The following is a 54,412-nucleotide window of genomic DNA, read 5'->3' as shown; positions in this document are numbered from 1 at the left end:
GATGTTGCCCAGGCCGAGCACCGCGGTGCCGTCGGTGACGACGGCGACGGTGTTGCGCTTGATCGTCAGCCGTCGGGCGTCGGCCGGGTTCTCGGCGATGGCCAGGCAGACCCGGGCGACGCCCGGCGTGTAGGCCCGGGACAACTCGTCGCGGGTGCGGAGGCCCACCTTCGAGTTGACCTCGATCTTGCCGCCGAGGTGGAGCAGGAAGGTGCGGTCGGAGACCTTGCGCACCTCGACGCCCTCCAGCGCGTCGAGCGCCTTGACGACCTGGTCGGCGTGGGCGGAGTCGGCGGTGTCGCAGGTGAGGTCGACGATCACGCTGGACGGGTCGGAGTCGACGACGTCGAGCGCGGTGACGATGGCCCCGGCCTCGCCGACGCAGGTGGTCAGCCGCCCGATCGCGGACGCGTCGGCGGTGATGCTGATCCGGATCGTGATGGAAAATCCGGCACTCGGTAGGCGGGTGGTCGCCACGTAAATCCTCCGGTTGCGGTGTGCGCGGCCGATCGGCCCGCCCGGCAATTCTTACCCGCCCGCCGTCGCGTCGCGTGCCGCCCTGGTTACCGGTGAGTCACCTCATTCCCGGCGTGGCGCGCGGAAACGGGCCGCGTGGGATTTGTGGATGCGCCGGCGGGCCGCGCGTGTCACGATCGAGGGCGGAGGAGGAAGCTTTTGCGCACAAACCGGACCGATGACTCGACGATCTCCTTCCCGGACCGCGTCGACGAGGTCGACGCCACCACGGGAGAGCTCGAACTCGAGAGCCGTAACGCCCTGCGGCGGGTAGCCGGGCTCTCCACGGAGCTTGCCGACGTCAGCGAGGTCGAATACCGGCAGCTGCGGCTGGAACGGGTCGTGCTCGTCGGGGTGTGGGACGGCAGCGTCACCGACGCGGAGAACTCGATCACCGAGCTCGCCGCGCTCGCCGAGACGGCCGGCTCGCAGGTCCTCGAAGGGTTGATCCAGCGGCGCGGGCGGCCCGATCCCGCCACGTACATCGGGCGGGGCAAGGTCGCCGAGCTCGGCGACGTGGTCGTCTCGACCGGCGCCGACACCGTGATCTGCGACGGCGAGCTCTCCCCGTCGCAGCTGCGCAACCTCGAGCAGTCGGTCAACGTCAAGGTGATCGACCGGACCGCCCTGATCCTCGACATCTTCGCCCAGCACGCGAAGAGCAAGGAGGGTAAGGCGCAGGTCGAGCTCGCCCAGTTGGAATACCTGCTGCCGCGGCTGCGCGGTTGGGGTGAGGCGCTGTCCCGGCAGGCCGGTGGTAGCGCCCGGGTCGGCGGCGCCGGCGGCGGCGTCGGCCTGCGCGGTCCCGGTGAGACCAAGCTGGAGACCGACCGGCGCCGCATCCGGACGCGGATCGCGCGGCTGCGCCGCGAGATCAAGGGCATGCGCACGGTACGTCAGACCAAGCGCTCCCGACGCGCCCGCAACGCCGTCCCCGCGGTGGCGATCGCCGGCTACACCAACGCCGGCAAGTCCAGCCTGCTCAACCGCCTCACCGGCGCGGGCGTCCTCGTCGAGGACGCGCTCTTCGCCACCCTCGACCCGACCACCCGTCGGGCGCACGCGGCCGACGGCCGGGTCTACACCCTGTCGGACACGGTCGGCTTCGTCCGGCACCTGCCGCACCAGATCGTCGAGGCGTTCCGCTCGACGCTGGAGGAGGTCGCCGACGCGGATCTCGTCGTGCACGTCGTGGACGGGGCGCATCCGGATCCGGAGGAGCAGGTGCGGGCGGTGCGCGAGGTGCTCACCGAGGTCGGCGCGGACAGCGTGCCGGAGCTGCTGGTGGTCAACAAGATCGATGCGGCCGACGAGGAGACGCTGCTGCGGCTCAAGCGGCTCTGGCCGGACGCGGTCTTCGTCTCGGCCCGCGCCGCGCGCGGTATCGAGGGGCTGCGCGGGGCGATCGAGGCGCGGCTGCCGCGGCCCGCGGTGGAGCTGCGGGTGACGCTGCCGTACGACCGGGGTGATCTCGTGGCGGAGGTGCACCGCCGCGGCGAGGTGTTGCGCACCACCCACACCGAACACGGCACGGAGCTGCACGTGCGGGTCGACGAGGCGCTCGCCGCCGAACTCGCCCGGCACGGCGCGACCCTGGGCTGATCACACTGCGTAATCGATCACGGCGTTCCGCGCTGGACGCGCCGAACGTGCGACACTGATCTGATGCGGCGTGTTCTGTCCTCGGCCATGGTGGCATCCGCGCTGGTCGGCCTCTTCCTTCTCGCGGGCCCTGCGCACGCCGCCCCGGCGCCGGCGCCGTCCGGCGACGCCGCGCCGCGCGCCAAGCCGACGAAGGTCTGCACGGTCAGCGACGAGCGTCTGCGCGAGATCTCGGGGATCGTCGCGCTCGCCAACGGCTACCTCGTGATCAACGACAGCACCGACGATCCGGGCAAGAAGCCGGTCTTCTTCCTCAACAGCGGCTGCAGGGTCAGCAAGACCAGAGACTTCCCGACCTCGCCGCTGGACCCGGAGGACCTCGCGCTCTCGCCCGACGGCAAGACGCTGTGGATCGCCGACATCGGTGACAACGCCACCTCTGCCGAGCGCCGGCCCAGGGTCGCGCTCTGGAGCATGCCGGTCGCCGGCTCCGCCGCCCCGGTGATCCACCGGGTGAGCTATCCGCAGGGCAGGCCGCACGACGCGGAAGCGCTGCTGATCGCCGACGACGGCACGCCGATCATCATCACGAAGAATCTCGGCAAGGCCGAGATCTACACCCCGTCGGCGCCGCTGAAGAAGAACAACGAGACGCCGGTGCCGTTGCAGAAGGTCGGCGAGGTCTCGCTCCCGAAGACCAACACCCCGAACGCGCTCGCCGCGACCGGCCGGCTCCCCGTCACCGGGGCGGCGCGTTCGCCGGACGGGACGCGCGTCGTGCTGCGCAGCTACGCCGACGCGTTCGAGTGGGACGTGTCCAACGGCGACATCGTCAAGGCGCTCACCACCGGCACGCCGCGGGTCACGCCGCTCGCCGACGCGTTCGGTGAGGCGATCACGTACACGCGGGACGGCAGGTTCTTCGTCACCGTCTCGGACGTGGGGTCGCTGCCCGGGGACGAACCGGTCGTCGTCCAGCGCTACACGCCCGCCACGACCATCGCCACCGCCGCCGGCACGGCCGCCGATGCCAGCAGCGATCAGTCGTGGTTCAGCACCCTCACGCTGCAGGACATCAACTACCTGATCGGCGCGGTGGGCATCATCGGCGCGATCCTGGTGGGGGCCGGCATCTACGGGATCGTGCGCGCCCGCCGCAAGCCGCCGGCCGACGACGTCGACGGTGAGGACGGCCCGAAGCCGGTGCGCGGCACGGCGAGCGCCGCGGTGCGCGCGCCGGACCGGGGGGAGCAGTCGGAGCCCGGGTGGGACGAGGGCGGCCCGGAGCGGGCCGGTCCGGGCCAGCGCGCCGGCGGTGTGTACGGCGCGGGCCCGGACGGCGGTAGGCCGGGCGGCGCGGTCTACGGTGGCGCCGCGCCGGCGGCCAAGCCCAGCGGCGTCTACGGCGGCAAGCCCAGCGGTCCGGTCTACGGCGCCACGGGTGGGCCCACCCCGGCGCCCGGCCGGGTGTACGGCGGCGCGCCGGCGCCGCAGCCCGGCGGTGCGCCGGCGGCGCCGCAGCGCGGCGGCGTGTACGGCGGCGGCCCGGGTTCCGAGCCGGTGGGCGGCGCGCCGCGTGGCCCGCAGCCGGGCGTGTACGGCGGTCAGCCGGCGTCGCGGCGACCCGCCCCGCCGTCGGGTGGGGTCTACGGCGGTCAGCCGGCGGGCGGGGGCTACGGGCGCGTCGAGCGCCCTGACGAGGACTACCGGGCCGGCCGCGGTGGCGGCGTTCCGGGCGATCGCCGGCGGGATGACGACGAGTACGACGACAACCGGGCCGGGGTGTACGGGCCGCCGCGCGGGCGGCGCGGCGGCTATCCGGACAACGGGGACGGCTACCGCTGACGAAGCCGCACAAAGGGGCGGCCCCGCCGATGGCGGGGCCGCCCCTTTGTGAATGTCGCGGGGGACGGGTCAGATCCGGCGGAGCACCGCGACGACCCGGCCCATGATGGTCGCGTCGTCGCCGGCGATCGGGTCGAACGCCGGGTTGGCGGGCATCAGCCAGACGTGCCCGTCGCGCCGCCGGTAGGTCTTCACGGTCGCCTCGCCGTCGAGCATCGCCGCGACGATCTCGCCCGAGTTCGCGGTCGGCTGTTGCCGCACCACCACCCAGTCGCCGTCGCAGATCGCCGCCTCGACCATCGAGTCGCCCTTGACCTGCAGCATGAAGACCTCGCCCTCGCCGACCAGCTCGCGGGGGAGCGGGAAGACGTCCTCGACGGCCTGCTCGGCGAGGATCGGCCCACCGGCGGCGATGCGGCCGAGCATCGGCACGTACGCCGGGGTCGGGCGTTGGGCGCGGACGGTCTCGTCGTCGACCAGCTCGCTGGGGGGACGTACGTCCACCGCGCGCGGGCGGTTGGGATCGCGGCGGAGGAACCCCTTCCGCTCCAGCTCCTTGAGCTGGTAGGCGACGCTCGACGGGGAGACCAGCCCGACCGCCTCGCCGATCTCACGCACGCTCGGCGGGTAGCCGTAGCGCTCCACCCAGTCGCGGATGAACTCGAGGATGCGGCGCTGGCGCGCGGTCAGGTCCACGGTGACGGGGTCGGGGAAGGCGCTGACCACCGGCGTCACCGGCCGCAGCTGCGGCTGCGCGCTGCGGGACCGGCTCGGGCTCCGCCGTCGGCCACCCGACGCCGCCGGCGCGGTGGTCTTGGCGGCGGTCTTCTCCGGGTGATGTTGCCGGCTCGTCCGGTCGTCGGTCGACACGTCCGTCCTCCCTGGTCGGCGGTGAGTGCCTTGGCGGCTCGTGGTGCGTCGCTGCGTTCGACGCCGCGTTTGCCGCGAAGGCGCACCGGCGTCGGTGTCCAAGACCGTATCGGTGCCATCGGACAGTTTCAAACATCTGTACGAGGTCCTTCGGCGTGTCCTTCCGGAAAATCGCCGCCCTACCCGCGTTTTCTGCTAAACAATCGTACGCATGTTCTATTCAATTACCCACGGTAGTTGCGCTGACTCTTTTGGGTTAACCCGGTGCGGCATCCACCGGGGAGCCATCGGTCACAATCCGAGGGATCGCGCTGCGCCCGGAGCGCGGGACCGGCACGATCTATCGCGGCCCACGTGATGCCGCGCGCGTGCCGGTAACCGCGCGCCGGGCAATCCGGTTGGGAAGGTGACATCGCGCCACGACCCGCGCGTCAACTTGACCCTGGCGCATCCGCGGCATAGCGTCGACCCCAACATCTAGTAGTCACAAGCGTGTAAGTCATCCACAGGTTGTGGGTAACCACCCTCACCGCTTCTCGCCTCGACACACAGCGGCGCCCGCCACGAACGGCCGTCCGTTGCGTTGTCGCGTGCGCGGGATCGGTGGCGGAGGGGCTGTCACGCCACCGGTCGATCGGAGAGGAGGCCCGGCATGCGGTGCCCATACTGCCGGCACGCCGACTCGCGCGTGGTGGATTCGCGCGAAGCCGACGACGGGCAGCTGATCCGACGTCGCCGCTCCTGCCCGGAGTGCGGCAAGCGGTTCACCACGGTCGAGGAGGCCGTCCTCGCGGTGGTGAAGCGCAGCGGCGTGACCGAGCCGTTCAGCCGGACGAAGATCATCGGCGGCGTGCGCAAGGCATGCCAGGGACGGCCGGTCGACGACGACGCGCTCGCGCTGCTCGCCCAGAAGGTCGAGGAGACCGTACGGGCCAAGGGCGCCGCCGAGATCCCCAGCCACGAGGTGGGGCTCGCGATTCTCGGGCCGCTGCGGGAGCTGGACGAGGTGGCCTACCTCCGCTTCGCCAGCGTCTACCGCTCGTTCGACTCGCTCGGCGACTTCGAGCGCGAGATCGAGACGCTGCGTGCCGCCGCGGCGGCACGGCAGCGGCAGGGCGGGACGCAGCCGTCGGCCGGGGCGGCCGCCGGCCGTACCGATTAGAGCTTTTGATTTTTTCGGATCGTGTAAGGAAGCGCGGCGGGGTGCCGCGCGAGGCACTGAGGGGGCGGATGAGATGGCGGGGGAAGGTGTGACCGCGAGCAAGGGACGGGCGCGCGCCGGGAGCGCGGGCGGGCTCAAGGTCGAGCGGGTGTGGACCACCGAGGGGGTCCACCCGTACGACGAGGTGACCTGGGAGCGGCGCGACGTCGTCATGACGAACTGGCGTGACGGCTCGATCAACTTCGAGCAGCGTGGCGTCGAGTACCCGGACTTCTGGAGCGTCAACGCGGCGAACATCGTGACCACCAAGTACTTCCGGGGCGCCGTCGGCACCCCGGAGCGGGAGTGGTCGCTCAAGCAGCTGATCGACCGGGTGGTGAAGACCTACCGGGCCGCCGGCGAGCAGCACGGCTACTTCGCGTCGCCGGCCGACGCCGAGATCTTCGAGCACGAGCTCACCTGGATGCTGCTGCACCAGGTCTTCAGCTTCAACTCGCCGGTCTGGTTCAACGTCGGCACCTCCTCGCCGCAGCAGGTCAGCGCGTGCTTCATCCTCTCCGTCGACGACTCGATGGACTCGATCCTCGACTGGTACAAGGAGGAGGGGCTGATCTTCAAGGGCGGCTCCGGCTCCGGCGTCAACCTGTCCCGGATCCGCTCCTCCAGGGAGCTGCTCTCCAGCGGTGGCACCGCCTCCGGCCCGGTCAGCTTCATGCGCGGCGCCGACGCGTCGGCCGGCACCATCAAGTCCGGCGGGGCGACCCGGCGCGCGGCCAAGATGGTCATCCTCGACGTCGATCACCCCGACGTGGAGGAGTTCATCGAGACCAAGGCGCGTGAGGAAGACAAGATCCGCGCGCTGCGGGACGCCGGCTTCGACATGGACCTCGGCGGGAACGACATCGTCAGCGTCCAGTACCAGAACGCCAACAACTCGGTCCGGGTCTCCGACGAGTTCATGCGGGCGGTCGAGGAGGGCGGCACGTTCGACCTGCGCGGCCGGCTCGACGGCGCGGTGATCGACACGATCGACGCCAAGGGCCTGTTCCGCAAGATCGCCAAGGCGGCGTGGGAGTGCGCCGACCCGGGCCTGCAGTACGACGACACGATCAACGACTGGCACACCACCCCGGAGACCGGGCGGATCACCGCGTCCAACCCGTGCTCGGAGTACATGCACCTCGACAACTCGTCGTGCAACCTCGCCTCGCTGAACCTGATGAAGTTCCTCAAGGCCGACGGCGGCTTCGAGGTCGAGAAGTTCGTCCGCAGCGTCGAGTTCGTCATCACCGCGATGGACATCTCGATCTGCTTCGCCGACTTCCCGACCGAGAAGATCGGCGAGACCACCCGCGCCTACCGCCAGCTCGGCATCGGCTACGCCAACCTCGGCGCCCTGCTGATGGCCTCCGGCCTGCCGTACGACTCGGAGGCGGGCCGCAGCGTCGCCGCCACGATCACCTCGCTGATGAACGGTGTCGCCTACCGCCGCTCGGCGGAGCTCGCCGGCGTCGTCGGCGCGTACGACGGCTACGCCCGCAACGCCGAGGGCCACAAGCGGGTCATGCGCAAGCACGCCGCGGCCAACGACGAGATCCGTCCGACCGGGCTCGTCGCCACCGAGATCGCCCGGGAGGCCACCAAGCAGTGGCAGACCGGCAACAAGATCGGTGAGAAGAACGGCTGGCGCAACTCGCAGGCCTCCGTGCTCGCCCCGACCGGCACCATCGGCCTGATGATGGACTGCGACACCACCGGCATCGAGCCCGACCTGGCCCTGGTCAAGTTCAAGAAGCTGGTCGGCGGCGGCTCGATGCAGATCGTCAACCAGACCGTGCCACGCGCGCTGCGCAGCCTCGGCTATCCCGAGGAGCAGGTCGAGGCGATCGTCGAGTTCATCTCCGAGCACGGCCACGTCGTCGACGCGCCGGGCCTCAAGCCCGAGCACTACCCGGTCTTCGACTGCGCGATGGGCGAGCGCTCCATCGCCCCGATGGGCCACGTCCGGATGATGGCCGCGGTACAGCCGTTCATCTCCGGCGCCATCTCCAAGACCGTCAACATGCCGGAGTCGGCGACGATCGAGGACGTCGAGAAGATCTACTTCGAGGGCTGGAAGCTCGGCCTCAAGGCGCTGGCCATCTACCGCGACAACTGCAAGGTCGGCCAGCCGCTCTCCGCCGCCAAGAGCAACAAGGCCACCGAGGCCGCCCCGGCCGAGGTCGAGAAGGCGGTCGAGAAGGTCGTCGAGTACCGGCCGGTGCGCAAGCGCCTGCCGAAGAAGCGCCCCTCCTCGACCGTGTCCTTCTCGGTCGGCGGTGCCGAGGGCTACCTCACCGCGTCGTCCTACCCGGACGACGGTCTCGGCGAGGTCTTCCTCAAGATGTCGAAGCAGGGCTCCACGCTCGCCGGTGTGATGGACGCGTTCTCCGTGGCCATCTCGATCGGTCTGCAGTACGGCGTCCCGCTGGAGACGTACGTCAGCAAGTTCACCAACATGCGCTTCGAGCCGGCCGGCATGACCGACGACCCGGACGTGCGGATGGCCGCCTCGGTGATGGACTACATCTTCCGTCGCCTGGCGCTGGACTTCCTGCCGTACGAGCGCCGCGCCGAGCTCGGCATCTTCACCGCGCAGGAGCGGGCCGCCCAGCTGCGTGCCGAGGCCGAGGCCGAGGCGGCGGGCGTCGACCTGGCGGGGATGGCGGCGTCCGCGCCGGTCTCCGCGCCGGTGGACGCCACCACGACCGCGCCGGAGCCGGCGGCGGCCCCGCAGGTCATCGAGTCGGCCACCCAGGTCGGATCGTCCACCGAGCTGCTGGAGGCCGTGCTGGGGAAGGCGGCCGACGCGCCGCTCTGCTTCACCTGCGGCACCAAGATGCGGCCGGCCGGTAGCTGCTACGTCTGCGAGGGCTGCGGCTCCACCTCCGGCTGCAGCTGACACCGCGAAGTAAAACGGATGCCTCCCACCCGATCGGGGTGGGAGGCATCCGTCTTTGGCGGCGGGGTGCATGACCTCCTGGAGCGGATGCTCGGCGGGGCACCGCTGCCGGTCGGGCATGTGGGGACCACTGCCGCCCATGCCCGCCGACTCGCTGGCTGATCGAGTACATGCGCGTCGAGCGGCACCGCGTCGACCCGGCCGAGCACCACAGCGACGTGTTCGTGGCCGACGAGGACGACCTCGCCAACGCAGCGGCGCAGGAGCTGCCGCGCAGAGCCGCACCTCAGCAACATCCCCGTCCCCGCCAGGCTGGTTCTGGCCGCCGCCATCCTCGCGGCGGCCGACAAGCCCGTCTCCACGGTCACCGTTTCTGGTGCAGGGGCGCGTCTCGCATCCGCTTCTGCCGATGACAGGACACGAGCTCGTCGGGTTCTGCAGGCTCAGCGAACCGGTACCGCTCACAGCGGCACGAATAGGGGTCCGCGTCAGGGGACTCTTCGCCGTGTCCGGCGTCAGGTTGCGCGATCCGAGTCGTGCCCGAACAGCAGCCGTATGACGGGTCGGGCCAAGTCCGTGGCGTCGTCCTGGCCGGCTGCCTGTCTGAGCGCACCACCCAGCCACAGCGTTGCGAAGCCGTGCACGATCGACCACGCCGCCAGTCGGGCGATCTGCGGGTCCACCCCCGGCAGTGCCGTTACTTCGGCGCGCAGCGCTTCTGCGGCCCGCTGCCGCGCCGCCGCCAGCGTCGGATCGTCGTCGGGGTAGAGGTCGGGCTGGAACATCACCTTGAAGTGAGCCGGGTGATCTACGGCGAACCGCACGTAGGCGAGGCCGACCTCGAGGATCTCGCCGCCCGCGCCACGGGCGGCTTCCAGGGCGTCGGCGAGCAGCTCGTAGCCCTGGCTCGCCAGCGCCGTTAGCAGGCCTTCCTTGTCACCGAAGTGGTACGCGGGTGCGGCGTGCGACACACCCGCGCGCCGCGCGAGGTCGCGCAGGCTCAGCCCGCTCGTTCCGGATTCACCGATCACTTCCACCGCGGCTGCGAGCACAGCTGCCCGTAGATCTCCATGGTGGTACCGCCGTCCTGGGTCGTCTGCCACGTCAACACCCTAACTTGTCATTGACAAGACTTAGTGAAGCTGGCATCTTGTCAATGACAAGTTTCAGGAGGGACGCATTATGGCTCCGCTCATCGCTCTACTCGGCGGCGTTGCCCTCGCGCGCCTGGCCGGACTCTGCGGCGTGCACACCCTCGATGGCTGGTACCCGGCCCTGCGCCTGGGTCTTGCGCTGATGTTCGTGGTCACCGGTGTAGCGCACTTCAGCCGGGCCCGGCGCCGCGAGCTGATCGCCATGGTGCCCCCCAGGCTGCCCCGCCCGGACCTGCTGGTGACGGTCACCGGAGTCCTCGAACTGGCCGGGGCGGCCGGCCTCCTGCTGCCAGCGGCTGCACGGTGGTGTGCGGCGGGCCTGGGCCTGCTCATGGTGGCGATGTTTCCCGCCAATGTCTCCGCCGCCCGCCGTCACCTCGCCCTCGGCGGACACCCCGTCACGCCGCTGCTACCACGCACCGCGCTACAGGTGCTGTTCGTCGCCACCGCCGCAGCCGTGGCCGTGGGGTAGCGAGATGCCCCCGCCAGTCGACCGAGCCGCCTTCCCGCCCAGATCACCACAGCCCAGCCACGGGGAGTACAGATGACTCACCTGCACCTCAGCGACGCAAGCCGGGTCATCGCCGGAATCGTCCTCCTCACGATCGTCACCATCGAATTCGGTGGGTACTTCATGACCCGCATCGTTCGCGGCGCCGTGGACCTGACCGACTTCCAGAAGACCTTCGCCCGCGCCGGCCACGCGCACGCCGGGGTGCTGGTCACTCTGAGCCTGGTGTGCCTCATCCTGGCCGACGCCACCGACCTGAACGGTCCTGCCGGCTGGGCCGCGCGACTGTGCGTGCCGCTCGCGGCGATCCTCATTCCGGGAGGCTTCTTCGCCTCCTCGGCTGGCCGCGCCCGCACCCGACCCAACCGTGCCATCGTCATCCTGTGGGTCGGGGCGGCCGCCCTGGCCGCCGGCACTCTGACGCTCGGCGTACAGCTCCTCCTCGGCTGAATCCGGGTACCTGTTCCGCAATGGCGGGGCAGCCCACCGTTCGAGGGTCGATCTCGTTCGAAACCGATCGCTTCGTTACGCCAAGCCGATCTCGGTGGTGGCGCAGAGGGAGACCACTCACCTAACGCAACGGTTCAACGACCTCAATAGATCGACTGCGCGGACATGCTGCGAACAGGGCCGCTACCGACCGTCACGGCGATCTGGGTCTCGCCGGCATCCGGATGTGGCCGATGAGCGGACATTGACGTCGCGAGACCGTGACTGCCGGGGTTTGTGCAGGTGACGAGGCTGCGCGGTGCTGTGTGGTTTCGATGCCCATCCCCGACGGTGCCCCGGTGCCCCGGGTGACCTCCGTGCGCGAGGTCACCCGGGCGCCGCAGGCTATGCCGTCGGCCTGGCTTGGTGCAGGATCTGGGCCAGTTCGGCCGGTCGGCTGAGCATCGGCCAGTGCCACGTCGGCAGTTCCTCGTACCGCCACGAGTTGCCGGCCATGTGCTGACACAGCGGCATGGTGGCGGCCATCTCGCGTACCTGCTCGACGGTGAAGCTCGACAGCACGCCGAGGCGGGGCAGCTTCTCCCACGCCCCGGTGAGCCGTACCGGCGTGGTGGCGGTTGCCCACGGTTGGGCCACCGACCGCTCACCGAGCAGCGCGACGACCGATTCATCCACATCGGATGCTCCCGCCGCTAGTTCGGCCCACGGCGGGGGCGGCAGCCGCCAGCCATCGCCGTGTTCGGCGACCACCGCCGCGTTGCGTTCACGTACCTGCGGTGGGCTGAAGTCCTCGTTTGCCACCCCGTCGGGTAGTGGGCCGGTGTCGACGAAAACCAGCTGGGCGATGCAATCGGTCATGCGGTCGGCGGCGGCGGTCGTCACGACCGCGCCGGCGTAGCTGTGCCCGACAAGGACCACGTCGTGTAGGTCCTCGTAGCGCAGCAGGTTGACCACGTCCGTGACGTGGACATCGAGGTCGGTGTCCGGGCGGGCCAGGTGGGCGCGCTCGCTCAGGCCGGTCAGACTCAGCGGGTACACCTCGTGGCCGAGCCCACGCAGAGCGGCGGTGACCGGGCGCCAGGCCCACGCGCCGAGCCAGAAGCCGGGAACTAGTACAAATGTCGTCATGCACCACACGCTACGATCAATACTGGACAGATTCCGCCCAGATTAGGAGTCAGATCATTGGCCCGGCCCACCGCGCGTGTGCTGGCGTTGCTGGAGATCCTCCAAGTCGGTGGCGGCTTCACTCTCGCCGACCTGGCGGGTCGGCTGGGCGTTGACGAGCGCACGGTCCGCCGCTACGCTGCGCACCTCGCCGATCTCGGCATCCCGGTCGAGGCCCGGCGCGGTCGCTACGGCGGGTACCGGCTCGCGCCCGGATACAAGTTGCCGCCACTCATGCTCACCGACGAGGAGGCGGTCGCTGTCATGCTCGGGCTTGTCGCCGCTACCCGGGCGGGGCTGGCCACCGCCGAAGGCGCGGCAGCCGAGAGCGCGACCGCGAAGATCCGCCGGGTACTGCCCGCCGTCCTCGCCCGGCGGATCGATTCGCTGCTGGCCACCGTGGACTTCACCGCGCCGGTCCGTCAGCCCGCCTCGCCCGGCATCGAGGTGCTGCTGGTGCTCGCCGAGGCGGCCCGACATCAGCAACCGGTGAGCATCGCCTACACCACCTGGCGCGGCCGGTCGGGCGAGCGGCGGCTGGACCCGTACGGCCTGGTCTTCCACGCTGGCCGGTGGTACGTCACCGGTCACGATCACGACCGCCGGGCCGTGCGGACGTTCCGGCTCGACCGGATCGGGACGGTCCGCCCCGCCGAGGGCAGGTTCGACATCCCGGCCGGCTTCGACCCGACCACGCAGGTACTTGCCGGTCTGGCAGCCGTGCCGTACGCGCACGACATTTCCGTGGTGCTACACACCAGCCTGGCGCAGGCGCAGCGACGGATCCCGCCGTCGGTCGGCACGCTTACTGAGGTGCCCGATGGAGTGCGCCTCACAACCCGAGCCGAACGGCTCGACGGTGCGGCACAGATGCTCGCCGGGCTTGGCTGGCCATTCACGATCGAGCGACCGGACAAACTCAAGGACGAGATACGCGCCCTAGCCGCCCGACTGCTCACCGACGCTGACGCCCGCGGATAAGCAGCAGCCGGGCCCCGCCCGAAACGACCCAGGAACCCCCACGACAGGTATCGAGTGGCCGGCTAATCGCTTAGGAGCGTAAGCAGCGACTCCGTCAGCGGCGGTAGGCTCTTGGTCAGGTCCTGGCATACGTGAGGACGACGGGGCCGTCATCGAAGAACCGGCGATCGGTCAGCGTGAACCGGTTCGGGTTGAAGGCCCCATCAACGATACGGACGCCAACGCCCGTCACGATCGGATACAGCTTGACGACGAGTTCGTCGATCTCGGGCAGGAGGGTCCCGGCGAGCTTGCCGCCGCCGCACAGCCAGATGTCGAGCCCGTCTTCCTTCTTGAGGCGGTGGACGAGGTCGACGGGATCGTTGGTGACCAGCTCCACCTGCGGGTCGTCGATCTGAGGGATGGTGCGTGACACTACGTACTGGCGTAGGTGCCGGTACGGGCTGGTGATGTCGATGTCGAGCGCCGGCTGGTAGGTTCCGCGGCCCATGACCACGGTGTCGAAGCGCCGGTTCGGCGCATCGATCCCGAGCTGGGTACGGACGTGGGTGGGCAGGGTTTCCGGGTATTCCGCGGTCAGAAACGCCAGGAACTCGTCCGTGACCGGGTAGAAGTCGGTCTCCCCGCTAGGTCCGGCGATGATCCCGTCAAGACTGGTGCCGACGTAATAGACCAGCTTTCGCATGCGTGCAGTCCTTTGGCTCGTGAAGTACTATACCTAGAGTGGTATGAGCTTAGTACTACAGCTGTAGTCTTAACAAGAGAGGTTTCTTGTGCGACAGAACCCGGCCCGGCGCGCGGCCCTGCTGGACGCAGCCATCGAGGTCCTCGCTCGGGAGGGCTCGCGAGGCCTGACGTTCCGCGCGGTCGACACGGAGGCGAACGTGCCCGCTGGCACCGCCTCGAACTACTTCGCCAACCGTGATGAGCTCATCAACCAGATCGGCGCCCGCATCTATGAGCGGCTGCGTCCCACCGACGAGCAATTCGCCCAAGCGCGGCGTGGCTCGCCGGACCGGGGCAAGCTGGCCGACCTCATGCGCGAACTGGTGCAGCGGATGGCGGACTTCCCCAGCGGGTACCTCGCGCTGATCGAGCTGCGGTTGGAGGCGACCCGCCGACCCGCCCTGCGACAAGTGCTCACCACAATGGTCCGGTCCGACCTGGCCGACAACGTCGACTTCCACCGCGCGTCCGGAAACCCCGGCGACGCGACGACGGTCAACCTGCTCTACCTGGCCCTGAACTGGCTCATCCTCGACCGCCTGACGCTGCCTGGCGTGTTCAGCGGCGAGGAGACCGACGCATTGATCGTGGCGGCTGTCGACCGACTGGCCAGCGAAATCGACTGAGCAACCACCCAATACGGCTGCGACCGCCAAGCGGTTTGCCAGGTCTCCACCTCGAACATCCGCCATTGCCGCGAACCCGACCACTACCGACCGTCACGGCGATCTGGGTCTCGCCGCCATCCGCATGTGCGATGTGTGTGTTTCCGATCGCCGCGCGATGCGGCCCTTGTGAACGACCCTAAGTTCACCTGCGGCGGCAGATGTGTTGAGCTGATGGGTCATGCTGAGGCAACCCCGCGCAGCGGCCGATTGGAGGACCTTGACGCCCTGGCCCTGGATCGTCCTGGGCGGCGTAGCGCTGCTGCTTGTCGTTACGTCAGCCGTCGTTGTTCTGTGGCACCGCCGGGCGGCCCGCGCATCGTTGACGCGTGACCCCGTCATGCGGAACGCGCGGCGGGCTATGGCCGAGATGCAGGACCAACGTCGGCGTTCCCGCAAGGGCGCGATCCGTGGCCGAGACGGTGGTGAAACGCGGGAACGATGTATGACGCCGCGTATGGCTCGGACACCTCTGCCGGAGCGTAGTCGCATCGACGTCACCTGGGATCGGGTGCACTGATCTGCCGCTTCGGGTGGGGCTGGCGTTCATCGCCGTTGGTGACGCACGGTGATGCATGGCTGCCCTTCCTGCTCCCGCTCCCAGTGTCGTACCGGCCAATCAGCTCGTTTTGCGTGCCGCGGTGTCGGCCTTCCTGGGCCGCTACCGTGGGCAAACTCGCGTCCCTACCGAGTCCGACCTGCGAGTCTTCCTCCGTTGGTGCACCGACCAAGGCCTTGATCCGCTCGCCGCAGCGCGAGTGGACGTCGAGCGGTACGTGCGCTGGCTGCAAGACGTCCGCCGGTACCAGCCCTCGACGGTCTCGCGGCGCCTGTCGGTGGTGGTCGGGGTTCTATCGGGTCTGCGTCATCGACGCCATCCTGGGGCACTCGCCTGCCGACTACGTCCGCCGGCCCGCGGGGCCACCCGAGTCGCCCGACCCCCGGTTTGGGCCACCTGCAGTTCGAAGCCCTGATCACCACCGCCCGGCTGTCGGCCGACCCGAACGACTTCACTTTGGTCGCGCTCTTGGGCCTGCTCGGCTTGCGGATCTTCGAAGCCCGCGGGCCAGACATCGCCGACCAGGGTGAGGAACGCGGCCACCGGGTCCTGCGCGTGCGCGGCAAGGGCGGCAAGCTCGTGCTCGTCTCGCTGCCACCCGCGGTAGCCCGAGCCATCGACCGGGCCATCGATGAGCGCGCCAGCGGACCGCGGTCATGCCGAAAGTAGTGCATCCGATCGCGAAAGTTCGAGGTCCTGGAGCCGACGTTCAAGATCGGTCTGGCACGACCGTGGTGATGGTTAATTGTTGATGTCGAGCAGGAACGTGGTCAGTGCTGCGGCGACCTCGGTCTCGCCTCGGTGGTGCGGTCCGAAGTGGTTCAGTTTCGGGAAGGTGAGTACCCGCGAGGAGGGGAGCACCTCGGCGAGCCGGGCGGTGGAGGGGCCGACGTGCGCCAGGTCGCTCCGGCCGCCGGTCATCAGCAGCACGTCGGCGGAGACCTCGCGGTAGTTGGGGTAGCTGTTGTCGAGCCGGCCGACCTCCGCGTGCTCGTGCAGGGCCGGTTCGAGCAACTCGACGACCTTCGCCCGTTTCTCGCCGCGGAAGGCCAGCCGCAGGATGGCGGCCATCAGCCAGCGGGGATTGCGGCGCGCCGCGCTCGGGCCGGTGGCGATGGAGAACGTGGCGAACGCGTCGATCGGGCGGCCTCGGGCCAAAAACCGGCGGGCCGGTGGGATCCAGTCGGTGGGAATCAGGCCGTCGACGCTGACTCCGGGCTCGTAGACGGCCACTTTGTCGAAGCCCGGGTCCCGGCGGGCCGCTTCGAGCGTCACCAGCCCACCGAAGCTGTGGCCGAAGACGTACCGGGCACCGGTGGCGGCCCGGACCGCGGCGAGGTCGGCGCACTCGGCCTCGATGCCGTATCCGGGTCCGAGCGGGCCGCTGCCCCGACGGCCTCGCCGCTGCACCGTGTGCACGGTGAAGGTGCCGGCGAGCACCTCGGCCAGCCCGGCGAAGTCGGCGGCGTCGCTGAGTGCGCCGGGCACGATCATCAGATCCGGGCCGGTACCCGTGGTGTGGTAGGCGATGGTGGTGCCGTCGGCGGAACGGACGGTCCGCGCGGTGGAGGTGGCCGGCATGGCGAAACTCCTCACGGTGATCCGGGTGGGTGTTGTGGCGCGTGCGCCGGTGTCTCAGCCGCCGCCCAGGGCGGCGTTCAGCCGTCGGGTGTGCGCGAGGTAGGTGTCGAACGGCACGCCGCTGGACTCGACCAGCTCGGTGAGCCGTCCGATCAGCTCGGTGCCCGCCCGCTCGACCAGCTCTCGGCCGGCGTCGGTGAGGGCGATCCGGCGCCGGTTGCCGCCGGCCGGGTCCGGTGTCACGGTGAGCAGCCCGGTGCCGGCGAGGGCGGCGATCATCCGGCTGATCGAGGGCTCGGTCACCGCCAGGCTGTCGGCCAGTGTCCGCTGCGTGCATGCCTCCAGCTCGCCGACCATGACCAGGACCATGAACCGCCGGTAGGACATGCCGTGGTCGGCGCGCAGGATGCGGTCACCGGCACGCTCTAGGCGGGACACCAGCGTGTGTAGCTCCAGCCCGAGGTTGTTCGGATGGTTCATAGGCGATATCTTAGAGTCCTAAGTTAGCAACGCAAGTCTCTATCGACGGAAGGGTCACGAGATGGCACATGCCGCTGGTCTCGTACTGCGCCCCGCACAACCCGACGACGTCGAGGCGATTGCCGTGCTGTGGCACGCGGGCTGGCGGGACGGGCACATCGGACACGTCCCCGCCGAACTGCACCGGCACCGGCGGCTCGCCGACTTCCGTGACCGGGTGCCGCCCCGCCTGCCCACCACCACGGTCGGCGTGCGGGGCGCGCGGCTCGTCGGGTTCGTCACCGTCCGCGAGGACGAGGTGGAGCAGGTGTACGTCGCCGGACCGGCCCGCGGGACCGGGGTGGCCGATGCGCTGCTCGCCGCCGCCGAACGGGCCGTCGCCGAACGATTCGACACCGCCTGGCTCGCGGTCGCGGTCGGCAACACCCGGGCCCGCCGGTTCTACGCCCGCAGCGGCTGGCACGACGTGGCGGCCTTGAACTACCCCGCCGAAGCCGGTGCCACCCCCGTCACCGTCGCCTGCCGGCGTTACGAGAAGAGCGTCCGGTAGACGCGGGCCCTTCGATCAGCCCGGTATGGGTCACGCGTTCAGTCATGGATCCACGCTGCCCTGGGTCTTCAACATCGTCGCCGCGTATCCGGATCTGCCGCGAGCAGAGTTGTCACGTTGCGTCACGAGCCGTCGGGCGCTGAATACCCGCCTCTGCAGGTAGCGGATGACTTACCGGTAGCCTTGCCCAGCCTGAGCGCGAGACGGGTTACTGCCCGTGACGCGGTGACGGCACACGGGAGGACGGCCGGGGGAGGATCCGCAATGACCGACAGGCGGCTCGGCAGGACACTTGACCGGGCCTCACACGCCTGGTGGCGGCTGGTCGGCCGCCGCGTGGACCTCGACGGCGACCATCGATGGCTGGACGCGCCCATGTGCGGTCCTGGACCGGTCGGGGCGTCCTGGCTCACCGCCGAGGCCGAGCGGGTCGGCGGTACTGTGCGTGAGGACGTCGCGAGCGGCGGGCTGTTGTCTTCCATGTCCGTTTTGGACGGCGCAGGGTTTCGCGCCGCCGACCTGGACCCGACGGTCCGTGACTTCTACGAGCACACCGCGTGCTGGCGGGTGGAGGTCTGGGCGCAGTGGTCGACGCTGTTTCAGCCGGGCGGTGAGCTGATAAGTCGACTCTTCGGCCGCCGTGTTCAGCAGCTCGCGCTGCCTACCCGTCCACTCGACGTCGCGCACGGCATGGACTCGCGTGTCGTACACCTCATCGATGCGAACGGCGAGCAGCATGCCGCCGGCTGGCTGCGGACGCTGTGCGCCACCGGCGAGTTCGTCTACAGCGGCTGCTACTCGGCCAGGCTGTTGCCCGGCTCAGACCAGCCCTCGGTGCACGTGACGTTCCCGTTGGAGTCCGGCAACGTGCAGGTCTTCCTACGTCCCAGCGTCCAGGCCGACGGTTCGTTGGTGCTGTCCTCGCCCTCCGGAGTCTTCGGCAGCGACGGCGCCTACGTGGTGGTCCGGGACGGTCGGCGGGACTACGCGGCGCGTGTCCCCATCCACGAGCGCTTCCACGTGTACCGAGATCGCCGTGGCGTGCTGCGCACCGACCACGAGCTGCGGCTCTACCGCGCGCTCGTGCTACGCCTGCACTACCGGCTGGAACCGGTCTGACCCGCGCCGAGGAAACGGACCTCGGCAGCGGGGCCGAAGGGCACTCAACTGCCGCAGACCGTCCATCACAACCTGTGGGCGGCGTGCGGTGGTACTCGACGCGCGATGGTGCCTCCGAGCAGAGCAGATTGAGCGTGCGGTTAGTGATCCCCGTGTCGTATGCTGGCCGACTTCGATTTTTCCGGAGGTTAGGTTGGCGGAGTACTCGCAGGACGTCGTACAGCGTTTCCATGGCACCGCTGAGCAGATCGCTGCGGCTCTGGTAGGAGAGCCGCCCGGCAGTTGGCAGTCCGTCGTCATCGAGGACTACGACCCGGCGTGGGCGGACCGTTACGCTGCGGCTGCCTCCTCGGTGAAGGCGGTCCTGGGCGGTTTGATCATCGATATCGAACACGTAGGGTCCACCGCTGTGCCGGGCCTGGCGGCCAAGCCCATCATCGACATCGACCTTCTCCTTGATGATGCGACGGACGAGTCCCGTTACATCCCCGCCCTGGAAGGGATCGGCTACCGACTCGTTCTCCGAGAGCCGTGGTGGCACGGGCACCGGATGCTGGTCGGCCCGGCCGAAGACGTCAATCTCCACGTATGGCCCCAGGCCGCGCCCGAACCGATAAGGCACAGGCTCTTGCGCGACTGGCTGCGCTCGCATCCGCAGGACCGGGACCTTTACGCCGCGACGAAGCGGCGCCTCGCGCGGGATACCGCTGATCGACCCAGCGACTACAGCCTCGCGAAGAACGAGGTCATCGATCAGATCCTGGCCCGCATCTTCGCGGCGGCCAGCGGACGACCCCGGCCCAACGCCGACTGATGGTGACTCGAAGACGCTCGACGGACCCAGACGGCTATCCGAATCGGTGAGCGATCTTTGTCAGCTTCGTGACGTACGCCGGCCAGTCATATTCGTGGGGGATGTTGGTGTTCTCCCGCTGCCAGCCGATCGATCCATCGTGCTGCTCGCGCATCAGGTCGGCGTGCCCGGCGTGACGGGCGAGGTCGCAGGTCACGTGGATGATGATCCTGTGCAGCGTCACGGCCTGTCCACCTGGCCGCCACCACGACACCTGCCCCGGCGCGTCGAGCGGTAGCTGTTCGATCGTCTGATCCGCGAACACCCCGACACGGCGATACAGGTCGATCAGCCCATCCTTCGTCTCGTCCTCCTGCGCGTACCAGTCTGCCTGCGGGTCCTCCTCGAACGCCTGCATGGGGACCAGTTCCTCAGGCGTCGGGAATTCGCGCCCGAATGTGGGCCCGAAGTAGCCGGCTTCGACGTTGAGGCAATGTTTGATGACGCCCAGCAGGTTGTTGCCGGTCGCGGTGCGGGGCAGTCTGGCCTCGCGTTCGCTGAGCCCGTCGAGCTTCCAGATCAGGTCATCGCGAATCGCCTGGAGGTAGTGGTGCAGCGCAGCCTTCGCATCGCCCAGATCAGCCATGCCCGCCAGTCTTCCTCATGCGTCCGGGCCATCGCACGAGGTGTCGCCTGCGGGATCAGCACTCGGCTGGACGGCTCGGCATCCTTATTTGCCGCTGTCCGGGCGTTCGCAGTACTGGCCAGAGTGCCCGATCATGCCGATGAGTGGAAACTCCATCATGCCAGCAGCGAAGCGCTTGCTCCTCACGCGGCGTGATACCACATAGTCGGTGGCGTGGAGGAGCACCTGACCGTGGGGCGTGTGGCGGAGTTGGCCGGCGTCAGCGTCCGCACACTGCATCACTATGACGAGATCGGCCTCCTGGAGCCGTCCACGCGGACCGCGGCTGGGCACAGGGCTTACTCCGCGGGCGATGTGGAGCGACTCCGGGAGGTGCTCGCCTACCGGCGGCTCGGCTTCGGATTGCGCGAGATCGCGGATTTGGTTGACGATCCGGCCACCGACGCAGTCGCGCACCTGTGTCGGCTGCGCGGACTGCTGATGGACCAGCGCGACCGCGCTGCTGCCATGGTGACGGCCATAGACAGGGAACTGGAGGCACGAGCAAGGGGAATCAGGACGACGCCGGAGGAGCAACTCAAGGTGTTCGGCGCGCAGTTGTACGACGCCATCGGATCCGCTTACCCGGCGACGCGGCGCACCGAGCCGCGGATCGCCGCGCGCATCTGGGATGCGCTGGGGGACGCACGGACGGTACTGAACGTCGGGGCCGGCACCGGCTCCTACGAACCACCCGACCGCGACGTCACGGCGGTGGAGCCGTCGGCGGTCATGCGGGCGCAGCGTCCCCCGGGCGCGGCGCCGTGCGTGGCCGCCGCTGCGGAGAATCTGCCGTTCAAGGACCAATCCTTTGACGCCGCGATGGCGGTCAGCACCGTGCATCACTGGCCGGACCCGGTCGCCGGGCTGCATGAGATGCGGCGTGTGGCCCGCCGGGTGGTGGTGTTCACGTACGACGCCGATGACACCGGCTGGCGTCAGCGGTTCTGGCTCACCCGCGACTACCTGCCTGAATTCGCTGAGCTTCTCGTCGGCTGGCCGTCCCTGGCCGACCTGACCCGCGCGATCGGCGGCCACGCGGAACCGGTGCTCGTCCCGTGGGACTGCGCTGACGGATTCTTCGAGGCACACTGGCGCCGGCCTGAGGCATACCTGGACGAACATGTACGCCGCGCGGTTTCGGTATGGACCAGAGTCGGACCGCAGGCTGAGCAACGGGCAGTCACCACACTCCGCGAAGACCTTTCCTCAGGCCGGTGGGCCGAGCGCAACCGCGACCTCATCGCCCTCGACACGGCAGAACTCGGCCTCCGCCTCCTCGTAGCCTGAACCACTACGCGCGACAACGCCGCCAGCGAGCGGGCCGCCGGGATTAGTACGTTCATGTTGATCACCGCCAGCGGGTCGACGTGATCGAGGAGGAGCAGCGGGGTCGCCTCACGCTGACGTATGACGAGGAATGGCGGGCATCGCCAAGTGAGTCTTCTGTTGAGCTGAACCGGGGTTGAGGTGATTCACTGCCGACCGTGACTCTTGAGGGCCTGCGCGTCGCTATCACCGGTGCTGCCCGCGACACAGGGCGACTGCTAGCGGAAGCCTTCGCCGAACGAGGCGCACGGATTTTCCTCTCGGCTCGCGACCTGGCCGCGGCCGAGCACGTTGCAGCCATGATCAACCGGCGAGGTCCAGGCCGCGCTGATGCATTTCCGTGCGACCTCGCCGTGCCGGACTCGGTGCGCGCATTCGCCGGCTCCGTGGCTGGCCGGACGCCACACCTTGATGTCCTGGTGAACAGCGGTGCCGTCTACATCGAAGGCGCCGACCTGCCAGACGTCTCCGACGACGAGATTGAAAGTGTGATGGCTGCCGGTGCGACCGGCACGATGTTGTTGACCAAACATCTGCTGCCGCTGCTTCGTGCCTCGTCACGGCCGGACATCGTCAACATGATCTCGGCCTGCGGCGAGGTGGGACACCGTCGTTCTGGGGCCCATCCGGCCTTTTACGCCGCCAAGCATGCCCACGCGGGACTCGCCGAGATCCTCTCGCACCGGCTTCGGCCGGAGGGCATCCGAGTGATCTCGCTCTTCCCACCGGACTTCGTACAGAACGGGCCGCGACGCGCTGACAGCGACCTCACCGCCCGCTCAATCATCGACTGCGTACTGTTCGCCGTCGCCCAACCGCGAGACTGCTTCATCCGCGAGTTCCGCTTCGAGCAGGTCCAACGCCCACACCATTGAGCAATCTCTGGCCCGAATCCTCCTCCAGAGCCCGGACGTCTTCACCATCGGACATGTCCGCGCATGCCGCGACCCGCGCGCCGGTCATGCCGGAACCCTGTCGGGCGCCAAGTCGGTCCGCGCTCGCCCCGTGTCCGGGTCGAGGAGGAACGACACGTGCTGGTGGAGGTACTCCAGTGGTTGCCCGTGCCGTGATGAGCCAGACCGGCGGCGTGAGCTGCGCCCACGAGTCGGGCGATCAGGCGGCGCCGATGCTTGCGAGGATCACCCGCCCGAGCTCCTTGGGCCGGGTGAACTGCGGCCAATGACCCGTAGGCAGGTCGACGTAGTCGACGTCGCGGAGCTTCGCGAGCTCTTGCAGGTTCGGCTCTCCCTGCTCCATCCATTGTTTGAGCATCGTGCTGGAGAACTCGCATGCGATGACGGTGGCGGGCACGTCGTATCGGCGCTCGTCGGAGAGTTGCTGTAGGCCCCTGGCCACGCCCACGGGTGACGGGATCGCGCGCTTACGGACCGCCGCGCGCCGCTCGCCGTCGAGGTCGACGAGGTCTTCCTCGTCGAAGACCGACCAGTCCGGCAGCGGTACCTCGCCGTTCTCGGCCGCGAGCTGGCCGTTGATGGCCCTGCCGTCGCCGAGGGGCCAACTGTCGACGTAGATGACGCGGGCGACCCGGTCGGGCCGCGCGTCGATTGCGGCGTGGGCGATAGCGCCGCCGCCGGAGTGCCCGACCAGCACGACCTTGCCGCCGGCCGGGTCGAAGGAGTCAATCACCTCGACGACCGCGTCGACGTGGTGACGCAGGGCGATCTCGGATCGGTCGGCGTCTTTCGATTCCATGCCGGGCAGCGTGAGCGCGTGGGTGCGATGCCCCGCCTGATCGAGCGCGGGAACGACCTCATCCCACGACGAACCGTCGAGCCAGAGACCGGGGATCAGAACGATAATCACGGCCCGACGTTAGGCCAGGCCACCGACATCAGGCGAGGTCCCGACACAACCGGCTGACCCGTCCTACCCCGCCGCACCGCGTCCGACGTGCCGTTCTGAGGTCCGTGCTTCGTAGGCAAGATCGGCCGCTGTCTCGAACGCCGTCGTCCAGGGGAAGGCGAGCTGCCGGTCGTTTCCGCTGCCCGGTGGGTGCGGTTCCCATTGGTCTTCGGGGCCGAGTAGGACGCGTACTCCCTCGTCGCGGAGGCTGGCCACGGCGCGGCGGAAGGGTAGACGGACGGCGAGGGCGGCGTTGACGAAGGGGACGATGACGGTCGGCACCTGCCGTCCGATCAGCTCGGCGACCGAGGTCGTGGCGTAGTTGTCGGCCAGGCCGAGGGCGATCTTGTTGATCGAGTTGTACGTGGCTGGCGCGATGACCAGGGCGTCGGCGGCGGGAAGCGAGCGGCGGGTGCCGGGGGATGACCGGTAGGTGGATCTCACCGGAGTGCCGGTCAGCTCCTCGATCGCCGGCACGTCGATGAAGTCCGTGGCGCTGGGCGTGGCAGTGACTGCCGCCGTCCAGGACTGCTCGTGCGCGGCGCTGACCAACCGGGCTACGTCGGCGGCGGGGCCGGCGCCACAGACGACGATCTGCAGGTGGCCACCGGTCATAGCTGGATTCCGGCGCCTTGAGCGAAGTCCACAACGGCGGTGCGGACAGAGCCCTTCGCGACGAGAGCGAGGTCGCCAGCGATGCGCTGGACTGCTGGACGGCACCGCACCTCCTGAGGTGCCACCTCGTAGGCGGTGCGTAGCGCGGTCAGGCCGTGCTCGTAACGCCCCCACTGGGCGTAGGCGCGGGCGACATCAACGTACAGCGAGGCTTTGCGCTCGGCGATTGTCAGCTTGTCCAGCGGTACCGTGCGGGCGATCGCGATGGCCGTTCCGGCGTCGCCGAGGGCCAGGGCGATGTTGACCCGGTGGAGCAGGACGTTGGTGGCGCCGAAGCCGGTCCACCGGTCGTTGCCGTCGTAGCCGAGTCGGACGGCGGCGCGGGTCGCCTCGTCGAGCATCGCTTGTGCGGTGTCCCGGTCGTCTCGACGGGCGGCGGCGATGGCCCCTCGCAGGACGAGGGCGCCGTACACGGCCACTGCGTCAGCCGACGTGAGGCGGGTGTCCCGGCCGAGTACGCCGGCCGCGTTGCCGGCGAGGGTCACCGCCTGGTCGTCGTGGCCATTGCTCATCAGGGCGTGGGTCATGATCCGAGCGCTTGCAGCGATCGCCACCGGGTCCTGACTCGCCACGGCGGCCCGCGTGCTCCGCTCGGCCGCGACGAGGGCCATCCCTCGGTCACCGATCTTGAGCAGGACGCTGCCGACGACGTGGTACAGGTCGGTGGCCAGGACCTCGACCTGCGCTCGCTGCTCGCTCTCCGCGCAGGCCCTGGCCTCTTCGAGGGCCGGCAGCAGCGTCACCAGCCGGTCGAGAACGCACTCGTACCGGCAGGCCTGGTAGTCAATCTTCGCAGCGGCTACGGCGCGGGAGAGCTGCTGGACGGACAGCGCCACCGCGTTCGAATGGTGTGGCGACACGAGTGCGTCGAGCAGTGGCGCGACGTTGGGCGCAGCGGCGACGCCGATTGCCGCCCCACGTAGAAGATCTCTCCGTCGCACGTCACCGTCCGAGCCCGAGTCGCCGTGTCCGTCAACGGCAGTATCCGCATCCGGGGCGGCATCCCGCAGCGCGGCGTGCACCGTTGTACCGCCGGCGTCCGTCACCCGCAGATCCTCGAAGCGTTCCCGTACGTCGGGTGTGGCTCGTGCCAGCACGGTGTCCAGCGCCGCCTGCATGTCGGCGCGCGGCAGGATGTTCTCGCCCTGGCTGCTCCATTTGGCCACTGTCCGCCGGGCCGCCCCCAGGTGCTCGGCGAAGGCGGTCACGCTCATCCGCAACGCCCTTCGCAGCGCGTTCGCGTCCCGGCCGGTCCAGGTCGTCACGGCAGCCATCGCACGTCCCTCCGAAACGGACAGTCGCCGGCCCGGTCATGGTACCGGCACGTGGGGTGACAGCGGGTGCACCGCCGGTGCACCGGCAGGACATTCCGTCGGTCTGCCACCCAAGCCAGCCTGGATGTGCCGGCGCGCCGCTCCCCAGAGGCTCGCCGGCGGGCCAGCGGCAATCTCACGCCAGGGAGTTGCAGATGGACGTGCCGATCGGCGACAGGTCGGACCGCGACCCGACGCGCCGGCAAGTGCTCTCGCCCGGCACTCCGTCGAACGTACGGGTGACCCCCCGTCCGCGTACCGCCAGCAGGGCTGCGTGGGCGGGTGACCGGCGGTCCGCTCCCAGCCGGCCGACGGCGGTGGGCTTGCCGGCATGCCGGCAAGCCCACCGCGCACAGACGACAGCTCCGACCGGAGGCCGGTCATGACCGTGTACGTCTCGCGTAACGCCACAACCGGAGAGCTACCGCGAGATCCCGGGGCGGGGGTTCCGCCAGCGGTACGGCGGGGCCAGGACGATCCGCCGCTGCTGACGCACGTCTGGCGGATCGTGTACGAGCGGCAGGCGCGAGAGCGCGACCGCCGATGAACGGGGACGGCGTCCGCCCCGCCGAGACCGACCGGTCCGTCCCGATGCTGCCGGACCATCTGCCGCTGCGTCCGCTCTGGCTATGCCGGGTCTGCGGGCAGCCCTGGCCCTGCGGACGAGCGAAGCTCGCCCTCCTGGCCAGCTACCACGACAGCCAGATCAACCTCCTCCTCTACCTGTCCGGCCTCCTTCACGAGGCCATCGACGACCTGCACCGACTCAACCCGAGCACCACCGGCAACATCAGGGACCTGTTCGACCGGTTCCTCGGCTGGCCCACCCGGCACCGCAACCGTCACCCACCCACGGGAAATCCGCAGACACCTGAGGATCTCTGAGCGTGGCGACATCGGGGTCATCGCAGACACCCGCCGGCATCCTCACGGCGAGACATAAACAATGTGCGCGCACGCGCGCAGAGAAGAACGTTGTGCACGTACGTGCACATGAGCCCCGGTGTGCACGTACGTGCACACTGGGGCGGTGAGTGAGGATCGGGAGTACCCGCGATCTGGCTCTCTACGTGCGGGAACGTCGTCGTGACCTGGGAAAGAGCCAGAGCGAGGTGGCCACTGCGGCGGGCGTCAGTCGACGCTGGCTGTCAGACCTCGAGTCCGGCAAGGCGACGGCCGAAATCGGCTTGATCCTCAAGACGCTGCACGCGCTGGACATCGTGTTGGATGCGAAGCCGATCGGTGCCTCCGAGGCAACCGGATTGAACCTCGATGACCTGCTGAGGAACTTCGATGACAGCCATGAGTGAGCGCCACGGTAAGCGCCCGATCATGTGGATCGATCGCCAGCGGGTCGGCGTGGTCGAGGAGATCAGCGGGGTCGCCTCGCGCTGACGTATGACGATGAATGGCGGGCGTCGCCAGGTTGGCGCATCAACCGGTCGATGGATCGCCCGGGTCAACCGCCGCCAGCTCCGATCATCTCCGGCCGGTCGATGTCCCGTGCGGCTGCCGCCGCCACGCTGGGGGTACGAACGACGGCGGGAGGCGGCGCGATGCCGGTCATCGAGGTGACCAAGCTGCACAAGCGGTACGGCGATCTGGTGGCGGTGGACGACGTGTCGTTCGCGGTGGAGGCCGGGGAGATCTTCGGGGTGGTCGGCCCGAACGGCGCCGGTAAGACCACCACGGTGGAGTGCGTCGTCGGGCTGCGCGTGCCCGACGGGGGCGGGGTGTCGGTCCTCGGGCTCGACCCCCGCCGGGACGCGGCCCGGCTCCGGCAGCGGGTCGGGGTGCAGCTCCAGGAGAGCCAGCTGCCGGACCGGCTCCGGGTCGCCGAGGCGCTGCAGCTGTACGCCTCGTTCTACCGCGACCCCGCCGATCCCGCCGGGTTGATCGACAAGCTGGGCCTCGGCGACAAGCGGAACACCGCGTACAAAAACCTCTCCGGCGGTCAGAAGCAGCGACTCTCCATCGCGATGGCGCTGGTCGGCAACCCGAAGATCGCGATCCTCGACGAGCTGACCACCGGGCTGGACCCGCAGGCCCGACGGGACACGTGGGGCCTCATCGAGCAGGTCCGGGCCAGCGGGGTGACGATCGTGCTGGTCACCCATTTCATGGAGGAGGCCGAGCGGCTCTGCGACCGGGTCGCGGTGATCGACCGGGGACGGGTCGTCGCTCTGGACAGCCCGGCTGGCCTGGTGTCGACGGTCGTTCCGGAGCAACGGGTCCGGTTCCGGCCGTCCGCCCCGGTCGACGACCGGCTCCTCACCGACCTACCCGAGGTGACCGCCGTGCATCGCACCGCCAGCCAGGTGGTGGTGACCGGCACTGGTGATGTGCTGCACGCGGTCACCTCGGTGCTCGCCCGCAACCAGATCATCGCCGCCGACCTGCGGCTGGAGCAGTCCACCCTCGACGACGCCTTCGTCGAGCTGACCGGGCACCGCCCCGCCGACTGAGGGAGCCAGCATGCACGCCTTCCGCCAGATCCTGAGGATCGAGGCGCGGCTCTACCTGCGGGACCTGCCGACGCTGCTCTCCACCGTCGGGCTGCCCACCCTGATCCTGGTGGTGCTCGGGCTGATCCCCGCGCTCCGGAAGCCGGATCCGAATTTCGACGGACAGACCTTCCTCAGCTACTTCGCTCCGTCGCTGCTGGTGGTCACCCTCGCAATGGTCGGGGTGAACATCCTGCCCGCCGTGCTGGCCACCTACCGGGAACGCGGCGTGCTTCGCCGGCTGGCGACCACCCCGGCGAACCCGGCGGCCCTGCTCGCCGCCCAGCTGCTGCTGGCCCTGTCCGGGATCGTGACCAGCGCGGTGCTGCTCATCCTGGTCGCCCGGCTGGCGTTCGGGGTGCCGCTACCCCGGGACCCCGTCGGCTTCACCGTCGCCTTCGTCCTCGGCACGGCGGCACTGCTGGCGCTGGGCCTGCTCATCGCCGCGGTCGCCCGGACGGCGAAAGCGGCCCAGGCGTCAGCGCTACCGCTCTTTCTGGTCGTCATGTTCTTCGGCGGGGTCTACCTGCCCCGGTTCCTGCTCCCCGAATTCCTGGCCCGGATCGGTGACTACACGCCGCCGGGCGTGCAGGCGCTGCTGGACGCCTGGACCGGCACCCCGCCGCAGCCGCTGCACCTGGCGATAATGGCGGGGGTGACGCTCGCCGCCGGGGCGACCGCCGCGAAGCTCTTCCGCTGGGAGTGAGCAGCCACCGATGACCAGCACCGCCGAGCAGGTCGACCGGCTGGCCGTGTGGGAGTCGCGCCAGGCGACTCTCTACCGGGTCATGCCGTACGTCGGGCTGCTCGTCGGGACGCTGCTGGCCGCGTCCACGCCGGCCCCGCGCGGTCTGCCCCTGCCGGCCACCCTGGCCGCCGCCGTGCTGGCCGGCTGCTGGGTCGCCTGGTTCATTACCGTGCACCCGCGCTGGCTCGCCCGACGGGCACTGATGGCGGTGTACTACATCGGGCTGCTCACGTGTGCCGCCGTGCTGGTCGTCGGCAGCCCCTGGTACGGCTTCTTCGCCTGGATCGGGTTCCTGCACGCCTTCCTCGTGCTGCCCGGCCGGTGGCGGTTCGCCGGGGTGGCCGCCACCGGCGTCCTGGTCGCCACCGCGCAGAGCGGGGGAGTGCCCTCCTCGCCGGCACACTGGCTGTTCTGGTCGGTGCTGGTGCTCTTCAACGCGGGGGCGGCGGGTGTGGTGAGCTGGTTCAGCGCCATCACCGAACGGCAGAACGCCAACCGCAAACTGCTGGTGACAGAGCTGGCCGAGGCCAACCGCAAGCTGGCCGACACGGCCCGGGAGAACGCCGGGCTACACGCCCAGTTGCTCACCCAGGCGCGGGAGGCGGGTGTGCTGGACGAGCGGCAGCGGATGGCCCGGGAGATCCACGACACCCTGGCGCAGGGGCTGACCGGCATCATCACCCAGCTGGAGGCGGCCGAGCAGACCCGCGACCGCTCGGCCGATTGGCGTCGGCACGTAAACAACGCGCTGGCGCTGGCCCGGGAGAGCCTCACCGAGGCCCGCCGCTCGGTCCGGGCGGTCCGTCCGGAGTCGCTGGAGACGGCCCGGCTGCCCGACGCGCTGTCCGAGCTGGGCGCGCGCTGGTCGGCCCTGCACGGGGTACGGGCCGACGTGCACACGACCGGCGCGCCCCGTCCGCTGCATCCGGAGATCGAGGTGACCCTGCTGCGGGCCGCCCAGGAGGCGCTGGCCAACGTGGCCCGGCACGCCGGGGCGTCCCGGGTCGGGCTGACGCTGTCGTACATGGCGGACGTGGTCACCCTCGACGTGCGGGACGACGGGGTGGGCTTCGACGTCGCCGACCAGCCGGCGCCGCGGCAGCCGGACGGCGGGTACGGGCTGACCGCGATGCGGCAGCGGGTGACCCGGGTCGGCGGCGAGCTGACCGTCGAGTCCGAGCCGGGCGGCGGCACCGCCGTCTCGGCGTCCGTCCCGGCGCTCCCCGGAGGTGTCCGTTGACCGCCCCGATCCGGCTGCTGATCGTCGACGACCACCCGGTGGTCCGGGACGGGCTGCGCGGCATGTTCACCGGCGATCCCGGCTTCGAGGTGGTCGGCGAGGCGACGGACGGGGCCGAGGCGCTGGCCCTGGCCGCGACGCTGCAGCCGGACGTGGTCTTGATGGACCTGCGGATGCCCGGGATGGACGGGGTGACCGCGATCGGCCGGCTGGCCCGCGCCGGCAGCGCCGCCCGGGTGCTGGTGCTCACCACGTACGACACAGACGCGGACGTGCTGCCGGCGATCGAGGCCGGCGCCACCGGCTACCTGCTCAAGGACGCGCCCCGCGAGGACCTGGTGCGGGCCGTGCTGGCCGCCGCCCGCGGCGAGTCGGTGCTCGCACCCAGCGTGGCCGGACGGCTGATGGGGCGGCTGCGTACGCCGGCGGAGGAGCCGCTCAGCCAGCGCGAACTTGAAGTGCTCACCCTGGTGGCCCGCGGCTCGTCCAACCGGGAGGCCGCGGCCCGGCTCTTCATCAGCGAGGCCACGGTCAAGACCCACCTGCTGCACGTTTACGCCAAGCTCGGCGTCAACGACCGGGCCGCCGCGGTGGCCGCCGCGTACGACCGGGGCCTGCTCACCCCCGGCGGGCGGTGACCGGGACAGGGCAGAATGGACGGTGGGGCCCCAGTTGAGCTCGTTCGCCTTTCTGGACAGGGCGTCGGCAGAGGCCGGGCATGCGGCGGTCAGGCCTCGCCGAGCCGGGTACACGCCCGGCGACCTCTGGTCGGCCACGTTCAGGGCGAGGTGAGAGTCTTCCTCAATGATCCATCGCCATCCGGAAGGCACTCCCGCGCGTCGCCGGACGCCGGAGGTACGCATCGTGCATCTGAACGGCCCGACGTTCGAGGCCCTCGCCCGGGGTGACCTGGCAGTGGCGAACACGGCCAGCCCTGTTCCCCTGTCGGCCTACTTTGCCGGCCCTGAGTGGCGAGGTGTGTGGCAGATGCGCAGCAGACAGGTCGAGGAAAACCCGGCCAGCGCGGCGTGGGTCACTGGCGTCATCTGGGACGAACAGCGGCATCTGGCGGTGGGTCGGGCCGGCTACCACGGGCCTCCGGACGCGGCGGGGATGGTAGAGGTCGGTTACGCGGTTGACCCGGCGCACCGGCGACGTGGCTACGCCCGCGCGGCGCTGGAAGCCCTGCTGCAGCGTGCCGCCGATGAGCCGCAGGTACGTACGGTTCGGGTCACCATCAGTCCCGACAACCTGGCCTCCTACGAGCTGGCGTCCCAGTACGGCTTCATCGAGGTCGGGCAGCAGTGGGACGACGAAGACGGCTTGGAAATCGTTTATGAACTTCCCGCAGGTCGGCTATAGGCATCCTTGATCTTCCGCTCATGCCGCCGACCGTGCTTCTGCTGTAGTTCAGGCATCACCGCGTCGCGCAGTGCGGCGGCACCGCTCGGCGGCCCCGGGCTCCCGACATTGGATCGCCGCATCAAGTCGCCGACGGTGGGTATGCGCCCGCCGATGGACAGCGACCGGGATCAGCGGGACGCCGAGGACGTCGAAGCCGCCGGCCTGCGCTCGGACACCGGCCGGGCGATCGGGTTCAGCGACGCCGTCTTCGCCATCATCATCACGCTGCTCGTGCTCGACCTGCGCATCCCGGAGATACCGCCGGGTGGGCTGCTGCACGCGCTGCTCACCCGCTGGCCGGTCTACCTGGCCTACGTCACGTCGTACCTCTACGTCGCGGTGAACTGGCTGAACCACAAGAGCACCTTCTACCGCATCCGCTGCGCCGACCGCGGGCTGCACTGGGCGAACCTGGGCGTGTTGTTCAGCGTGGCCCTGCTGCCGTTCGTCACCGCGGTGGTCTCCCAAGCGGTGGAGGTGGGCGACCGGTTCGACGAGGGCGTCGCGGTGGCGTTGTACGGGCTGGTCGGGGTAATCCTCTCGGCGGCCTGGCTCTGCCTCTACCACTACCTCAGCCGGCACGGCGAGCTGCTGCAACGGCACGTCACGCCCCGGTTCTTCGCCGTCGAGCGGCTCCGGGCACTGCTCGGGATCATGGCGTACGCCGTGGCCGGCGTGACCGGCTCGCTGGTCAGCGTGCCGGCGGCGCTGGCCGTCCTGCTCCTGCTCCCGCTCTTCTACGGCCTGTCCAGCAACGGCTTCTACGACCTGCGGCGCAGGCTCCGTAACCGATGATTCCGGCCACGTTAACCCGACCGGGGTGGCTATAGACCGCAGCGCCGACCCCGAGAGGGGAGCAGCATGACAACGGTCGGAGAGCTCATGACGGCGACGACAGCTCACCGCCACGGCGCAGGAGCATCGTGATCAGCGGCGAGGGCCTTTTCGCCCCGGCCGCTTGCGGACATGCGATGAGCGAGCGGTGGATCAGCCTCGACGCGACTCTCGGAACCTGAGCAGCAAGCGCCCCGTGACGCGATCCGTCAGCGACGGCGGGCGTTGAGGCGGGCGGCCTGGCGCGTCAGGTGGTCGCGCTCGGCGAGGTTGGGGGCCTTTCGGGCCGCCTCGGCGTACAACCGTGCCGCCGTGGCCAGGTCGCCGTCGCGTTCGTGCAAGTACGCCGCCACCGCCGCATGGCGGGGCAGTGAGTCGTTCAGCGCTGAGAGCGCCGCCAGCCCGGCGCGCGGTCCGTCGGCCTCGCCGATGGCCACCGCGCGGTTGAGCCGGACGACCGGGCTGTCGGTCAGGCGCGCGAGCTCGTCGTACCACTCGACGATTTGCACCCAGTCGGTCTCCTCGGCGGTGGGCGCGTCGGCGTGGAGTGCCGCGATGGCGGCCTGGGCCTGGAACTCGCCCAGCCGGTCGCGGGCGAGGGCCGCCTGCAGAATCTCGACGCCCTCGGCGATCGACTCGGTGTCCCATCGGCCGCGGTCCTGCTCGGCGAGCGGCACCAGGCTGCCGTCGGGCGCGGTCCGGGTGGCGCGCCGGGCGTGGTGCAGCAGCATGAGGGCGAGCAGCCCCGCCACCTCGGGGTGGTCGATCGCGCCCGCGAGCTGCCGGGTGAGCCGGATGGCCTCGGCGGCGAGGTCGACGTCGCCGGAGTAGCCCTCGTTGAAGACCAGGTAGAGGACGCGCAGCACGGTGGCGACGTCGCCGGGCTGGTCGAACCGCACGCCGGAGACAGTGCGCTTGGCCCGGCTGATGCGCTGCGCCATGGTCGCCTCGGGCACCAGGTAGGCCTGAGCGATCTGGCGGGTGGTCAGCCCGCCGACGGCGCGTAGCGTGAGCGCGACCGCGGACGACGGCGTCAGCGACCGGTGGGCGCACAGGAAGTAGAGCTGGAGCGTGTCGTCCACCGCGGGCACCGGCCCGGGCGTCGGCTCCTCGTCGACGAGGTCCTCACGCCGGCGGCGGGCGGCGTCGGCTCGGGTCGAGTCGAGGAACTTGCGCCAAGCCACGGTGACCAGCCAGCTCTTCGGGACCCGCGGCGGGTCGGCCGGCCAGACGCGGAGCGCCTCGACCAGCGCGTCCTGCACGGCGTCCTCGGCCGCCGCGAAGTCGGCTCCGCGGCGGACGAGGATGCCGAGCACACTCGGCGTGAGGCTCCGGAGCAGGGCCTCGTCCATCAGGTCACTCCGTGATGGTGGGCGGCGCGGCCAGGAAGGGGCGCACCTCAAGCCACTCGTGGATCGGCTTGCCGCCCGCCCCGGGGGCGGCCGACAGTTCCCCGGCCAGCTCGACGGCGCGCTCGTAGCTGTCGACGTCGATCACCATCCAGCCGGCGATGAGGTCCTTGGTCTCGGCGAACGGGCCGTCGGTGACCGGCGGGCGCCCCTCACCGTCGTACCGGACGAACGTCCCCTCGGGGGCGAGCGCCTGGCCGTCGACGAACTCGCCCGTCTTCTCGAGCCGGGCCGCGAAGTCGTTCATGTACTGCACGTGCGCCGAAATCTCCTCCGGCGTCCACTGGTCCATGGGCACGTCGTTGACGGGAGCCGGCGCGCCGCGGTAGTGCTTGAGCAGCAGGTACTTGGCCATCGTGGTTCTCCTCGGTGCTGGTGCGACCCATTCTGGTCACGGTTCACCCCAGGGACGGAGCCGGTCACGAGTTCTCGACATCGCCGTCCGGATCTTTTGGCTGTTCGAGCGGCAGGCGCGAGAGCGCGACCGCCGATGAACGGGGACGGCATGTGAGTGGGCCTGCACCACGGGGGTGCTTGCGAGACGGGCCCTGACGAGCATTGGTCCCTCAGTGTCCTGAGTGCTCTCCGGCCGAGTCGCCCGTCGCCTCAGAGCAGCGGGACGACGTAGGAATCGACGCGGGCGATAAGCCCGTCGCGGAACGTGAACAGGTCGTTGAAGGCAAACCGGAACCGCCCGTGGTCGACGCTGACGCCCCGGCCCTCGCCGGTGGTGACGACGACCGGGCCGTCCTCGTGGATACGCTGGACGTCGAGTTCGGGGCTGCCGGTGAACGCCGGATTCTCGATCTCGCCGTCGAACTCCGCCTTGCCGCGGGTGGTCCGGTGGCCGTGGATGACCCACTCGACGTCGTCGGTGAGGGTCGCGAGGATTCTTTGGTGGTCACTCGTCCGGAATCCTTCGAAGTACTCCGCGACGAGGTCGCGCTGGGTCTTCTGGGTCATGGTGTTCTCCGTCCTACGTGGCAGCGCAATGCTGCAGGTGTGCGGCGAGGGCGTCGAGGATCGAGGCGAGCCCGTCGGCTGCTCGGGCCGTCCGGAGCTCAGGGGGAAGTCGACGCTGGTGGACCGTGAGATCCGTGCCGCCGCCGGCGGGACGGACGTGGATGGTTGTGCGGAGGCCGGTGACGGGCTCGTCGAACACGAGTTCGTGCGGTGCGCTGACGCTTACGTAGACGAACCGGAGCCGGCGGGTCGCGCCGTCCGGCGCACGGGTGTCGAGCGCGAACCCGCCGCCGGGACGCAGGTCGACGGTCACGGACTCAGGGGGCACGGTGGCGTGCGAACCGCCCCAGAACGCCGCGATGCTTGCCGGCGAGGTGAAGGCGGCCCAGACGCGCCCGGGTGCCGCCGGGAGGTGGCGCTTAGCGATCAGTTCGTCGCCGCGGAGCTCTGAGCTGGCGGTCAACGGACCGCCCCGTCGTCAGTGAGGTGCTGCTCAAGGGCGTCGAGCCGGTCGTCCCAGGCGCGGCGCTGGTCGTCGATCCACGTGCTAAGCAGCGACAGCTGATCGACCCTCAGCCGGCAGGGGCGCCTGGTGCCCTCGCGCCGCTGCTCGACCAGGCCGCACCGCCGCAGCACACCGACGTGGTGGGAGATTGCCTGTGGGGTCAGGTCGAACGGTTCAGCGAGCTCTCCCACCGTGGCGTCACCCCGCGCGAGACGAGTCACCAAGGCGCGGCGGACGGGGTCGCCGAGAGCAGCGAAGGCCGAGTCGAGATCTGGGCCGGGCGCCAGGAGCGAGGGAGGCATGGCTTGATGCTAGCGCAAAAGATAGTTTGAGCAAGCAATTGTTTTTAAAGATAGACTTGGATCGGTTCTGCCGGGCGACACTGCAACGAGGCGGCGCAGCGGGGGAAGCGGAGCCGGTGGGTCTGCGCCCAGCCCGAAGCTCGCTTGATCGAAGTGCAGCAGCACGCCCCAGCGACCAGCACCACGTCCGGCATGCTGCGCGAACTGTCCGCTGACGGCCCGTCCGCTACCATCCGCCTCAATGCGCAAAAGCCGCTGCCAGCCATGCCCGCCCGCAACGAGACTGGTTGAGCAATGACCGGTCATGCCGCGATGAGCAAAGACGCGTCTGGGTCGCCGCAGGAGCGGGCGCTGTGTCACGTGGCGGCGCTGTCGTCGGGGGCGCCGGTCGATCCGACGCTGCGGGTGACGCTGCACTTCCATCCGGACCGGCTGGCGCGCGGCCGGCCGATCCTGCGCGCGTTCGCGGAGGACGGCGTTTACCGCTCGCAGTTCGTCACCGGCATCAGCAACGGCGGTCTGACCGCGCACCGTGGTGGCGACCGCTGGCGCTGGGAGAGCCGGATGTTCGGCGGCGCGTACGACGAAGCGCCGGACCACGACCGGCCGGTCTACGGGGCGCTGAACTTCCGGCGCGACCCGGTCGGCGGCGCGCCGCGGTTCGGCTCGGCGCATCTCCGGCTGTCTGCCGACACGCTGGCGCGTACCACGTTCTGCTATCCGGACAGCGTGTTCGAGCCGTCCGCGTTCGGGGTGGCGGCGGGGATGTCGCTGATTGAACTGGCGGAGGCGGACGACAAGGACGCGCTTGACGACTACATCGAGGCGCACGTGCACGGCCCGGTCCGGCTGGACCGGGACGTGGAGGCGCTGGTCCTCGACCCGAGTCACCGCGGCACCGCCGTCGAGGCCGCCGCACGGCGCCTGCCGTGCCAGGTGGAATGGCACCCCGGCTTCCGGCTCTCCGTCGTGGAGCTGCGGCGTCACCCCGACTACCGGGGCGGACAGTACGTCGAGCTGGGCGCGCGGATCGCGGTGGACGGCCACCTCGATCCGCGGATCATCGGGGAGGCCGCCCGCTCCGGGCGCTACGACGAACAGGCGCTCAAGCGGGTCTGGCACTACGTCGCGCGGTTCGGGGCGCCTCCGTGGTGTGGGTGAGTTGTACGGATCGAAGTCGCGGGCAGGTTAACGCGGAAGGGGCGCGGTCTACCCGCCCACCAGCGTCACCCGATGGGCGCCATAACCCTCCGTCGTGCCATCTGCCCGGGTGACGAGCACCAGTGGCTCGCCCTCGTTGAGTTGGTATCGACGGCGCTCCTCGGGATCGGGCATCCGAGTCTGAACCTGGTCGCCCTTACTGAGAGTTACGGTTGTCCGCTCCTGCTGGTCCGCGACGAACGTTCCGCGGCTCTTCGCAACGACGATGAGGCCCTCGTTCCGGAGCTGCGCGAGAGCGCGGCGGACCGTGATCCGGCTCAGGTCGTATTGCTGAACGAGGCTCAACTCGGATGGGAAGCGTTGACCGGGAGGAAGCTCTCCGGACCGGATGGCTAGCCGTAGCCGCTCGGCCAACTGTTTCCATGTAGCGATGTCCGGGTCGAACTCGCCGCCGCTGATCATGGAGTAACGCTAGGTGATGTGGTTATGCCGTCCTCTTGTGTTGACAACAACACAGCACGTACAGTGACTGCTGTGGGACGAGGTGGTCGGGCGGACCTGTCGTCGGGCGTCCTGCCCTGTGGATGCGAGGGAGGGTGAGTGTGCGTGTGACGTACGAGGGTTACTTGGCGGCGATCGCTGAGACGTTGGCCAACCGACACTGTCCACGGTGGTCGTGGGCGCGCCTGAAATTCCGCTGCCGATGTGGATCCGACCTGCCATGCCGCATCCGGCACCGCGTACCGATCAACCGAGGCCACTGGCCGTCGTGATCGAGGTCGCGATGCAGATCATGAAGGCGCACACCCTCGGCTCGTACGGCTGCTGCGCGGCGTGCCACATGTGGTGGGGCCGGTTGGCGCCGTACCCCTGCGTGCAGGTCGAGTGGGCCGCGCGCGTGGTGTCGCGCGGTATGACCGAGCGTTTTCTGACAGCGGTGGGGGAGCGGTGAGCCGCGTTCACACGCCCGCCGTACCCGAATGGACCTGCGTCGCGTGTGGGCTGGAGTGGCCGTGCCATACGCGACGGTTGCAACTGCGCGCGGAGTACGACGGGGCGCCTGTGTCCCTGGCGGTCTACCTCGCGTCGTGCATGGTCGCCGCCGCCGAGCACCTTCCGGACGTGCCGGCCGGGGTGCTGCATGCGCGCTTCCTGAGCTGGGTGCCCGCCACGCAATCGCGTCCAGGGTGGCGGCGACGATCTTTCTAAGCCGTGCGGCGGGTGACCTCAGCGCCCCTCGCTGAGGGCCGAGGGGCATCTGGTTCGGCAACAATGCGTCCTCGACCCGAGCTCCCGCGGCACCGCGGTCGACCCCCTGCCGTGGCCGGAGTCCGCGGCCCGGCTCTTCATCAGCGAGGCCACGGTCAAGACCCATCGGCTGCACGTCTACGCCAAGCTCGGCGTCAACGACCGGGCCGCTGCGGACCGTGTGCTGGGTAGCGTCACCGTTGGTGGTTCAAGAAACCGCTGGGTCGTGCCGATGAGCGCACGCCTCCCGCATGATCCTTACTCTGCTCCACCAGGGCGAAACAGGTAGCCCGCTTCGGGCGTCAGAAATTGCGGGTCCCGGAGCCAGCGCACCTACTTCACGGGAGTTCGTATGTTCGACACGATCCTTGGCCTCGATCCGGAACGGGCCGCGCGGCTCACCGCCCTGGTCCAGCAGTGTCGGCCGCTGTTGGACCGGGGAGAGGGCATGGACGCGGTCCAGCGGCTCCTCCGCGATCGGAACATCGCCATCATGGATGCCATTCTCGTCACCCGGGAACTGCTGGCGCCCGGACCGGGCACCCTCGGACAGGCCAAGGCGATCGTGCTCACCAGTCCCGGTCGGGACGACGCCCTACGGGCACACCAGCAGATTGTGGACACTGTAGAACGTGCACAGGACATTGCCGAGGCCGCGCGCAGCGTAGCCCGCGGCGGTGAGACGACCATCATCGCCATCGACGGTGCGGGGGGATCAGGCAAGACAACGCTGGCGGCGGCGGCCGCCGAGCTGCTCGAGGGTGCGGCGATCGTCCACGGGGACGACTTCTACCGCCCCATGTCCGAACACGAACGTGCTCAGCTCGACCCGCAGCAGGGCTATCAGCGATATTTCGACTGGCAACGCCTCCGCGACCAGGTCCTGGCGCCGTTGCGCGCCGGCCAGGCGGCGCGGTACCAGAGCTACGACTGGGCTACCGGACAGCTCGCAGCGTGGCATGAGATCAACCCAGGGACCACGGTGATCGTGGAAGGCGTCTACTCCGCCCGCCCGGAGCTGGCCTCCTACTACCACCTCACCGCCTATGTCGACACGCCACGCGAGATCTGCCTGCAACGGGTGCGAGTCCGTGGCGAGAACAGCGAGGAATGGATCAGGCGTTGGCGCGCCGCCGAGGACTTCTATCTCCGCACGACATGGCCCCAGACCAGAGTCCACCTCCTCGTCCGCGGCTACTGATGCAGACCCGTTTCATCGTTGCCAAAGGAATGCGGCGTCGCCGCAGGATCGGCAACAAAATCCGTAACCACAGCCACCACCGCCGAAGTTCGCCGACGTTCGGTAGTCGTGTCCTTCCTCCAGCTGCACGACGAACGACATCGGTTGACCACAGACGCCGCAGTCGGGTGTCTCGTCGTTCTGCAGCCACGCCGGCCGACCACCGACCTGGCCCAGCACGTCCAACACCGACCGGCCGCTCTCGCCGGCCCACCGGTCGCGCGCTCCCAGATAGTCGTCGCCCTCGATCTGAGCGAAGCCGATCGCGGACGTCTCGTCGAGCATCGTGACGCCTTCATCGGGTACCAGGGCGGCCCGCGTGGCATCGGACCCGAACACGAACGCCCTGTTTCCGCCCCCGGTCGCATCCCATTCGTCGCAGAGCCCCGGCTCGTTCTGGCACATGAAGACCGACAGCAGGCCGGCACCGCCGGGATCGGCGTCAGCAAGGCAGATCTGAGCCAGGAACTGCATCGCACCTTCGCACTCGCGGCACCGAGGCCACTCGAACTCCGACGGCGTGAGCGGGACTCCGCCCATACGGGTTCCGGAGGCGTCTGCGGTCGCAGCGCCGGCGTAGATCATCAGCTTCACCACGCGCGCAGCATAAGCGGCGACCTTCGAACGAACGGTCGGACGAACGCCATGCTCCGACGAGGGCTGACAGGACTCACTGATCCGTCGCTGCCTGCTCGACCCCATCCGACCCAGACTCTCGGTCACTCATCCAGATAGCCGACTGCCGCGGAGCCGGATGCGATCCGCACGCGGTAGCCCCACCGTTGCAGAGCCTGAACCATCTTGCCCGCACCGGTCGGGTTGGCCGAGTGGACATGGATGACGCCGATGTCGAACGGACGCCCGTCGAAGGCCGCACGCTCCAAGACCTCCACGACCGGCCAGATGGTGTCGGCGTCACCGAGGTCGTGATCGAGCCACAGCTCGTCCAACCGCTCGTCGCGGTGACGCTCGAGGAGGGCGACTCCTGCGGCGCTGCTGCGCGCTACCTCGGCGCTACGCCCATCAGCGAAGGACCGCAGGTCATCTACCAGAACGATTCGCCGGGGTTTGCTGTCGTTCACGGGACCATCGTGCCGCACCTCGGCGCGAGATCTGAGGATCGGAGACGATCACTCCGGACGTTGCGTGCCCTCGTCTACCGCTGCGCGCGCATTGTCGGCCGGCTTCGCGAGGGTTCGCTGCTGGGCCGGGCGCAGGTCTCAGTCCTGACCGTCGGCGGCACGGCGTGATGCGCGCTCGTGGCGGTCGGTTGCTCGGGCGTGGGCGATCGCGAGCAGCCGGTCGATCTCGGGCAGCATCTGCGGGCCGGGCATGACGATGCTGCCGAAGCCGTAGAGCGCGTAGCCCGGGTGTGGCATGACGGTGTCCAGCCGGGCGAAGTCGAACTCGTCCCGGTGCTCCTCGAAGTCCTTGGGCGGGAAGCCGAACAGCCTCTCGAACTCGGCTCGGCCCAGGTCCAGGTTGAGCCGGAAGACGCCGGGTCGGTCGAGCTGGGAGACCTCGTCGAAGCCGGGCACGTCGTGTTCGACGATGGTGGCGAACGGCTGTCGGCGGTCCGGGCCGACGTAGAAGAACCGGTCGCCCCAGGCGGCCTCCGGCGATCCGTTCTCCTCGCTCGCCACGAGCTGTTCGGTACCGGGCAGCGCGAGGATCCGATCGGCGAGCATGGCCGGGTCGATGCCGGTCGGGATGTGCAGCACCGCATCCGCGTGCTCGACAGCGGCCTGATCGAGCGGGAAGTACCGGTAGTCGTGCGTCCGCTGCTCGGCCGGTTCCATCTCGGACGCGCGGACGTACCGGGGAAGGTGGGTCGTCCGCTGGAGTTTGCCTTCGTACGTCGAAGGGGCGGGTGCCTCGATGCCGAGCGCGGGACTCGCGCCGAGGCTGCCGACGATCACTGCGTATCGGTCGCCGAGCAGCGACGCGATGATCGCGCCGGCGCCGAACCATGACAGGCGCATTCCGGCCATCGTCATGGTGGTCGGGTGGCGCTGGAGGTGCCCGTTGTGCGCGAAGACCAGTGTCGGCCCGCGGTGCGCCTCGGCCGAGCGGATCGCGAGCAGGTTCTCGGCCATCAGTGCGTCCCGGACCGCGGCCAGGCGGGCGAAGCGTTGCTCGTTCGGGAGCGGCGCGGCGGCTTCGGCGTGGTAGCGCAGCAGTGCGACCGCGGTCGTCGCCTGTACGAACGCGGTCCGCCAGCCCTCGGGCCGCCGGGGCGCTTTCAGGTACAGCTCGGTGAGCAGGTCATCGGCGATCACCCGCAGGCGCTGCGCGTCGGCCGAGCGTCCGATCGACCTGCCCGGCTCCCAGATCGCGGCCGAATCGCTCCACCGAGCCTCGTCACCGATCAGGCCGTCGATCTCCTCGGCCCGGTTGGAGCCGAGGAAGTCGCACACCTGGAAGAGGTAGCGCCGCGGACTCGGGGCACCCGCCATCTCCAGCGGTGCGTCGAAGCCGTGGAACGTCAGGCGTTCCGCAGCCGGCCGCCCGGCGTTCCACTCCCGCATCCAGAGCAGAAGGTCGCGGTTTGCCGGCGCGGCGCCGAACTCGTGGCTGAACCCCTCGGCGAGCGCGCGGTCGAGCGTGACGGCGGCGGAGCCCTGCACGAACTCGTCGGCGATCAGCCCCGCGGCCCGGTCGCTCTCCAGCGCGATCGACCGGTAGCCGCGCTCGGCCAGCGACGCGAAGGCCTCATTGCGGATCTGGAGGAAGGCGGATTCGCCATGGGTCGGCTCGCCGAGCGCGAGCAGGGCCGGCGGTACGGCGAACAGGTCGAGGAAGGACGTCATTCCATCAACCGTATCTTTGAACCAGCGGTTGAGACTTTCGAGCGAGGGAGCGCGATGGTAGGGGCAAAACCCTCAAACACGGGGATACACCGACCAGCCGACCTCGCGCGTGTGCACGGCCTCTCCGCCCAGGCCGTGCGCAACTACGAGCGAGACGGCGTACTGCCGCCGGCCGAGCGCAACTCGAACGGCTACCGCCGGTTCACCGACGTGCACGCCAGAGCGCTGAGCGCGTACCTCGCGCTGATCCCGGGTCACGGCTACGCGGCCAGCGGCGAGATCATGCGCGCGGTCAACCGGGGCGAGATCGACACGGCGTTGCGCACGATCGACCACAGCCATGCCCTGCTGCAGCGCGACCGAGAGACCCTGGACGCGGTCGAGGCGGCGGTCGCGCTCCTCGCGGGAACGCAGCGCGAACCGCAGACCCGCACCGCCCTGCCGATCAGCGCGCTGGCCCACCGGCTCGGCGTACGACCGGCGACCCTGCGCAAGTGGGAACGGGCCGGGATCCTGCAGCCGGTGCGCGATCCGGCGACCCGCTACCGCGTCTACTCACCAGACGACGTCCGCGACGCCGAGCTCGCTCACCTGCTGCGCCGTGGCGGGTACCGGCTCGACCACATCGCCGGCGTGCTGCGTCGGGTGCGCGCCGCCGGCGGCCCTGAACCGCTCGCCGCGTCGCTGCGCCAGTGGCGGGAACGGCTCACCGAGCGCGGCCGAGCCATGCTGACCGGGGCCGCCCGGCTCGCCGAGTACATCGACGGCGCCACCGGGCCCACCATACGGCCGCGCTGACGCATCGACCGGCACACACTTCTGCCGCTGGTCGCACGGTCGCGCGGAGAAGATCGCGGGGCCCGCGGATGCTCGTTTTTGGGTGCCGATGTGCGCCGGGCTACGGTCGTCGCATGCCCGCATTGATGGCACCCACCGTCCGCCTGTACAACGCCTGGGTCGAGGCGCATCAGGAGTGGGGGCCCGGGCTCCACGAGGACGGTTTCGGCCTGCTGCCATCCGACGAGGTGAACTCGCCAGCCGGGTTCGCGGCCTGGGTTGCCCGGCTGACCGACGAGGCGGATCCCGCAAAGCCAAACGACGCCGGACACGTGTACCGATGGATCGTCGAGGGCGATCGCGTGCTCGGCGGGATCGCGCTTCGGTACGAGTTCAACGGTGCCGTGCCGCCGATGGGCCACCTCGGCTACGGGATCCGCCCATCCGCGCGCCGGCGCGGGTTGGCCACGTGGGCGCTGGGCCGGATGCTCGACGAGGCGCGTGGGTTCGGCCTGGAACAGTTGCTGATCATGTGTGCGGCCGACAACATCGCCTCGGCGAAGACGATCGAACACCACGGCGGCGTCCTTGAGGGCATGCGGGACACCGCATGTGGCCCCGCTCGCGGGTACTGGGTCAAGTTGTAGCTCACCGGTCCGCTTTTCATGCGCCACGACCGCGCCCGGAGGAACCTCGACCGCCACCCCCACTACATCCTCGCCGTCTACATCGGTCCACAACGGAGCGACCACGACGAGCGACTCTGCCGATGGCCGGACGTTGGCGGACGCCGCAGGCTGGGTACGGGCACCCCATGTTTGACGGTTTCGTGGATGAGCGGATCGACGTCGGCGAGCTCTCCCTGCGCGTACGGCACACTGGTGAGGGGCCGGCGGTACTGCTGATTCACGGGCACCCGCGCACCGGATCCACCTGGCACCGCGTTGCGCCCCGTCTCGTGGAGGCGGGTTTCAGCGTCGTCTGTCCCGACATGCGCGGCTACGGGCGATCCGACAAGGCCGAACCGCGGCCGGACCATTCACAGCAGTCCAAGCGCACGGTAGCTCGCGACCTGGTGCGGCTCATGCACCGCCTGGGTCACCCGACATTCGCCGTCGTCGGGCACGATCGCGGTTCCTACGTGGCGTTGCGGGCGGCGCTGGATCACCCGGGCGTGGTGAGCCGGCTGGTGGTGATGGACGGTGTGCCGATCAGCGAGGCGCTGGCCAGGTGCGACGCAAGGTTCGCACACGACTGGTACCACTGGTTCTTTTTTGCGCAGCCCGACAAGCCGGAGCGGGCGATCCTGGCCGATCCGGACGCGTGGTACCGGGGTGACCCCGACGTAATGGGAGTCGAGAACTATCGCGAGTTCCGCGAGGCCACCAACGACCCCGCGACCGTCAGGGCGATGCTTGAGGACTATCGGGCAGGTCTCGGCGTGGATCGCGAACACGAGGAGGAGGACCGGCGCGCGGGTCGTACCGTCCGGTGCCCCACCCTCGTCCTCTGGTCGACTCGCGACGACATGGAAAAGCTGTACGGCGACCCGCTTGCCGTGTGGCGGCCGTGGGCGGAGAACCTCGCCGGCGCCGCGATCGATTCGGGGCATCACGTGGCAGAGGAGAACCCTGCCGCGCTGAGCGAGGCGCTAATCGGCTTCTTGTCATGACGGTCAATATGCGGGAGTCGACGTGTGTCGGCTCCGGCTTGCCGAGGGCGCGGACAATCCGGTTGATCGACCGGCATGGAACGGGTAGGACCATCCGTATGCCAACCTCCTTGCGTAACGTCTGTTTCGACGCCGCCGACGCATACAAATTGGCCACGTTCTGGAGCCAGGTAGTCGACCGCCCGATCCCCGCCGAGTGTGAGCCCGGCGCGGAAGAGGCGTACATCGAGATGCCCGAGGGCCCGAACCTGTTTTTTCAGCGGGTGCCGGAGGCCAAGGTCGTGAAAAATCGGGTCCACGTCTGCCTCACCCCCGAGATCAAGCGCGACGAGGAGGTTGAACGAGTCAAGGCGCTGGGTGCGACGTTTGTGAGCGACTACCGAAACCCCGACGGCACAGGATGGGTGGTGCTGGCCGACCCCGAGGGGAACGAGTTCTGCGTGTTGCGCAGCAACGCCGAGCGGGCCGCGTTCCCCCACCCCGACGAGCCCCACCCCATCACCACCTGACGCATCCCCACGCAGCAGGCGCGCGGTCGGGGCGCCTCCCGCGGACCGGTGACCGTCACTTGGTGGAGCCCGGCGGCGGCGTCGGGGCGGTGCCGATGGGCGTCGGGGGATCCGACGACAGGTCGACCACGGTCGCCCCGCGCACCGGTCCGTCCAACGTGACCACCTCCGTGTGCATCCCGGCGTAGTTCGGGACCTTTTCGTCCGGCGCGGGCACGCGTTCGCGCAACCAGATCCGGATCCCGATCCGGTCGGCCTCCCGGCGTACGTCGACGTGGTCCACCGGGTCGGTGGGATCCGTGAGCGCGTCCGTCGTCACCCGGACCCGCAGCTCGGTGTCGGCGGCGGTGGGGGCACCCTCGAGCAGCAGCCCGGTCGCCGGCACCACGCGCCATTGGTCGTGCGCGCCGCCCGGGTCTCCGGCCGCGCATCCCGACAGGGGGGTCGCCGTGGCCGCGAAGGCGGCCACGGCGACCAGCAGGCGCGACCGGCGCGAACCCGTGGCTGTCATCGCGGCGCGGTCACGCCAGGTTCCGGACGGCCTGGTAGAGGTTGTGCGCCCCATCGCCGAGCCAGCCCCGCGACGTCCGGCGTCAGTCGCGCGTCACCGCTGACGGCCTGCTGCGCCGCGTCGGGCGCGGGCTGCGCGCTCGCCGGCCCGCCGACCGCGATCGAGAACAGGACGGCGGCGGCGAGCGAGCCGGGGAGCAGTCGTCGTGCCGCGCGGAGCGTCGGTCGCGCGCGGCGTCCCGGTCGAATTTCGACCATGAGAAACCTCCTTGTGTGGTGATAGGGGAGAGGGTGCGCCGTATCGCGCGGCAACCCCTGCGGGTGCCGTGAGAACTGGGGGGAAATCCGGAGGACCGCGCCTTCCCGGGCGGTTACTCAACGATAGACAGGCGTCACTGGAGCAATCAATCCGGAAATTGATGAACAACGCGTTATCCGGGTTCTCCTCCGGGGATTTCCGCTGCTCGTGACGGGAGGGTGTCGGGAAATGGACATGCGCGCAGGCGCGCGGGGCCTCAGGGTGCGGCCGATGGTGCCGATGGGCACCACAGTCGGACCCGGGAGGCATCATGCGTACGCGTCGACTCGCCGTGGCGCTCGTCGCCGCCCCGCTGGCGCTGAGCCTGCTCGCCGGGTGCGGAACCGCGCCGCTCGCCGCCGTCGTGCCCGCGGCCGCGCCGCGACCGCCGTCCGCGGGACTCCGCACCGCCGACCCGGCTGCGATGTCGACGGTCGACGGCGTCGCGGACGCGATCGTCGAGAACGTGACCGTGCCGGCCGGTGGGTTCGGCCGGGTGGGCCGCGCCGACGTCACGCGCGCCGTCGAGTGGCTCGGGACGTACCTCGCGCAGGCCCACGGGGATCCGCGCTGGCTCTGCGCGACCGGGGCCGGCGCGAGTCCGAGCCGGCGGCACGCGACCTCCGCCCTGCTGCGGCGCTTCGCGGCGCCCGGCGGCGAGCGGCTGCGGCACCGGCTCGAACCGCGGCTCGCCGCCGACGGCGGCCCGGACTGCGCCGGGGCGGACTGGGTCGCGCCGGGCGTGGCGGTCGGCGCGCAGCAGATCACGCTGCAGCCCGGCCGCAACGGCGACGACCTGCGCGTGGTCTACCGGGGGCGGTTCGGTTACCGGCTCGTCGCCGGCGACGGGTGGGAGCGGCCCTTCAGTGGCGACTACCGCGCGACGTACGGGCTGGCGCAGCACGGCCGGGAATGGCGGCTCAACTCCGTTGCCGCGTCGTGGTACTCGCTCGGCCCCGGATGGCCCGATCCCCTGCCGCTGCCCGCCGGGTACGCGGAGCGGGCGACGGCGCCGGAGCTGGCGGGGGCGCACGCGTCGAGCCTGACGCACGTGCGCGAGGCGGTCCGCGCCACGCTGGCCGCGCCGGCCGCGACGTGGCGCGTCACGCGGGACGACACCCGGGCCGGCGGGCCCGTCGCCCTCGCCCGCGGCGACGCGCTCCTCCGCTCCGACGACGGGGGCACGCAGCTCCATCTCGACCAGGGGTGGACCCAGCTGACGGCGCTGGCCGGGCCGGTCGCGCCGCTACCGGCCGAGTCGGTGCCGCGCTCGCCGCGCTGGCAGTCGGTCGATCCGGCCCGGCGCGGGGTGCTACCGCACGCCGTCGACGATCCCTCGCCCTTCGTCAACCTCGCCGTCGTCGGCCTGGCCGATGCCGCCGCCCCGGCCGCCTGCCCGGCCGACGCCACCGCGGCGCACGCCGAGCGCTGCTACGCGATCCGGGTGTCGATGGGCGCGGCCGCGTACGCCGACGGGATCACCGCGCGTTTCGGCTGGGGGTACCTGGCGCACGGGCACGTCTGGTTGACCATGCGGGTGGGCGTGGACGCGGCCGGACGCCTCGTCCACCTGCACCGGCAGGTCGACCTCCCGCACGCGCGGCGGGAGCCGTCCCGGCTGGAGCTGACCGCGACGCTGACCGGGTTCACGGCGATCCCGCCGGCCCGGCCGGCCCGCCCCGCCGCCGCGACGATCGCCCACGACGCCACCTTCGCGTCGCCCGCCTGACCGTGCGTGTGGGAGGGCGTCGCGCTCAGGGCCGGCGGGCGACGATGAGATCGCGGACGATCGCCTGGTCCACCCGGTGCGCGAAGTCGGCGTACCCCTCGCCGTCCAGCACCTCCAGGCCCGCGGCGGTGAGCAGCGCGGCCAGCTCCGCGCGCGGCCCGACCAGAGTGTTCCACGAGATCCCGACCGCGCCGCCGGGCCGGACCAGCTCCGCCCAGACCGGGATCGCCTCGGCCAGCAACCCCAGCGGCGTACGCGACAGCCGCCCCTGCTCGGCGCGGCTGCCGTGCTGCACGCCGTACGGCGCGTCGGTCACCACCGCGTCGAAGCTGCCGGCCTTGAAGAACTCCCGGCCGCGCCGGGTGTCGGCGTTGATCATCGAGACGTCGATGACCTCCCCGGCCCGGTACTCCTCCTTCGACGCCCCGACCACCACGTGCAGCCGCCGCGCCGCCGGGGACTTCTGCCGCCGCACCGTGGTCAGCTCCGCCCGGTGCTTGAGCCGCTTGTTCTTCAGCCACGTCCGGATGAAGGTCGCGTACGCCTCGACGTCCTTGGCGTCGACGTCCAACCCGGCCGCGTCGTAGCCGTACATCATGGCCTGGTTGAGCGTCGTGCCCCGCCCGCACATCGGGTCGAGCACCCGCAGCCGTCGCTCGGTCATCTCCGGGCCGGCGTCGGTGGCGAGCACCGTCGCGTTCAGCAGCAGCTTCGTGAACTGCTCGTTGGTCTTGCCGACGTACTTCTGGATGGTGAGCAGATCGCTGTCGAAGCGGTCCAGCGGCCGCACGGTGAGCGGGCGCAGCAGCTCGCCCTCGCGGGCGTAGAGGGCGTAGCGGGCGGAGAGGTTGGCCAGCAGCGCCACGTCGCGCTCGTCGAGGCGGTGGGCCCGGAACGTCACGTACGGCACGCCGCCGATCGTCTCCGTCGCGATGTCGCCGATCCGCCCGTCCAGCGCCTGACGGTTGAAGACCATGAGCTCGCTCATGGTCAGCCGCACGGACGCCTCCGCGTAGACGCGGTTCGTCGAGGGCAGGATGAGCAGGGCGTAGTCGGTCACGGCCACCGATCATACGGATCATGGCCTGGGCATCGCGGGGCATCGGGAACCGTGCGTGGGTAGGCTCGCGGCGATGGGACAGCAGGGGCGGCCACCGGTGGCGCGGAAGGCGGACGAGGGGCGGGAGCTTCCGCTGGCGGCGCGGCCGCTGCGCGAGCCCCATCCGGCCCGGCTCGCGCCCGACCATCCGTCGCGCGCCGAGATCGTCGCGGCCCACGACCGCGCGCTCGCCGCCGGGCAGAGCGGCTACCCCGATCCGCAGACCGGTCTCTTCGTGCTCACCGCGGCGTTCCTGGCGCGCCGGGGCACCTGCTGCGGCCGTGGCTGCCGGCACTGCCCGTACGTCGACGACCCCTGGCCGGCATGACGCGGTACGTCGTGATCGGCGCGGGCATCGTCGGGTTGTCGACGGCGCGGCGGATCCTCCACGACGAGCCCGCGGCGTCCGTCACCGTGCTGGAGAAGGAGGACGCTCCGGCGCGGCACCAGACCGGTCACAACTCCGGGGTGCTGCACGCCGGCGTCTACTACCCGCCGGGCAGCCTCAAGGCGCGGCTGTGCCGCGCCGGGCGCGAGTCCATGCTGCGGTTCTGCGCCGAGCACGGGATCCCGGCGCGGGTCACCGGCAAGCTCATCGTCGCCACCGGGGACGCCGAGCTGCCGCGGCTGGCGGCGTTGCACGAGCGGGCCGTCGCCAACGGGCTGCCGGTACGCCTGATCAGCCCGGCCGAGGCGCGGGAGCACGAGCCACAGGTGCGGTGCCGGGCGGCGCTGTACGTCGCCTCGACCGGCATCGTGGACTTCGGCCGGGTCTGCGCCGTGCTCGCCGCCGGTCTCCAGCAGGCCGGCGCGCGGCTGCGGTTCGGCGCGCGGGTCACGGGGATCGCCGTACGGCGTCGGGAGCAGGTGGTGTCGACGACCGTGGGGGAGTTTCCCGCGGACGTCGTGGTGAACTGCGCGGGCCTGCACGCCGACCGGGTGGCGCGACTCGCCGGCGTCACGCCGCCGGCGCGGATCATCCCGTTCCGCGGCGAGTACTACGAGCTGCGGCCCCAGCGCCGCGACCTGGTGCGCGGCCTGATCTACCCGGTGCCGGACCCGCGGTTCCCGTTCCTCGGGGTGCATCTCACCCGGATGATCGACGGCAGCGTGCACGCCGGCCCCAACGCGGTGCTCGCGTTGGCCCGGGAGGGCTATTCGTGGGCGCGGATCGACCCGCGCGACGTGGCGGACATCGCGGCCTATCCGGGACTGTGGCGGCTGGCGCGCCGGCATCTGGCGTACGGCGTCACCGAGGTGCGCCGCTCGCTGTCCCGCCGCCGCTTCGCCGCCAGCCTCGCGCGGCTCGTGCCGGCGATCACCGGGGCGGACCTCGTGCGGGCCGGGTCCGGCGTCCGGGCCCAGGCGGTCGCCCGCGACGGCGGGCTCGTCGACGACTTCCTGATCGTGGCCCGGGACCGGCAGGTGCACGTGCTCAACGCACCCTCGCCCGCGGCGACCAGCGCGTTCGAGATCGCCCGGCACATCGTGGCCGGATTGCCGCGCTAGCCGCCCCGGCCGGTCTTTCCCGACGCGCGGCCACGCCGTACGGTGTGCGACGGATCGTCCGCGGCTCCCGGCCCCCCGGGGGAGTATCGGGGAGGAAGACTGTGCGCACCCGGTTCTGTGTGATCGGCGCCGGACTGCTGCTGCTCACCGCGTGTGAGGCGCAGGCGGGGGCGATCCCCGCGGGGCCCGCCCCGGTCGTGGCGGACGTGCCGGCCTCCGCCGCCGGGGGCGCCTGCCACCTGCTCGACTACGACGTGATCGAGCAGGCGACCGGCGCGCGCTTCGACGTCGCCGTGGCGACCCGACGGGAGCAGACGTACACGTGCCTGGTCCGGGCCCGCGCCGCGAGCCGCCCCGACCTCGTCCTCTCGGCCACCGAGACCTCGGCGGACGTCGAGATCTTCACCGAGGACGTCGTGCCGAGGGGGGCGAAGCCGGTGAAGGGGCTCGGCAAGGCGGGCTACCGGCTGGCGGTCCCGGCGGCCTCGGGGCAGGGGCCCGGCGTCGAGGTCGGCTGGCTGAGCGGCAACGGCCGGCTGCTGACGTTGCGCTACACGCTGGGGACGGGACAGGACGCGGCGGCGGAGCTGTCCACGAGGCTCGTCACGCTCGCCCAGCGCGTCGACGCCGCCGCCGTCTGACCACCCGGGCGGGTAGGTCAGTGGGCGGTGACGAAGACGCGGGAGGCGATCTCGCGCGGCAGCCGGAGCTTGTCGCCCGAGCGGTCGATCGTCACGCCGTCGCGCTCCTGCGCGACCGTGACGGTGACCCCCGGGTCGACCCCGGCGGCGTGCAACTGGCGCAGGACCTCCGCGTTGGTCTGCAGGCTCTCGCAGATCCGGCGCACCACGACCGGCCCGGTCAGCCCGGGGAACGCCAGGTTGCGTTCGGCCTCGGTCGCCTCGACGCCGTTGGTGCTCTCCGGCTCACCGTCGCCGAGCAGGTCCAGACCGGGGATCGGGTTGCCGTAGGGGGAGCGGGTGGGGCGGTTGAGCAGCTCGTAGACCTTCTTCTCCACGGACTCGCTCATCACGTGCTCCCACCGGCACGCCTCCTCGTGCGCCTCCTCGTAGGGCAGACCGATGACGTTGACCAGGAGCAGCTCGGCGAGGCGATGCTTGCGCATGACGGAGACGGCGTGCGCCCGGCCGTCCCCGGTGAGCCGCAGTGAACGGTCGTCCTCCACGGTCAGCAGCCCGTCGCGCTCCATCCGGGCCACGGTCTGGCTGACGGTCGGGCCGCTCTGGTGCAGACGCTCGGCGATCCGGGCACGCAGCGGCGGCACACCCTCCTCCTCGAGTTCGAGGATGGTGCGCAAGTACATCTCGGTGGTGTCGACCAGGTCGTGGTGTTGTTTCACGTCTCTGCTGCCCTCCCAGGAGCCGATCCTACCGTGACGGGCCGACAAAGAGCCGTCGGCGAATCGCCGGAGATCCACTTCACGGGCGGTGCCGGGACATGGTGTTGACTGGGGTCGTGGCCGCACCGGATGAGCCGATCATCGATGTTCCGACCCTCGCGCGGGCGCTGAGCGCGCCCGAGCCGCCCGCCCTGCTCGACGTGCGCTGGCGGCTCACCGGGCCGCCCGGCCGCGCCGACTACGCGGCCGGCCACCTGCCCGGCGCGGTCTTCATCGACCTCGACGCCGACCTGTGCGGTGAGCCGGGACCGGGCGGCCGGCACCCGCTGCCGGAGCCGGCGCGGCTGCAGGAGGCGCTGCGCGCCGCGGGGCTGCGGGCCGGCTCCGACGTCGTGGTCTACGACGGCGGCGACGGGCTCGGCGCGGCGCGCGCCTGGTGGACGCTGCGCTGGGCCGGGCACCACGCGGTCCGGGTCCTCGACGGCGGCTACCGCGCCTGGCTCGAGGCGGGCCAGCCGGTGACCACGGTGGTGCCCGCCCCACCGCGTGGCGATCTCACGGTCCGCCCCGGCGGGCTGCCGGTGCTGGACGCGACCGGGGCGGCGCGGCTGGCCGGCGGAGACGGCGTGTTGATCGACGTCCGCGCCCCGGCCCGCTACCGCGGCGAGAGCGAGCCGGTCGACCCCGTCGCCGGCCACATCCCCGGCGCCGTCAACCTGCCGATCAGCGAGCAGGTCGAGGCGGACGGCCGGTTGCGCGCCGCCGACGCGCTGCGGTCGCGGTTCGCGCGCGTCGGCGTCGACGACGGGGTACGCGTGGGCGCGTACTGCGGGTCCGGGGTGACCGCCGCGCAGGCGGTCCTGGCGCTGCACCGCGCGGGCCGCCCGGACGCCGCCCTCTACGTCGGCTCGTGGAGCGACTGGATCACCGAGCCCGCCCGCCCGGTCGCCACGGACCCGCGCGGTTAGCAGGGGCCCGTCCTCATGGATGGGCCCGGCACGGACGGTGATCGTCGCGCCGGGACGGCCGTGCGACGATGAGCGCCATGTCGGACGGCACGGTGGTGGTGTGGGACGAGTCGCTGCTCGCGTACGACCTGGGTGAGCACCCGCTCGACCCGGTGCGCGTCGAGCTGACGATCGCGCTCGCCCGCGAGCTCGGCGTGCTCGACCGGCCGGGCGTACGCCTGCTCGCCCCGACCCCCGCCGACGACGCCGCGCTGACCCGCGTGCACCGGGCCGACTACCTCGACGCGGTCCGCGCCGCCCCGCACGACCCGTTCTTCTCCGGCTACGGCCTGGGCACCCCCGACAACCCCGTCTTCGAGGGAATGCACGAGTCGAGCGCGCTGATCGCGGGCGCCTCGATCGCCGCCGCCGAGGCGGTGTGGCGGGGGCAGGCGCGTCGCGCCGTCAACGTGGCCGGCGGGCTGCACCACGCGATGCCGGGGCGGGCCGCCGGGTTCTGCGTCTACAACGACCCCGCCGCGGCCATCGCCCGCCTGCTCGACCTCGGGGCGGAGCGGGTCGCCTACGTGGACGTGGACGTGCACCACGGCGACGGCGTGCAGCAGATCTTCTACGACGACCCGCGGGTACTCACGATCAGCCTGCACGAGACCCCGCTGACGCTCTTCCCGGGCACCGGCTTCCCGGACGAGACCGGGGGTCCCGGCGCCGAGGGGAGCGCCGTGAACCTGCCGCTGCCGCCGGGCACCGACGACGCCGGCTGGCTGCGGGCCTTCCACGCGGTCGTCCCGGCGCTGCTGCGTGCGTTCCGGCCGCAGCTGCTGGTCACCCAGTGCGGCGCGGACAGCCACCGGCTCGACCCGCTGGCCGACCTGCGGCTCTCCGTTGACGGGCAGCGGGCCACCTACATCGCGCTGCGCGCGCTGGCCGACGAGGTCTGCGACGGGCGCTGGGTGGCCACCGGCGGCGGCGGGTACGCGCTGGTCGAGGTGGTGCCCCGCGCCTGGACACATCTGCTCGCGGTGGCCACCGGCGAGCCGCTCGCGCCGGCCACGCTCACCCCGCCGACGTGGCGGAAACTCGCCCGGACCCGGCGTCCCGGCCGGGACGTGCCGCTGCGGATGACCGACGACATCGACGTGGAGTTCCGGCGGTGGCAGCCGGACGGCGCGGCGGACGCCGTCGACCGCGCCGTGATGACGACCCGCCGCGCCGTCTTCCCGCTGCACGGGCTCGACCCGTACGACCCGAGGGACTGATCACCGGTGACGAAGGACCGCTCCGCCGACGTCCTGCTCAGTGACGGGACCACCGTCCATCTGCGACAGATCCGCCCCGACGACGCGACGGGGATCGTGGCGATGCACGCCCGCTTCTCGGAGCGCACCCGGTACCTGCGCTACTTCTCGCCGTACCCGCGCATCCCGGAGCGGGACCTGCGGCACTTCGTCACCGTCGACCATCACGACCGGGAGGCGTTCGTGGTGCTGGCCGGCGACCGGATCTGCGCGGTCGGCCGGTACGACCGGCTCGGCCCGCGCGCCACCGACGCCGAGGTGGCGTTCGTGGTGGAGGACGCCCACCAGGGGCGGGGCATCGGCTCCGTGCTGCTGGAGCACCTGGCCGCCGCCGCCCGCGACGAGGGGATCTCCCGGTTCGTCGCCGAGGTGCTGCCGGCCAACGCGCCGATGCTGCGGGTCTTCGCCGACGCCGGCTACCAGATCCGCCGCCAGTACGCCGACGGCGTGGTACACCTCAGCTTCCCGATCGCGCCGACCGAGGCGTCCCGGGAGGTGCAGTGGCGGCGGGAGCACCGCACCGAGGCCGCCTCGATCGCCCGGCTGCTCGCGCCCCGCGGCGTCGCCGTCTACGGCGCCAGCGCCACCGGCCAGGGCGTCGGCGCGGCGCTGCTCGGGCATCTGCGCGACGGCGGTTTCACCGGTCAGGTCGTCCCGGTGCACCCGAGCGCGCGGCAGATCGCCGGCCTACCGGCGTACCGCGGCGCCGCCGATGCCGACGGCCCGGTCGATCTCGCGATCGTCGCGGTGCCGCCGGAGGCGGTACCGGAGGTCGTCG

The 54,412-nt window shown here is 70.6% G+C and carries 61 protein-coding genes and 1 pseudogene (2 of these 62 cut by a window edge); 39 read left to right on the top strand and 23 right to left on the bottom strand.

Annotation, left to right across the window (positions count from 1 at the left end; translation table 11 throughout):
* Positions 1-477: the start of an NAD-dependent malic enzyme gene (locus BLW47_RS08250; protein WP_245736533.1), read on the bottom strand. Its footprint begins 1,035 nt before the window's first position; 477 of the gene's 1,512 nt are visible here — the first part of the coding sequence; it begins with the start codon at positions 475-477; the stop codon falls past the left edge of the window.
* A gap of 198 nt (positions 478-675) precedes the next feature.
* Here BLW47_RS08250 and hflX point away from each other — a divergent pair, with 198 nt between their 5' ends.
* Positions 676-2,118, top strand: coding sequence for a GTPase HflX (gene hflX, locus BLW47_RS08245; RefSeq protein WP_245736531.1), 1,443 nt, complete (start codon positions 676-678; stop codon positions 2,116-2,118).
* Positions 2,119-2,181: 63 nt separating this feature from the next.
* Positions 2,182-3,963: a hypothetical protein gene (locus BLW47_RS08240; protein ID WP_091553814.1), complete on the top strand. Its 1,782-nt coding sequence runs from the start codon at positions 2,182-2,184 to the stop codon at positions 3,961-3,963.
* Between the two features lie 69 nt (positions 3,964-4,032).
* Here BLW47_RS08240 and lexA read toward each other — a convergent pair whose 3' ends face one another.
* Positions 4,033-4,833 (bottom strand): transcriptional repressor LexA, encoded by an 801-nt coding sequence (gene lexA, locus BLW47_RS08235; RefSeq protein WP_091553811.1) that lies wholly within the window; start codon positions 4,831-4,833, stop codon positions 4,033-4,035.
* A gap of 652 nt (positions 4,834-5,485) precedes the next feature.
* Here lexA and nrdR point away from each other — a divergent pair.
* Together nrdR and BLW47_RS08225 are read left to right on the top strand one after the other, a co-directional pair.
* Positions 5,486-5,995: a transcriptional regulator NrdR gene (gene nrdR / locus BLW47_RS08230; RefSeq protein WP_091553807.1), complete on the top strand. Its 510-nt coding sequence runs from the start codon at positions 5,486-5,488 to the stop codon at positions 5,993-5,995.
* A gap of 73 nt (positions 5,996-6,068) precedes the next feature.
* The gene (locus BLW47_RS08225) at positions 6,069-8,936 is read left to right on the top strand and encodes a vitamin B12-dependent ribonucleotide reductase (protein ID WP_091553802.1); all 2,868 of its coding nucleotides are present in this window, start codon (positions 6,069-6,071) and stop codon (positions 8,934-8,936) included.
* A 515-nt stretch (positions 8,937-9,451) separates the two neighbouring features.
* On the opposite strand, the gene BLW47_RS08215 is transcribed toward BLW47_RS08225, so the two are convergent.
* The gene (locus tag BLW47_RS08215; RefSeq protein ID WP_091553794.1) at positions 9,452-10,039 is read right to left on the bottom strand and encodes a TetR/AcrR family transcriptional regulator; all 588 of its coding nucleotides are present in this window, start codon (positions 10,037-10,039) and stop codon (positions 9,452-9,454) included.
* A 79-nt stretch (positions 10,040-10,118) separates the two neighbouring features.
* On the opposite strand from BLW47_RS08215, the gene BLW47_RS08210 reads away from it, so the two are divergent.
* Positions 10,119-10,562 carry a DoxX family protein gene (locus BLW47_RS08210; protein ID WP_091553792.1) on the top strand — a complete coding sequence of 148 codons (444 nt, stop codon included), beginning with the start codon at positions 10,119-10,121 and terminating at the stop codon, positions 10,560-10,562.
* Positions 10,563-10,634: 72 nt separating this feature from the next.
* Positions 10,635-11,051: a hypothetical protein gene (locus BLW47_RS08205; RefSeq protein ID WP_091553789.1), complete on the top strand. Its 417-nt coding sequence runs from the start codon at positions 10,635-10,637 to the stop codon at positions 11,049-11,051.
* A 384-nt stretch (positions 11,052-11,435) separates the two neighbouring features.
* Here BLW47_RS08205 and BLW47_RS08200 read toward each other — a convergent pair whose 3' ends face one another.
* A complete protein-coding gene (locus BLW47_RS08200) occupies positions 11,436-12,179 on the bottom strand; it encodes an alpha/beta fold hydrolase (protein WP_091553783.1) in 744 nt (247 codons plus the stop codon).
* 57 nt (positions 12,180-12,236) lie between these two features.
* On the opposite strand from BLW47_RS08200, the gene BLW47_RS08195 reads away from it, so the two are divergent.
* Positions 12,237-13,199 (top strand): helix-turn-helix transcriptional regulator, encoded by a 963-nt coding sequence (locus BLW47_RS08195; RefSeq protein WP_091553780.1) that lies wholly within the window; start codon positions 12,237-12,239, stop codon positions 13,197-13,199.
* Between the two features lie 115 nt (positions 13,200-13,314).
* Here BLW47_RS08195 and BLW47_RS08190 read toward each other — a convergent pair whose 3' ends face one another.
* Complete coding sequence (locus tag BLW47_RS08190) at positions 13,315-13,884, bottom strand: dihydrofolate reductase family protein (RefSeq protein ID WP_091553776.1); 570 nt, start codon at positions 13,882-13,884, stop codon at positions 13,315-13,317.
* Positions 13,885-13,972: 88 nt separating this feature from the next.
* Here BLW47_RS08190 and BLW47_RS08185 point away from each other — a divergent pair, with 88 nt between their 5' ends.
* Positions 13,973-14,551: a TetR/AcrR family transcriptional regulator gene (locus tag BLW47_RS08185; protein ID WP_091553773.1), complete on the top strand. Its 579-nt coding sequence runs from the start codon at positions 13,973-13,975 to the stop codon at positions 14,549-14,551.
* A gap of 985 nt (positions 14,552-15,536) precedes the next feature.
* Positions 15,537-15,818 (top strand): hypothetical protein, encoded by a 282-nt coding sequence (locus BLW47_RS25340; protein ID WP_091553767.1) that lies wholly within the window; start codon positions 15,537-15,539, stop codon positions 15,816-15,818.
* A gap of 72 nt (positions 15,819-15,890) precedes the next feature.
* Here the strand turns inward: BLW47_RS25340 and BLW47_RS08175 are convergent, their stop codons facing one another.
* A complete protein-coding gene (locus tag BLW47_RS08175; protein ID WP_091553764.1) occupies positions 15,891-16,730 on the bottom strand; it encodes an alpha/beta fold hydrolase in 840 nt (279 codons plus the stop codon).
* 54 nt (positions 16,731-16,784) lie between these two features.
* Complete coding sequence (locus tag BLW47_RS08170; protein WP_091553760.1) at positions 16,785-17,210, bottom strand: MarR family winged helix-turn-helix transcriptional regulator; 426 nt, start codon at positions 17,208-17,210, stop codon at positions 16,785-16,787.
* Positions 17,211-17,271: 61 nt separating this feature from the next.
* Here BLW47_RS08170 and BLW47_RS08165 point away from each other — a divergent pair, with 61 nt between their 5' ends.
* From BLW47_RS08165 to BLW47_RS08155, 3 genes are all read left to right on the top strand, one after another.
* On the top strand, positions 17,272-17,760 hold the full coding sequence (locus BLW47_RS08165; protein ID WP_091553757.1) for a GNAT family N-acetyltransferase: 489 nt from the start codon (positions 17,272-17,274) through the stop codon (positions 17,758-17,760).
* Positions 17,761-18,024: 264 nt separating this feature from the next.
* Complete coding sequence (locus tag BLW47_RS08160; RefSeq protein WP_091553753.1) at positions 18,025-18,879, top strand: hypothetical protein; 855 nt, start codon at positions 18,025-18,027, stop codon at positions 18,877-18,879.
* A gap of 193 nt (positions 18,880-19,072) precedes the next feature.
* Positions 19,073-19,693, top strand: coding sequence for a GrpB family protein (locus tag BLW47_RS08155; protein ID WP_217634803.1), 621 nt, complete (start codon positions 19,073-19,075; stop codon positions 19,691-19,693).
* 34 nt (positions 19,694-19,727) lie between these two features.
* On the opposite strand, the gene BLW47_RS08150 is transcribed toward BLW47_RS08155, so the two are convergent.
* Positions 19,728-20,318, bottom strand: a complete 591-nt coding sequence (locus BLW47_RS08150; RefSeq protein WP_091553751.1) for a DinB family protein — start codon at positions 20,316-20,318, stop codon at positions 19,728-19,730.
* 213 nt (positions 20,319-20,531) lie between these two features.
* Here BLW47_RS08150 and BLW47_RS08145 point away from each other — a divergent pair, with 213 nt between their 5' ends.
* Together BLW47_RS08145 and BLW47_RS08140 are read left to right on the top strand one after the other, a co-directional pair.
* Positions 20,532-21,647 carry a MerR family transcriptional regulator gene (locus BLW47_RS08145; RefSeq protein WP_091553747.1) on the top strand — a complete coding sequence of 372 codons (1,116 nt, stop codon included), beginning with the start codon at positions 20,532-20,534 and terminating at the stop codon, positions 21,645-21,647.
* Positions 21,648-21,844: 197 nt separating this feature from the next.
* A complete protein-coding gene (locus tag BLW47_RS08140; protein WP_091553744.1) occupies positions 21,845-22,561 on the top strand; it encodes an SDR family NAD(P)-dependent oxidoreductase in 717 nt (238 codons plus the stop codon).
* Positions 22,562-22,799: 238 nt separating this feature from the next.
* Here BLW47_RS08140 and BLW47_RS08135 read toward each other — a convergent pair whose 3' ends face one another.
* The 3 genes from BLW47_RS08135 to BLW47_RS08125 all read right to left on the bottom strand — a co-directional run bounded on the left by BLW47_RS08135 (position 22,800) and on the right by BLW47_RS08125 (position 25,498).
* Positions 22,800-23,510 (bottom strand): alpha/beta fold hydrolase, encoded by a 711-nt coding sequence (locus BLW47_RS08135; RefSeq protein ID WP_091553740.1) that lies wholly within the window; start codon positions 23,508-23,510, stop codon positions 22,800-22,802.
* 63 nt (positions 23,511-23,573) lie between these two features.
* On the bottom strand, positions 23,574-24,164 hold the full coding sequence (locus BLW47_RS08130) for a flavoprotein (protein ID WP_091553737.1): 591 nt from the start codon (positions 24,162-24,164) through the stop codon (positions 23,574-23,576).
* Complete coding sequence (locus BLW47_RS08125) at positions 24,161-25,498, bottom strand: hypothetical protein (protein ID WP_091553733.1); 1,338 nt, start codon at positions 25,496-25,498, stop codon at positions 24,161-24,163. Before BLW47_RS08125 ends, BLW47_RS08130 begins: the two co-directional genes overlap by 4 nt.
* A 370-nt stretch (positions 25,499-25,868) precedes the next feature.
* Between BLW47_RS08125 and amcA the strand changes: the two genes are divergently transcribed.
* From amcA to BLW47_RS08085, 9 genes are all read left to right on the top strand, one after another.
* Positions 25,869-26,084 (top strand): multiple cyclophane-containing RiPP AmcA, encoded by a 216-nt coding sequence (gene amcA / locus BLW47_RS25915; RefSeq protein ID WP_342709010.1) that lies wholly within the window; start codon positions 25,869-25,871, stop codon positions 26,082-26,084.
* A complete protein-coding gene (locus BLW47_RS08120; RefSeq protein ID WP_091553729.1) occupies positions 26,081-26,422 on the top strand; it encodes a hypothetical protein in 342 nt (113 codons plus the stop codon). The genes amcA and BLW47_RS08120 overlap by 4 nt, the downstream gene beginning before the upstream one ends.
* A 149-nt stretch (positions 26,423-26,571) precedes the next feature.
* Positions 26,572-26,847: a helix-turn-helix domain-containing protein gene (locus BLW47_RS08115; protein ID WP_091553726.1), complete on the top strand. Its 276-nt coding sequence runs from the start codon at positions 26,572-26,574 to the stop codon at positions 26,845-26,847.
* A gap of 246 nt (positions 26,848-27,093) precedes the next feature.
* Positions 27,094-28,002, top strand: coding sequence for an ABC transporter ATP-binding protein (locus BLW47_RS08110; RefSeq protein ID WP_091553722.1), 909 nt, complete (start codon positions 27,094-27,096; stop codon positions 28,000-28,002).
* A gap of 10 nt (positions 28,003-28,012) precedes the next feature.
* Positions 28,013-28,747: an ABC transporter permease gene (locus BLW47_RS08105; protein ID WP_091553719.1), complete on the top strand. Its 735-nt coding sequence runs from the start codon at positions 28,013-28,015 to the stop codon at positions 28,745-28,747.
* 10 nt (positions 28,748-28,757) lie between these two features.
* Positions 28,758-30,029 carry a sensor histidine kinase gene (locus BLW47_RS08100; protein ID WP_091553715.1) on the top strand — a complete coding sequence of 424 codons (1,272 nt, stop codon included), beginning with the start codon at positions 28,758-28,760 and terminating at the stop codon, positions 30,027-30,029.
* On the top strand, positions 30,026-30,667 hold the full coding sequence (locus BLW47_RS08095) for a response regulator (protein ID WP_091553711.1): 642 nt from the start codon (positions 30,026-30,028) through the stop codon (positions 30,665-30,667). Before BLW47_RS08100 ends, BLW47_RS08095 begins: the two co-directional genes overlap by 4 nt.
* Positions 30,668-30,833: 166 nt before the next feature.
* Positions 30,834-31,391 (top strand): GNAT family N-acetyltransferase, encoded by a 558-nt coding sequence (locus BLW47_RS08090; RefSeq protein WP_091553708.1) that lies wholly within the window; start codon positions 30,834-30,836, stop codon positions 31,389-31,391.
* Between the two features lie 153 nt (positions 31,392-31,544).
* Entirely contained in the window at positions 31,545-32,228 is a 684-nt protein-coding gene (locus BLW47_RS08085) for a TMEM175 family protein (protein WP_091553704.1), read from the top strand.
* A gap of 248 nt (positions 32,229-32,476) precedes the next feature.
* Here BLW47_RS08085 and BLW47_RS08080 read toward each other — a convergent pair whose 3' ends face one another.
* The 5 genes from BLW47_RS08080 to BLW47_RS08060 all read right to left on the bottom strand — a co-directional run bounded on the left by BLW47_RS08080 (position 32,477) and on the right by BLW47_RS08060 (position 35,446).
* The gene (locus BLW47_RS08080) at positions 32,477-33,619 is read right to left on the bottom strand and encodes an RNA polymerase sigma factor (protein WP_091553701.1); all 1,143 of its coding nucleotides are present in this window, start codon (positions 33,617-33,619) and stop codon (positions 32,477-32,479) included.
* Positions 33,620-33,623: 4 nt separating this feature from the next.
* A complete protein-coding gene (locus tag BLW47_RS08075) occupies positions 33,624-34,031 on the bottom strand; it encodes a YciI family protein (protein ID WP_091553698.1) in 408 nt (135 codons plus the stop codon).
* Between the two features lie 251 nt (positions 34,032-34,282).
* Positions 34,283-34,639: a nuclear transport factor 2 family protein gene (locus BLW47_RS08070; RefSeq protein ID WP_091553694.1), complete on the bottom strand. Its 357-nt coding sequence runs from the start codon at positions 34,637-34,639 to the stop codon at positions 34,283-34,285.
* Positions 34,640-34,652: 13 nt separating this feature from the next.
* Entirely contained in the window at positions 34,653-35,102 is a 450-nt protein-coding gene (locus BLW47_RS08065; protein ID WP_091553690.1) for an SRPBCC family protein, read from the bottom strand.
* The gene (locus BLW47_RS08060; RefSeq protein WP_091553687.1) at positions 35,099-35,446 is read right to left on the bottom strand and encodes an ArsR/SmtB family transcription factor; all 348 of its coding nucleotides are present in this window, start codon (positions 35,444-35,446) and stop codon (positions 35,099-35,101) included. Before BLW47_RS08060 ends, BLW47_RS08065 begins: the two co-directional genes overlap by 4 nt.
* Before the next feature lie 144 nt (positions 35,447-35,590).
* On the opposite strand from BLW47_RS08060, the gene BLW47_RS25065 reads away from it, so the two are divergent.
* Entirely contained in the window at positions 35,591-35,737 is a 147-nt protein-coding gene (locus BLW47_RS25065) for a hypothetical protein (RefSeq protein WP_175543546.1), read from the top strand.
* Between the two features lie 21 nt (positions 35,738-35,758).
* Entirely contained in the window at positions 35,759-36,607 is an 849-nt protein-coding gene (locus tag BLW47_RS08055) for a DUF3626 domain-containing protein (protein ID WP_091553684.1), read from the top strand.
* Between the two features lie 48 nt (positions 36,608-36,655).
* Here BLW47_RS08055 and BLW47_RS08050 read toward each other — a convergent pair whose 3' ends face one another.
* A complete protein-coding gene (locus BLW47_RS08050; RefSeq protein WP_091553681.1) occupies positions 36,656-37,069 on the bottom strand; it encodes a GntR family transcriptional regulator in 414 nt (137 codons plus the stop codon).
* A gap of 208 nt (positions 37,070-37,277) precedes the next feature.
* Here BLW47_RS08050 and BLW47_RS08040 point away from each other — a divergent pair, with 208 nt between their 5' ends.
* The 3 genes and pseudogenes from BLW47_RS08040 (at position 37,278) to BLW47_RS08025 (ending at position 39,056) form a co-directional block, all read left to right on the top strand.
* Complete coding sequence (locus BLW47_RS08040) at positions 37,278-37,559, top strand: hypothetical protein (protein ID WP_245736529.1); 282 nt, start codon at positions 37,278-37,280, stop codon at positions 37,557-37,559.
* A gap of 375 nt (positions 37,560-37,934) precedes the next feature.
* A pseudogene (locus BLW47_RS08030) lies at positions 37,935-38,030 on the top strand (LuxR C-terminal-related transcriptional regulator); the annotation flags it as partial.
* A gap of 177 nt (positions 38,031-38,207) precedes the next feature.
* Positions 38,208-39,056: a uridine kinase family protein gene (locus BLW47_RS08025; protein ID WP_091553648.1), complete on the top strand. Its 849-nt coding sequence runs from the start codon at positions 38,208-38,210 to the stop codon at positions 39,054-39,056.
* Positions 39,057-39,068: 12 nt separating this feature from the next.
* Here the strand turns inward: BLW47_RS08025 and BLW47_RS08020 are convergent, their stop codons facing one another.
* The 3 genes from BLW47_RS08020 to BLW47_RS08010 form a co-directional block, all read right to left on the bottom strand.
* On the bottom strand, positions 39,069-39,692 hold the full coding sequence (locus BLW47_RS08020; protein WP_245736527.1) for a DUF1963 domain-containing protein: 624 nt from the start codon (positions 39,690-39,692) through the stop codon (positions 39,069-39,071).
* A gap of 122 nt (positions 39,693-39,814) precedes the next feature.
* Entirely contained in the window at positions 39,815-40,177 is a 363-nt protein-coding gene (locus tag BLW47_RS08015) for a cyclic-phosphate processing receiver domain-containing protein (RefSeq protein ID WP_091553646.1), read from the bottom strand.
* A 138-nt stretch (positions 40,178-40,315) separates the two neighbouring features.
* On the bottom strand, positions 40,316-41,905 hold the full coding sequence (locus tag BLW47_RS08010; RefSeq protein WP_091553645.1) for a DUF6194 family protein: 1,590 nt from the start codon (positions 41,903-41,905) through the stop codon (positions 40,316-40,318).
* Positions 41,906-41,989: 84 nt separating this feature from the next.
* Here BLW47_RS08010 and BLW47_RS08005 point away from each other — a divergent pair, with 84 nt between their 5' ends.
* The 4 genes from BLW47_RS08005 to BLW47_RS07990 all read left to right on the top strand — a co-directional run bounded on the left by BLW47_RS08005 (position 41,990) and on the right by BLW47_RS07990 (position 44,863).
* Positions 41,990-42,703, top strand: a complete 714-nt coding sequence (locus BLW47_RS08005; protein WP_091554630.1) for a MerR family transcriptional regulator — start codon at positions 41,990-41,992, stop codon at positions 42,701-42,703.
* Between the two features lie 113 nt (positions 42,704-42,816).
* A complete protein-coding gene (locus tag BLW47_RS08000; RefSeq protein ID WP_091553644.1) occupies positions 42,817-43,329 on the top strand; it encodes a GNAT family N-acetyltransferase in 513 nt (170 codons plus the stop codon).
* 167 nt (positions 43,330-43,496) lie between these two features.
* Positions 43,497-44,354, top strand: coding sequence for an alpha/beta fold hydrolase (locus tag BLW47_RS07995; RefSeq protein ID WP_091553643.1), 858 nt, complete (start codon positions 43,497-43,499; stop codon positions 44,352-44,354).
* 98 nt (positions 44,355-44,452) lie between these two features.
* Entirely contained in the window at positions 44,453-44,863 is a 411-nt protein-coding gene (locus BLW47_RS07990; protein ID WP_091553641.1) for a VOC family protein, read from the top strand.
* Between the two features lie 55 nt (positions 44,864-44,918).
* Here the strand turns inward: BLW47_RS07990 and BLW47_RS07985 are convergent, their stop codons facing one another.
* On the bottom strand, positions 44,919-45,374 hold the full coding sequence (locus BLW47_RS07985) for a hypothetical protein (protein WP_091553640.1): 456 nt from the start codon (positions 45,372-45,374) through the stop codon (positions 44,919-44,921).
* 568 nt (positions 45,375-45,942) lie between these two features.
* On the opposite strand from BLW47_RS07985, the gene BLW47_RS07980 reads away from it, so the two are divergent.
* Complete coding sequence (locus tag BLW47_RS07980) at positions 45,943-47,400, top strand: hypothetical protein (RefSeq protein WP_139307196.1); 1,458 nt, start codon at positions 45,943-45,945, stop codon at positions 47,398-47,400.
* A gap of 25 nt (positions 47,401-47,425) precedes the next feature.
* Here BLW47_RS07980 and BLW47_RS07975 read toward each other — a convergent pair whose 3' ends face one another.
* Entirely contained in the window at positions 47,426-48,460 is a 1,035-nt protein-coding gene (locus BLW47_RS07975; RefSeq protein ID WP_091554628.1) for a TRM11 family SAM-dependent methyltransferase, read from the bottom strand.
* Positions 48,461-48,533: 73 nt separating this feature from the next.
* Between BLW47_RS07975 and BLW47_RS07970 the strand changes: the two genes are divergently transcribed.
* From BLW47_RS07970 to BLW47_RS07960, 3 genes are all read left to right on the top strand, one after another.
* A complete protein-coding gene (locus BLW47_RS07970; protein ID WP_091553638.1) occupies positions 48,534-48,827 on the top strand; it encodes a C1orf53 family protein in 294 nt (97 codons plus the stop codon).
* Positions 48,824-50,008 carry an L-2-hydroxyglutarate oxidase gene (gene lhgO, locus BLW47_RS07965; RefSeq protein WP_091553637.1) on the top strand — a complete coding sequence of 395 codons (1,185 nt, stop codon included), beginning with the start codon at positions 48,824-48,826 and terminating at the stop codon, positions 50,006-50,008. The genes BLW47_RS07970 and lhgO overlap by 4 nt, the downstream gene beginning before the upstream one ends.
* 101 nt (positions 50,009-50,109) lie before the next feature.
* A complete protein-coding gene (locus BLW47_RS07960) occupies positions 50,110-50,649 on the top strand; it encodes a hypothetical protein (RefSeq protein ID WP_091553636.1) in 540 nt (179 codons plus the stop codon).
* Positions 50,650-50,666: 17 nt separating this feature from the next.
* Here the strand turns inward: BLW47_RS07960 and BLW47_RS07955 are convergent, their stop codons facing one another.
* Positions 50,667-51,368 carry an iron-dependent transcriptional repressor DtxR gene (locus BLW47_RS07955; RefSeq protein ID WP_281247243.1) on the bottom strand — a complete coding sequence of 234 codons (702 nt, stop codon included), beginning with the start codon at positions 51,366-51,368 and terminating at the stop codon, positions 50,667-50,669.
* 116 nt (positions 51,369-51,484) lie between these two features.
* Between BLW47_RS07955 and BLW47_RS07950 the strand changes: the two genes are divergently transcribed.
* The 3 genes from BLW47_RS07950 to BLW47_RS07940 all read left to right on the top strand — a co-directional run.
* Positions 51,485-52,336, top strand: coding sequence for a sulfurtransferase (locus BLW47_RS07950; RefSeq protein ID WP_425435371.1), 852 nt, complete (start codon positions 51,485-51,487; stop codon positions 52,334-52,336).
* 77 nt (positions 52,337-52,413) lie between these two features.
* Positions 52,414-53,595, top strand: coding sequence for an acetoin utilization protein AcuC (locus tag BLW47_RS07945; RefSeq protein WP_091554624.1), 1,182 nt, complete (start codon positions 52,414-52,416; stop codon positions 53,593-53,595).
* 6 nt (positions 53,596-53,601) lie between these two features.
* On the top strand, positions 53,602-54,412 hold the beginning of the coding sequence (locus BLW47_RS07940; RefSeq protein WP_091553634.1) for a bifunctional acetate--CoA ligase family protein/GNAT family N-acetyltransferase. It continues 1,742 nt past the right edge of the window; 811 of the gene's 2,553 nt are visible here — the first part of the coding sequence; the start codon lies at positions 53,602-53,604; its stop codon lies beyond the right edge, outside the window.

The sequence above is a fragment of the Micromonospora pattaloongensis genome (genome assembly GCF_900107255.1).
GTDB classification, from domain to species: domain Bacteria; phylum Actinomycetota; class Actinomycetes; order Mycobacteriales; family Micromonosporaceae; genus Micromonospora_I; species Micromonospora_I pattaloongensis.
Note: the sequence above shows the minus strand (reverse complement) of the source record. Positions and strands in the feature narration are given on the sequence as shown.

Bases quoted from the DNA above. Each gene is read 5' to 3' on its own strand.
- BLW47_RS08060 (WP_091553687.1), bottom strand. From the start codon at position 35,446: ATGCCTCCCTCGCTCCTGGCGCCCGGCCCAGATCTCGACTCGGCCTTC.
- BLW47_RS08090 (WP_091553708.1), top strand. From the start codon at position 30,834: ATGATCCATCGCCATCCGGAAGGCACTCCCGCGCGTCGCCGGACGCCG.
- BLW47_RS07945 (WP_091554624.1), top strand. From the start codon at position 52,414: ATGTCGGACGGCACGGTGGTGGTGTGGGACGAGTCGCTGCTCGCGTAC.
- amcA (WP_342709010.1), top strand. From the start codon at position 25,869: ATGCCGGCAAGCCCACCGCGCACAGACGACAGCTCCGACCGGAGGCCG.
- BLW47_RS08085 (WP_091553704.1), top strand. From the start codon at position 31,545: ATGGACAGCGACCGGGATCAGCGGGACGCCGAGGACGTCGAAGCCGCC.
- BLW47_RS08165 (WP_091553757.1), top strand. From the start codon at position 17,272: ATGGCACATGCCGCTGGTCTCGTACTGCGCCCCGCACAACCCGACGAC.
- BLW47_RS07990 (WP_091553641.1), top strand. From the start codon at position 44,453: ATGCCAACCTCCTTGCGTAACGTCTGTTTCGACGCCGCCGACGCATAC.
- BLW47_RS08205 (WP_091553789.1), top strand. From the start codon at position 10,635: ATGACTCACCTGCACCTCAGCGACGCAAGCCGGGTCATCGCCGGAATC.
- BLW47_RS07985 (WP_091553640.1), bottom strand. From the start codon at position 45,374: ATGACAGCCACGGGTTCGCGCCGGTCGCGCCTGCTGGTCGCCGTGGCC.
- BLW47_RS08125 (WP_091553733.1), bottom strand. From the start codon at position 25,498: ATGGCTGCCGTGACGACCTGGACCGGCCGGGACGCGAACGCGCTGCGA.
- BLW47_RS07970 (WP_091553638.1), top strand. From the start codon at position 48,534: ATGGGACAGCAGGGGCGGCCACCGGTGGCGCGGAAGGCGGACGAGGGG.
- BLW47_RS08130 (WP_091553737.1), bottom strand. From the start codon at position 24,164: ATGACCGGTGGCCACCTGCAGATCGTCGTCTGTGGCGCCGGCCCCGCC.
- BLW47_RS08240 (WP_091553814.1), top strand. From the start codon at position 2,182: ATGCGGCGTGTTCTGTCCTCGGCCATGGTGGCATCCGCGCTGGTCGGC.
- BLW47_RS08075 (WP_091553698.1), bottom strand. From the start codon at position 34,031: ATGGCCAAGTACCTGCTGCTCAAGCACTACCGCGGCGCGCCGGCTCCC.
- BLW47_RS08170 (WP_091553760.1), bottom strand. From the start codon at position 17,210: ATGAACCATCCGAACAACCTCGGGCTGGAGCTACACACGCTGGTGTCC.
- BLW47_RS08190 (WP_091553776.1), bottom strand. From the start codon at position 13,884: ATGCGAAAGCTGGTCTATTACGTCGGCACCAGTCTTGACGGGATCATC.
- BLW47_RS08200 (WP_091553783.1), bottom strand. From the start codon at position 12,179: ATGACGACATTTGTACTAGTTCCCGGCTTCTGGCTCGGCGCGTGGGCC.
- BLW47_RS08080 (WP_091553701.1), bottom strand. From the start codon at position 33,619: ATGGACGAGGCCCTGCTCCGGAGCCTCACGCCGAGTGTGCTCGGCATC.
- nrdR (WP_091553807.1), top strand. From the start codon at position 5,486: ATGCGGTGCCCATACTGCCGGCACGCCGACTCGCGCGTGGTGGATTCG.
- BLW47_RS08225 (WP_091553802.1), top strand. From the start codon at position 6,069: ATGGCGGGGGAAGGTGTGACCGCGAGCAAGGGACGGGCGCGCGCCGGG.
- BLW47_RS08105 (WP_091553719.1), top strand. From the start codon at position 28,013: ATGCACGCCTTCCGCCAGATCCTGAGGATCGAGGCGCGGCTCTACCTG.
- BLW47_RS08120 (WP_091553729.1), top strand. From the start codon at position 26,081: ATGAACGGGGACGGCGTCCGCCCCGCCGAGACCGACCGGTCCGTCCCG.
- BLW47_RS08175 (WP_091553764.1), bottom strand. From the start codon at position 16,730: ATGCCGGCCACCTCCACCGCGCGGACCGTCCGTTCCGCCGACGGCACC.
- BLW47_RS08050 (WP_091553681.1), bottom strand. From the start codon at position 37,069: ATGATCAGCGGCGGCGAGTTCGACCCGGACATCGCTACATGGAAACAG.
- BLW47_RS08070 (WP_091553694.1), bottom strand. From the start codon at position 34,639: ATGACCCAGAAGACCCAGCGCGACCTCGTCGCGGAGTACTTCGAAGGA.
- BLW47_RS08010 (WP_091553645.1), bottom strand. From the start codon at position 41,905: ATGACGTCCTTCCTCGACCTGTTCGCCGTACCGCCGGCCCTGCTCGCG.
- BLW47_RS07995 (WP_091553643.1), top strand. From the start codon at position 43,497: ATGTTTGACGGTTTCGTGGATGAGCGGATCGACGTCGGCGAGCTCTCC.
- BLW47_RS08150 (WP_091553751.1), bottom strand. From the start codon at position 20,318: ATGGCTGATCTGGGCGATGCGAAGGCTGCGCTGCACCACTACCTCCAG.
- lhgO (WP_091553637.1), top strand. From the start codon at position 48,824: ATGACGCGGTACGTCGTGATCGGCGCGGGCATCGTCGGGTTGTCGACG.
- BLW47_RS08110 (WP_091553722.1), top strand. From the start codon at position 27,094: ATGCCGGTCATCGAGGTGACCAAGCTGCACAAGCGGTACGGCGATCTG.
- BLW47_RS08100 (WP_091553715.1), top strand. From the start codon at position 28,758: ATGACCAGCACCGCCGAGCAGGTCGACCGGCTGGCCGTGTGGGAGTCG.
- BLW47_RS08000 (WP_091553644.1), top strand. From the start codon at position 42,817: ATGCCCGCATTGATGGCACCCACCGTCCGCCTGTACAACGCCTGGGTC.
- BLW47_RS07980 (WP_139307196.1), top strand. From the start codon at position 45,943: ATGCGTACGCGTCGACTCGCCGTGGCGCTCGTCGCCGCCCCGCTGGCG.
- BLW47_RS08025 (WP_091553648.1), top strand. From the start codon at position 38,208: ATGTTCGACACGATCCTTGGCCTCGATCCGGAACGGGCCGCGCGGCTC.
- BLW47_RS08160 (WP_091553753.1), top strand. From the start codon at position 18,025: ATGACCGACAGGCGGCTCGGCAGGACACTTGACCGGGCCTCACACGCC.
- BLW47_RS08055 (WP_091553684.1), top strand. From the start codon at position 35,759: ATGAGCAAAGACGCGTCTGGGTCGCCGCAGGAGCGGGCGCTGTGTCAC.
- BLW47_RS08210 (WP_091553792.1), top strand. From the start codon at position 10,119: ATGGCTCCGCTCATCGCTCTACTCGGCGGCGTTGCCCTCGCGCGCCTG.